Raw genomic sequence first — 55,357 nt, 5'->3', positions numbered from 1 at the left:
CAATGGCATCGTCTGACAGCACGTCTGCGGCCTGTTCTTCCTCGATCATCTGCCGGATGCGGTCACGCACGGCTTCCGACGAATGCGCGTCACCACCTTCGGCAGAAGCGATCGAAGCGGTGAAAAAGTAGCGCAGTTCAAACACCCCGCGCGTCGTCAGCATGTATTTGTTGGCGGTGACGCGGCTCACCGTCGATTCATGCATGCCGATGGCATCGGCCACGGTGCGCAGGTTGAGCGGCCTGAGATGGCGCACGCCGTGGACCAGGAAGGCATCCTGCTGGCGCACGATCTCCGAGGCGACCTTGAGGATCGTCTTGGCGCGCTGGTCGAGGCTACGCGTCAGCCAGTTGGCGTTCTGCAGGCACTCGCTGAGGAAATTGCGCTCCGAGGCATTCTTGGTCCGCCCGGTCACCTCGGCAAAATAGACCTGGTCGACGAGCACGCGCGGCAAGGTTTCGGGATTGAGTTCCACCGCCCAACTGCCGTCGGCGGCCTGGCGCACCTCGACATCGGGCACGATGGTATCGGCAGCGCCCCCGGCAAAGGCGCCGCCGGGCCGCGGATCGAGCGCGCGGATCTCTGCCAGCATGGCGAGCAGATCCTCCTCATCGACGCCGCAGATGCGCTTGAGGCTGACGAAATCGCGCCTGGCCAGAAGGTCAAGATTGTCGATGAGTGCCGCCATCGCCGGGTCGAGCCGGTCACGGCGCGCAAGCTGGATACGCAGGCACTCGGCAAGGTCACGAGCGAAAAGCCCAGCCGGATCAAAGCCCTGGCAACCCGCAAGCACCCTGAGCACAAATTCCTCGTCGACACCGAACCGCGTGGCAATCTCGCCTGTATCGCCACGGAAATAGCCGGCTTCGTCGAGCCAGTCGGTCAATTCGGAAGCCACGAGCCGCTCGGCTGGATCGACAAAGGCAAAGGAAATCTGCTCGCCGACATGGTCGCGCAGCGTGATGGCGGCCGCTGCCATGTCCTCCATGTCGAAACCTTCGGACGCACCGCCCGAGCTTGAGCCCGGAGACGACGACTTCCATTGCATGGCAAGGTCTGGCCCCATGCGCTCGACAGCGCCGGGATCGTCGGGAAACAGGTTTTCAAGCGAAGTGTCGAGCTTGTCGGAGATTGCCTCCGAGCTCCATCCTGACTCGGCCTCGAACCAGTCCTCGCTGGCGGTTTCGTTGGCCTCGCTGGGTGTTTCGATCTTCGGAAACGGGTCGGGAGCGTCTTCAGGCGCATCCACCCGCTCCAGCAGGGGATTGCGCTCGATCTCGTCATCAATGAAGCGTTCGAGCTCGGTGTGGGTGAACTGCAGCAGCCTGATCGACTGCATCAGTTGTGGCGTCATCACAAGGGACTGCGACTGCCGTAGCTGTAATTTCGCCGACAGCGCCATAGACTGTTGTGACCCGATCCCGATTCAAGGCGGCCGAATGCCGGCGCCTGCCAGCTGCGATAAAACTGGCCCGGCTTTTGCATGTCAAGCAGATTGGGGTTTTGGCAGAGCTATTGCCAATGCGTCAGCCGGCAGCATTGCGCGCCGGCTGCACATCCAGCGATCAGAGCGTGAAGCCCTCGCCGAGATAAAGACGGCGGACATCGGGGTTGGCGACGACCTCGTCGGCGCGGCCGTGGGTCAAAACCTCGCCGGCATGGATGATATAGGCGCGGTCGATCAGGCCAAGCGTTTCGCGCACATTGTGGTCGGTGATCAACACGCCAATGCCGCGCTTGGTCAAATGCCGGACAAGCTGCTGGATGTCGGCGACGGCGATCGGGTCGATGCCGGCGAAGGGTTCGTCGAGCAGCATGTAGTTGGGCCGGCTGGCCAGCGCGCGCGCGATTTCGAGACGCCGCCGCTCGCCGCCTGACAGCGCGATGGCCGGCGCCTTGCGCAGATGGCTGATGTGGAATTCCTCAAGCAACGCATCGAGCGACTTCTCGCGCTCCTTGCGGCTCTTTTCGACCACTTCGAGAATGGCGCGGATGTTGTTTTCGACCGAAAGGCCACGGAAGATGGAGGCTTCCTGCGGCAAATAGCCGATGCCGAGACGGGCGCGGCGGTACATGGGCATCGCGGTCACGTCGAAGCCATCGATCTCGATGGTGCCCTGATCGACCGGCACAAGCCCCGTGACCATGTAGAAGCAGGTCGTCTTGCCAGCGCCGTTGGGACCAAGCAGGCCCACGGCCTCGCCGGCGCGCACGCCAAGCGTCACGCCGGAGACTACCTGCCTGCCCTTGTAGCTCTTGGTCAGGCCCTTGGCGATCAGCGTACCCTTGAACTTACCGTTCTTGGCACCGCCAGTTATCGCGGGCGCGGCAAGCTTTTGCGCCGAGCCGGGCTTCAGACGCGACAACAACCGGGATAGTTCAGTCATTATTTCTTCTGCGAACTCGGCGTAATCGACATTATGACGCGACCATTGCTGTTGGTGCCCTTGGTGCAGCCGTCGACCTGCGCGAGGCCGGTCTTCATCTGCACGGTAAGCTTGCAGCCAACCAAAACGTTGTCGCCTTCCGACAAAACGACTTCCTTGCCGGACATCACCAGCACCTCGGTCTTCATGTCGAATGTGCCGCGGTCGCCGGTGGCAACCTGGTTGTCGGATTTCACATAGACCTTGTCATCGACTTCAAGCCGATCGATCTTGGCGGAGCCGGTGGCTGCCGAACCGCCGTCCTTGGCGTAATAGACCGTCATCTTGCCTGACTTCATCAGCGTCGGTCCCTGGGTGACGTTGACGTTGCCGGTGAAGATCGCGAGGTTTTCCGATTCGCGAACCTCGAGCTTGTCGCTCTCGATCTGGATCGGCTGGTCGCCGGAGAGCTTGAGGCCCGAAAGCCTGCTCTGGCTGTCCTGCGCAAAAGCGCCGGCGGTGCAAAGCACGACACCCGCGCATGTTAACGCGGCCAACGACCGCCAAGACCTAATTTGCCGCACTCCCGCCTCCGCTATCATTCTGCGCCGCCTTCAATCGCGCAGGATCGATGTCCATGCGCACCCTCTTCTCAAAGACGACAACCTTGCCGTTATCGAGCATCGACATCGAATCGGACGTGATCTTCGAACCGTCAAGGCTTATTTCAACCGGTTCGGTAGTCTTCATCTCGCCGCTTCCCATATCGAGATACGCCGATTTGAGCTTGGCGACCATACCGTCACTGGTCTTTACTGTGACCTGATCCGTCAGATTGAGGGTATTGCCCGTGCGATCATAGATACCACGCGCCGCAATGACCTCGGCAACATTCTCGCCAGTGATCGGCAGCTTGGCATCAATGCCAAGCAATTCGACCACGCCCTGGTTAGAGGGATCTTGCACGGCGCGGTCAGCCGTCATCGAATAGGGCAGATTGGTTCGGGTGAAGCCGCTGAGCTGAGGCTTGGCCATCACCAGCTTGCCTTCGGAGAAGGCAGCACCTTCCGCCTTGACCTGGAAGGAAGGCGGTGCGGCGAGATAAGAATAGCCGCCGAACAGCAAAGCAAGCGCCACCGCCGCCAGCGGCAAAACGCGCTTGAGCAAGCGCACGCGGCGCGAATGGCGCGACGCGAGGTCGAAGGCATCACCACGCGAGGTTGCAAGCGCAATTGCGGAATCCACCGCAACGCCGCCTCCGCCGCCACTCGTATCGATCGGTCGCGCCAACGCAAATGTCCTTTTTCGAACTATCTAGGCCGTGTTCAGGCCGGCACGGTGAAGCGGATGAAAGCCACGAAAATATGACCACAAGGTCAAACAACTGCCGCCGAACGTACACGCCCCGCGCGTCCAGCAGCCGAAAAGCAAACCCCAATATGGCTATTTACATTACAAATCCAAGGTCCCGCAACGGTAGGTGCGTCAGGAAAGCGGTGGCTCTCGCCAAAGCGTTGCGATAAAAGCGCAAGCCTCACAGCATGCGAGGCACGCCATGTCCATGAAAGCCGACGATCTCATCGACCGACGCCGGTTGCGGCGCAAAGTGACTTTCTGGCGCGTTGTCGCCTTTGTCATTGCGGCACTGGCCATTGTCGGCCTGTCGACCTGGCTTGCCGGCGAGCGGATTCCCGGCGTCACCAGTGACCATATCGCCAAGATCAGGGTCGACGGCACGATCACCGAGGACGAGGAGCTGCTCAAGCGCATCGACGACGTCCGCAAGTCGGCCGCGGTCAAGGGCGTGATCCTGTCGATCGATTCGCCCGGCGGCACCACCGCCGGCGGCGAAGCGATCTTCGATGCCGTGCGCAAGCTTGCCGCCGAAAAGCCCGTCGTCACCCAGGTCGGCACGCTGGCTGCTTCGGCCGGCTACATGATCGCCACGGCTACCGACCACATCGTGGCACGCAAGTCCTCCATCGTCGGCTCGATCGGCGTTCTTGTGCAATATCCTGACCTGACGGGCCTGATGGACAAGATTGGCGTCAAGCTCGAAGAGGTGAAGTCATCGCCGCTGAAGGCCGCGCCCTCGCCGTTCAAGCCCACGACTGAAGAAGAACGCGCGATGGTCCGCAACATGATCATGGACAGCTATGACTGGTTCGTCGGCATCGTCGCCGATCGCCGCTCATTGTCCAAGGCCGAAGCCACCGCCCTTGCCGACGGCAGGGTCTTCACCGGGCGGCAGGCGCTGACCAACAAGCTGATCGACGAGGTCGGCGGCGAAGATCAGGCCATCGCCTGGCTCGGCACCAAGGGCGTTGACACCAAGTTGTCGGTGGTGGAGTGGAAGCCGGCGCGCAGTGGCAGCTTCTTCTTGCCGACAGCACTTGCCCAGGCGCTGGGCCGCGCCCTCGGCGCTGGCGACCTTTCGTCGGAACTGCTCAAGGAAATGGGCGCCGACCGCTTGTTCCTTGACGGTATGCTGTCGCTCTGGCAGGCTGAAAAAGCCGTGTCAGGCGGCTGAAAAACAAATAAAATCATCACCATCACGACGGGGACCGCGCATATGATCAAGTCTGAACTGGTGCAAATTATTGCAACACGCAATCCGCATCTTTTCCTGCGGGATGTCGAGAACATCGTCAGCGCCATTTTCGACGAAATCACCGATGCGCTTGCCGACGGCAATCGTGTCGAACTGCGCGGCTTTGGGGCATTTTCGGTGAAGAACCGCCCCGCCCGCACCGGCCGCAACCCGCGCACCGGCGAATCCGTCGAGGTCGAAGAAAAGTGGGTGCCGTTCTTCAAGACCGGCAAGGAGCTGCGCGAGCGGCTGAACTCCGCGAAATAGGCCGGCGAGCGGCCAAACGGCGGGGCTTTAAACGGGAATATCCATGTTCAATCGCTTCATGCTCATCGTCGTCTTCGTGCCGGTGGCAATCGTGCTCATCGCGCTTGCCGTCGCCAACCGTGCCGCCACCGCATTCACGCTCGACCCGTTCAACCCGGGCAATCCCGCACTGACCATCCAGGCGCCGCTGTTCGTGCTGCTGTTTGCAGCGCTGGCGCTCGGCGTGATCCTGGGCGGCGCCGTGACATGGCTCAAGCAGGGCCGCTACCGCAAGGTGGCGCGCCAGCGCGGGCTCGAAGCCGAGAGCCTGCGCCAGGCAGCGGCCCAGCGGCCGCCAGTCGCGCAGGGCCCTGCCTTGCCGCGCCCCAACTAGATAAGCCATCAGGGAGAATTCAATGCTGCAATTTTCGGCCGATGACATCGACCGGGCGCTGACTTTTCCCGGCTTGGTCGAGACATTGCGCACCGCCTTCCGCGAACGCGCGGTGCAGCCGCTTCGACATCACCACACGGTCGAGCGTGCCCAAGGCACGGATTCGACCTTGCTATTGATGCCGGCCTGGACCGACTTCAAGGCTGCGGGTGCAGGAACCGACGGGCATATCGGGGTCAAGATCGTTACTGTCTCGCCCGACAACAACAATATCGCCAAACCGGCGGTCGTTGGCGTCTATCTCCTGCTCAACGGCGTCACCGGCGAGCCGCAGGCGTTGATGGACGGCCCACGCCTGACGCAATGGCGCACGGCCTGTGCCTCGGCACTCGCGGCCTCCTATCTGGCACGCGAAGATGCTTCGAAATTGCTGGTGATCGGAGCCGGTGCGCAGTGCAAGTTCCTCGCCCGCGCGCATGCCGCCGTGCGGCCGATGAAGCAGATCCGCATCTGGAACCGCACAATCGCCAACGCCGAAACGCTGGCAGCTTCGCTGCGCGGCGAAGGTTTTGAGGCAACCGCCGTTTCCGACCTCGATGCCGAGCTTGGCTGGGCCGACATCGTTACCGCCGGCACGATCTCGACCGTCCCGTTGGTCAAGGGCGCGATGCTGAAGCCTGGTTGCCACGTCGATCTCGTCGGCGGCTTCACGCCTGGCATGCGCGAGGCGGACGACGCAGCGATCAGCAGGGCACGCGTCTATGTCGACACCCGCGCGGGTGCGACCAAGGAAGCCGGCGACATCGTCCAGCCGATTGCATCAGGGGTTCTCAAGGCGGAAAACATTGTCGCCGACCTGCATGAACTCGCCCGCGGCCAAAAGCCCGCCCGCCAGTCGTCGGACGAGATCACCCTGTTCAAGTCGGTGGGTGCGGCACTTGAAGACCTGGCTGCCGGCATCGCCGTCTACAAGGCGCTCAAGCGATAGCGTTGAGATACATCTCCGCGCCCATGGCTTCCGCGATCAGGCGGAAATCGTGTTCGCTGAGCGGGCAAAGTCCAAGGCGAAGCTGATAACCCCAGCTGCGGGTGGCGGTGAAATCGAGCCGGTCAAGCAGCGTTGCGACCGGTGTCTCGTTCGAAGCCGCCCAGTCGACATTGCGCCGAAACGGGCAGAACCCGCCCCCCATGTCGAACTGGTAGGGATCGCCCTCCCGCACCCGGCCTATAGCCGTGAAGGCGCGCAGGCCGTCCTTGCCGCCCATCACAGTTGAGGGCGAATAGTAGACGACACCGTCGCCCGTAGCGATGCGGCGCAAAGGTGCCGCCTTGCCGTGGCAGACCTGCATGAAGCCGCCGGCACGGCCACGCCTGACATGGTCGGCCGAAGCGACAGCGAGCCAGTTGCCGGTGCTCATGACTGCGTGACCGCCGCTTCGTCGAGGCAATAGACGCGCAGGCGATGATTGTCGGGGTCGAGCGCGACAAAGCTGCGGCCGAAATCCATATCGGTCGGAGCCTGGAGGATTTTCAGCCCACGCCCAGCCCATTCTGCATGGGTTGGGTTCACCGCATCCGGCGTGTCGAGGGCAAAGACGATCTCGGCACCGCCACCTACTGCTGCTGCCGCCGGTTCCACCGTGTGGCGCGACCACAGGCCGAGCTTGAAGCCGCCATCGAGCACTAACATGACGAACGTCGGCGACGCTTCGACCGGCTCGCGACCGAGCAGCTTGCTATAGAACGCACCGCTCTTCTGCGGCTGGTCGACATAGAGGATGATGAAATTGGGAGTGTGCATTTTATCTCTCCAGCGGTTTCGATTTGGAGAGCATAGATCGTACCACTGTCAGATTCTGGCAGTAGCGATCACGGCCTTCTCTGCATGTCGAGTGTTGCCCGCCACTCCTTGAGCATCGCCTGCCGTCGTCTGGGATAGCGCGTGTCGGTGGCGTTGAGATCGGAAATGCGGTCGGCGCGGAAATGCCTGAAATCCTGGCGCATCTCGCACCACGCCACCATCACCCGGACCTTGTCGAAAAACGCAAGCGCAAACGGCCAGACGATGCGCCGCGACAATGAACCATTGCCGTCCTCATAGGTCATCTCGACCTTGCGCTCGGCGCGCATCGCCTTGCGGATAATGCCAAGATCGACGCTTTCGCGGCTCGACGCTTGGCTGGGGCCAACCAGAAGCGTGGTCGCATCGAGTTCCTCGCGCAGATCCTCGGGCAGCACGGCGGCGATCTTGGCCAGCGCATCGGCGGCCGCCGCCGACAGGCGCATATCCGGTTGCTTGGCAACCCAGCGCGAACCAAGCACGATCGCTTCGATCTCCTCGTCGGTGAACATCAGCGGCGGCAGCATGAAGCCGGGCTTCAGCACATAACCGATCCCCGGCTCGCCCTCGATCGGCGCGCCCTGCCCCTGCAGCGTGGCGATGTCGCGATAGAGCGTGCGGATCGACACGTCGAGCTCACTGGCCAAGGTCAGCCCGTTCACCGGCCGGCGATGGCGGCGTAGGATCTGGATGAGGTCGAAAAGGCGTTCGGAGCGCGACATGATTCTTGTTTCATCCTGGGCAGAGCACGATAGAGCCCTGCCGCGATCGCCGAAAGGCCATGCGCCGGCGTGGCGCGACATCCGCTGCGGTTGCGGAGTTCTGGGCCGTATGCCAAAAGCGGCCAACAGCCCGGAGATACAATTTCTTGAAGCACCCGCGTGACAAGCGCCGCGACAGCAGCCGGCCTCAGCCGCCCCGCAAGGGTGCCGCAGCGCCCGCGCCAACGCGCGCCCGTGAAGAGCAGCGCCCTGCTCCCAGGCAGGAGACGGCTCCAGAGCCAAGGGCCGAGCCGCGCAAGCTTGTTCGTCGCGAAGGCGCCCTGCCCGCAGAACGCCTGCCGCTGATCCTCGAAGTCGTGCCCAATGACGACTATGCGCTGCTCGACAGCGGCGCGGGCCTCAAGCTCGAACAATATGGCCCCTACAGGATCGTGCGGCCCGAGGGACAGGCGATCTGGCAACCGGCTCTGCCTTCCAGGCAGTGGGAAAACGCCGACGCGGTGTTCACCGGCGACACCGACGAAGAAGGCCTTGGCCGCTGGCGTTTCCCAAAGATGCCGCTCGGCGAAACCTGGCCGATGCGCCATGACGGGCTGCACTATCAGGGCCGCTTCACCTCGTTCCGCCATGTCGGGGTGTTTCCCGAACAGGCGACGCACTGGGATCACATGGCCCGGCTGATCGAGGACGCCAAGCGCCCGGTCAAGGTGCTCAACCTGTTTGGCTATACAGGGCTTGCCTCGCTGGTCGCCGCGCGCGCCGGTGCGGAGGTCACCCATGTCGACGCCTCGAAAAAGGCCATCGCCTGGGCACGCGAGAACCAGGAAATGGCCGGTCTCGCCAACAAGCCGATCCGCTGGATCTGCGACGACGCAATGAAGTTCGCCGAGCGCGAGGAGCGTCGCGGCAGCCGCTACGACATCATCCTGTTCGACCCGCCGGCCTATGGCCGTGGCCCCAAGGGCGAAGTCTGGCAATTGTTCGAACATCTGCCTGCGCTGACCGACATCTGCCGCTCGATCCTGACGCCCAAGCCGCTGGCCATGGTTCTGACCGCCTATTCGATCCGTGCCTCGTTCTTCGCCATCCATGCCTTGATGCGCGACACCTTTGCCGGCATGGGCGGCACCATCGAATCGGGCGAGCTGATCATCCGCGAGAAGTCGGCGGGACGTGCGCTTTCGACTTCCCTCTTTTCGCGCTGGGTGGCCAAATGAGCGAACACCGCATCGGAGCGCCGGGACGCGTCAAGGAAGTGACGAGCCTGGCCAATCCGCTGGTCAAGGACATCAAGGCGCTGGCGCAGAAGAAATTCCGCGACCAGCAGAACGCCTTCATCGCCGAGGGGCTGAAGCTCGTCATTGATGCGCTCGATCTAGGCTGGACGATCAAGACACTGATCTTCGCCAAGTCCGCTCTCGGCAATGCTGCCGTGGAGAAGGTCGCGGCGCGAACGGTCGCCTTGGGCGGCGACGTGCTTGAAGTCTCGGAAAAAGTGCTGACGGCCATCACCCGCCGCGACAATCCGCAGGCGGTCGTCGGTGTCTTCAGCCAGCGTTTCGTGCCGCTCAAGGACGTTCGCCCTAGAGGTAACGACGTCTGGGTGGCGCTCGACCGCGTGCGCGATCCCGGCAATCTCGGCACCGTCATCCGCACCGTCGATGCGGTCGGCGCCAAGGGCATCATCCTCGTTGGCGAGACAACCGATCCGTTCTCGCTCGAAACCGTCCGCGCCACCATGGGCTCGATTTTCGCGGTGCCCGTCGCCAAGACCAATCCTGAGGCGTTTCTTGCCTGGCGCAAGGACTTTGCCGGCACCGTCGCCGGAACGCATCTCAAGGGTGCTGTCGATTACCGCTCGGTCGATTTCGGCAACCGCCCGGTTCTGTTGATGATGGGCAACGAGCAGCAGGGCCTGCCCGACAATCTCGCCGATGCCTGCGACAAGCTTTTGCGCATCCCGCAAGCCGGCCGTGCCGATTCGCTCAATCTTGCGGTCGCCACCGGCGTCATGCTGTTTGAGATCCGGCGCAACGCGCTCACACTTTAGGAGACGGCGCCCCGTGAAGTCAGCAGCATTCTACGGCGTTGTAACGGCATTGGCCGTAGCGCTCGATCAGTGGATCAAAATTCTCGTCGAAGCCAATCTCGTCATGCACGAGAAGGTCGATATGCTGCCCTTCCTGGCGCTTTACCGCACCTACAACACCGGCATCGCCTTTTCGATGTTCTCCAGCGTCGGCGACACCGGCCTCATCGCGCTGACCGCGATCGTCGTGGCTTTCGTGACTTTTCTGGCAATCCGCACGACGCCGGCGCAAGCCATCTCACGCTTTGGCTTTGCGCTGATCGTCGGCGGCGCGCTCGGCAATCTCATCGACCGCACCGTCTACGGTCACGTCATCGACTACATCTTGTTCCACACGCCGGTGTGGTCCTTCGCCATCTTCAACCTCGCCGACGTTTTCATCTCGGTCGGTGCGGCCTTGGTGGTGCTCGACGAGTTCCTGGCCTGGCGGCGCAGCCGCAGCGAACCGGTAGCCTCCGACGAGTGAGTTCGTCCGGCACGCTTCAAGTTACAATACGAGTTGTGACAGTGTCGTGAAGTCAGTCGCGGCGTACGCACAGACTTCAGTTTGCGGTTAAGAATTTTTTCAGCATGGTCGCAATCGGGTCCAAGGTCTGCCACAATCGGTCATCATGGTGTGATCGGTGGACGGGCCGATAGGTACCGACTGAAACTGTCTTGCGGCTACGCGGCGTAGATTTGCGAGTCGAAACGACAGGTGGGGACGCTCAATATTCCGAGCGCTTGGGGCCTGAGTGGAGAGTTGCTAGTGAAAATGCCCTTCGGGTTGGGCGCAGCCAATCAGCCGCGCTCCACGATGATGTTCATGAAAACCGAGCCAGCTTCCTGGCGCGAGAACGCCCCCAATCGTGGCCTGGTCTGCGGTGTGCTGGCGATGACCGCCCTGATGAGCGTGACCGCCGTTTCAGCTCTCTTCATCGTTCCACATATGGGCCAGCACTCGGCCAATGCAGTGCAAGAAGCCGAGCAAGCTGCAGCGCCGGCAAAAGAAAAGATCACCGCCATCGCCGCCGAACCGACCGGCCGCAAGGAACGGGTCGCCACCACGCGTACTTCGATCCTGGTTTCCGAGGCGTCGGCGTCTGAAGCGGCGACCGACATGCCGCTCGCAGCGGATCCGCGCTGGGCGCAGGTCGTAGCCGCAGCAGCGAACCGGCCGCTCGAAGCGATGCCCGCCATTCCAGGCGCCGAAAACATCATCGCCCAGGACCCCGACGAGACAGCACCGCTCGCGCTCGCAGAAGCCAAGCCTGATCCGTCTGAAACCGCGGCCGTCGACGCGATGGAAGCCGAGGTCAAGCCCGCCAGCGAACCGAGCCAGGGTGGCCGCGAGGTCAAGATCAAGCGCTCGGTGAACATGCGCGCCACACCGCAAAAAGGTGGTCAGGTTTTGGGCGTCATCCCGGCCAAGACCTCCGTCGAACTGGTTTCGTGTACCCAATGGTGTGAAATCGTTTTCAACGGCAAGCGCGGCTACGTCTTCAAGAGCTACGTCCAGTAGCGTCTGACGTGCCGGCCGGAAACGGCGACCGCTAAAATTCGATCAATCCGCCCAAATCTTCCCTAAGCTCTCGGTGCTAGGTTTCCGCCATGATGACGGAGTCCGGCACAGCGGAAATAAAGACGACGCAAGGCGTGGCCATGGCCGACGCCGACACGCTGTCGCATCGCCGCATCATCGCCCCGCCGTCGCTCGAACCGCAATTGCCGAAGGAGCCGCCGCGCGGCCTGTACTTCGCCACCCTGATTGCCATCATGGTGCTTGCCGGCCTCGCCCACCTGACCGGAGCGCCCGCCTTCATCAGCATCGGCCTGTTTGCCGCCGCCTTCACCGGAATGGTGCTGCTGTCGCGCAGCCTCGGCGAGCGTGAGCGCGCCGCCGAAGCAATCACCGAAAGCGCTTCACGCAGTCGCGCCGAGATCGAGACGCTGGCCGACCGGATGTGGGAACTGCAGGAAAGCGAAGAGCGCTTCCGCGGCCTCATCGACGCACTTGGCGACCTTGTCGTGCACCGCGATCGCGACGGCCGCATCGTCTATGCCAACAAGGTATTCGCCAGCGTCATCGGCCAGGACCAGCGCGATCTCGCCGGCCGCACCTTGCAGGAACTCGGCGTCGATGTCGGCATCGTTCCAGACGCTGCCTTCGCCGATGGCGAATGCCTGAGCTCCACCGACGTCGGCATCCGTTCGAACGGGGTAGTGCGCTGGTTTTCCTGGACCGAGCTTTCGGTACGCGACAAGACCAGCGACGCCGTGTCCCATCGGGCGATCGCCCGCGACATCACCGCGCGCAAGCGCGCCGAAACCGCGCTCATCGGTGCACGCGAGCGCGCCGAATATGCGAGCCAGGCAAAGTCGCGTTTCCTGGCCACGGTAAGCCACGAAATCCGCACGCCGATGAACGGCATCATGGGCATGGCAAAGCTCTTGCACGACACCGAGCTGTCGCCCGAGCAACGCACCTATGTCGGCGCGATCTCGACGTCGGCGAGCGCACTTTTGGCGCTGATCGAGGACCTGCTCGACTATTCAAAGATCGAGGCAGGACGCTTCGACCCCGAACCGCAGCCGATGTCGCCGCGCGAGATCGCTGACAATGTGGTCGAGCTTCTGGCCTCGCGCGCGTTCGGCAAGGGCATTGGCCTCGGCTGCCATGTCGCGCTCAACGTGCCCCAGATGATATCAGCCGATCCGGGCCGCGTGCGCCAGGTGCTGCTCAACCTGATTGGAAACGCCATAAAATTCACCGATGCCGGTGGCATCATGCTGAGCGTCGAGCGTATCCGCGACGAGCACCCCGACAAGATCCGCTTCACCGTGGCCGATACGGGATCGGGCCTGCGCGCCGAGGACATGGAGCGCATCTTCGAAGAGTTCGAACAAGCCGACGGCACTTCGACCCGCTCGCATGGTGGTGCTGGGCTCGGGCTTGCCATCTCCAAGCGCCTCGTGACCTCGATGGGCGGCACGATATCGGCCAAGAGCATTTCGGGCGAAGGTTCCGAGTTCTCCTTCGATCTGCCCGCCTTCGGCGCCACCGAAGACGCACAAGCCAGCGTCGATGTGCTTGCCGGCCGCCATGTGGTGATCCTGTCCAGGAACACCACGGAAGCCGAAGCAATCGCCGAGACCGTCCGCGCCCATGGCGGCAGCGCCGACATCGCTGTCACGCCCGAGCAGGCACAAGGTTTTGCCGCTGGCTGCAACGCACTCCTCATCGATGCGGCAATGGAAGAAAGTGACGGCCGCATGCTCCAGAGGTTGCGCGAGAGCGGTTTTGCGTCAAGCGAAGCGGTGACGCTGATTGCCCCGAACGACCGGGGCCTTCTGGGCGAATTGCGCGCCAGCGGCTACGCGACTTTCCTCGCCCGGCCGGTGCGCGGCGAGACCTTGCTGCGGGTGTTGCTGGCGAATCAGGGCGTCGTTGCGGGGCAAGCGCAGCCCATAGACAGCCGCACTGTCGCCAAGCCTGCGGCTAATTCACACCTTCTTGGCTTGTCGGTGCTGATCGCCGAGGACAACGACATCAATGCCATGCTCGCCCGCGCGGTGCTGCTCAAGGCGGGACACCGGGTCGATGTCGTCAACAACGGCAAGGCTGCCGTCGAGGCGGTGACGGGTGGCGCGCGCAAACGCCGCTACGACGTCGTGCTGATGGACCTGCATATGCCCGTAATGGACGGATTGGACGCGATTTCGGCCATTCGCAGGCACGAAGAGCAACATGGGCTTTCCGCCCTGCCGATCATGGTCTTGTCGGCCGACAGCCAGGAAAAGACCCGCCATGCAGTGCTCGCCCATGGTGCCAGCGGCTTTATCACCAAGCCGCTGGACCCAGACGTTCTGATAAATCTTGTCGAACAGCGCGCCGCTGCCTGACCAGTTCTGTCGATTTCCCTAGCCGGCTAGGCGCCGTTGCTTGCCCTCTCAGTCTTGCCCGCGCGGGTCGATCACGATACTGTCACAATCCTGTAGCACCGACACCGTATCCCCGCGCCAGGAGGGATGGCTCGAAGGAGAATCACCCGTGCATACAGCCTTGCCGGACAGTGACACTCAGAAAGCCAACGGCGCCAAGGTGACAGTGCCTTCCAAACCTTTACTCCCAGGAACGCCGCTCGGACGGATCGGTACATTGGAAGTTCGCCTCGCCCGAGACGAATCCGAGATCGCTGCCGCGCAGGAAGTTCGCTACCGCGTGTTCTTCGACGAACTCGGCGCTCGAAAGCAGGCGTTTCACTCGATCGAACGCCGCGACTCCGACCGCTTCGACGACGTCTGCGACCACCTTTTGGTCTTCGACACCTCGATCAATGGCCCCGAGCATCGCCGCATCGTCGGCACCTACCGGCTGCTGCGCCAGGAGCGCGCGACCGAGGCCGGCGGGTTTTATTCCGACGACGAATTCGAGCTGAACAAGCTCATTGCACGCCATCCCGGCCAGCGCTTCCTTGAGCTGGGCCGCTCCTGCGTGCTGCCCGAATACCGCTCCAAGCGGACCATCGAGGCGCTGTGGCAAGGCATCTGGGCCTATCTCAACCGCTACGACATCGACGTCATGACCGGCTGCGCTTCCTTCCACGGCACGGTGCCGGCGGCACATGCCGAGGCGCTGACCTACCTTGCCCATCATTGCCGTACCAGCGCGGACTGGGACGTGCGCGCTGTCGCGTCGCGCTATTGCGCCATGGATTTGATGCCGATCGAGGCGGTCAATGCCAAGTCGGCGATCGCTGCCATGCCGCCGCTGGTGAAAGGCTATCTGCGCGTCGGCGCCAAGATCGGCGACGGCTGCGTCATCGATCACGATTTCGGCACCACCGACGTCTTCATCGTCATGCCGGTCAAGGAAATCGGGGCCCGCTACATCAATTATTACGGCGGGGAAGCGCAGCGCTTCGCCGCCTAGCTCAGTGATTAGCGATCTCTCCAGCGCCTTCGACAAGCTGCGCGCAGCAGCCGAAGGCCTGCCAGAGGTTGTCGAGGGTACCTCCTACGGCACCCCGTCGCTTCAGCTCCGCAAGAAACTCCTCTGCCGCGTCAAGGATGCCGACACGGTCGTTGTCATGTGTGCGCTCGAGGAAAAAGAGATGCTGATGGAGGCCGATCCGCAGCTCTATTTCGAGACGGCCCACTACAAGGGCTGGCCGGCCATGCTGGTGCGCATCCACGAGATTCCGCTCGACCAGCTCCGAGCCCGGCTCGAACGCGCCTGGCTGATGCGGGCACCGAAAAGCCTGGTGAAGGCGTGGCAGGGGCAATCCTGATTTCGCTTTGGCGATAGCAGGCACTGGCAAACGGGTTGCCATTGGCGCTCAATGAGCCTACCCAGAAATTCCGAAAGTGATCTAACCTTTCGGGAGTTCCCATGGATTTCTCTACCTTACTCGCCTTCGCAGCGGCATTCTTTGTTTTCGCCGCGAGCCCTGGCCCGGACAACATGACTATTGTTGCGCGCACGATCACAAATGGCGCGGCATCAGGCATTGCCTATGGCGCGGGAACTGTCGTCGGAATCTTGATCTTTTTGGCGCTCGCAGCCTTTGGTCTTTCTATCGTCGCCGCCGAGATGGGTATGACGATGACGATCCTGCGCTATGCCGGCGCGGCCTATCTGGTCTGGATGGGCATCAAGCTGTGGACGGCTGATCCCATCGTTCCCGAACTTCAGCCTGATGGTGGTTCCGGTGCCCTGCTGAGCATCTTTGCGACCGGCATCACACTCAATCTTGGTAATGCCATTGTTCTACGTGGCATTGCTGCCAAACATCGTTGGTCACTCGCTTTCCTTTGGTCAGGCTTGTGTGCTGGCATCAATCATCGTCGCAGTCGAGGTGGTAGTGATCGGCGGGCATGTCATCCTTGCAGGGCGTGCGCGCAAGCTGTTGCGCAATCCTCTCATTGTAAGACGCGCCAATCGTACTGCCGGTGGCATCATGATCGGCGCGGGCGTGGCCGTCGTCGCGACGCGTTAAAGTCAACCCGCTACAGCAACGGCCCAGTGGCGTCCGGACCGGCCGAAATCTCGGGCGATTCGATTTGGGCTTCGAGCTGCTGTGCAGACCAAAGGAGGCACATGTGGTTGCGAAAGACGAATTGTTCGAGCGCCTCTGGAATGGTGAAGCGGCAATGGACGAGTGGAGTGCCGCTGTCTCAGGCGGCTCCGCTAGGCAGATCGCGGACGATGCGATCGCCATCCACACCGGCTACCTCTTTGGAAACACGACCGCCTTTCGTACTGCCGATGGCTTGGTGCTGGTCGATAGCGGCAGTCGCGAAACCGCCAGCCAGACGCTCGCCATATTGCGCAAATGGGACGATGCGCCGGTCAATACCGTCATCTACACACATGGGCATATCGACCACACTTGGGGTGCACGGCTTCTGGATCAGGAGGCGGATGCGAACGGGACATCGCGTCCCCGCATCATCGCGCACCGCAATGTTCTGGAACGCTTCAGGCGCTATGACGCGACCCATGATCTGAACAGCCTGGTGATGGGCCGGCAGTTCAACCAGCCGGGCTACGCATTCCCCAGCGACCACCGCCGCCCCGACGAGGTTTATGACGACAATCTCAGCCTGACGATCGGCGGTCTGCAGCTTGAGCTTTTCCATGGCCGCGGCGAAACCGACGACGCGACCTTTGTATGGGCACCGCAAAAGCGCATCCTGGTGAGCGGCGATTTCGTCATCTGGGTGTTTCCCAATGCCGGGAATCCACGCAAGGTTCAACGCTTCGCGCTTGACTGGGCATCGGCATTGCGCCGTATGCAGGCGCTGAAGCCAGACATGCTTGTCCCCGGTCACGGCCCCGTAGTCGCGGGCTCTGCACGGGCCAATCAGATCCTGAATGACGGCGCCGAGGTGCTGGAAAGCCTGACCTCGCAGACCCTCGATCTGATGAACAATGGAAGCTCGCTGGATGAAATCCTCCATGCCGTTTCCGCGCCAAGGGACCTGCTTGCCAAGCCCTATCTGCTGCCAAGATACGATGACCCGGAGTTCGTGGTCCGCAATATCTGGCACCTCTATGCCGGGTGGTTCGATGGAAACCCCGCCCATCTGAAGCCCGCGTCGGCGGCGGAACTGGGGGCCGAGATCGCGTCACTTGCCGGCGGAGCGCAAAAACTTGCCGAACGCGCGGCTCTGCTCGCCGAAATTGGCGAGACACGGCTCGCGGCACATCTGATCGAGTTCGCCGCCACGGCTTCACCTGAAGATCAGGAGGTCCAGCAAATCCGTGCGAACGTCTATTCCCGCTGTGTGGAGGCGGAAACGTCGTTGATTGGCAAGGCGATCTTTGCGGTCTACCAGCGCGATGCCACGGCGCGGGCTGGCAACACATCTGGCTGATACACGGCGCCCGATCGCTACTTCTAAGGCAGCTTGGCCTTGGTGGCGTCCGGACCAACCGAAATCTCGGACGATTCGATTTGTGCTTCGCCTTGCGTGATCAGCCGCGCGCTGCGCTGGTTGCGGGCGTGGATCCAAAGCCAGTTGATGGCAACACTGAGCCGGGCCCGCGAGCCGATGAGGAAGTAGATGTGGGCGATGCCCCACAGCCACCACGCCAAGGAACCGCGCAGTTTGATCCGCCCGAAATCGATGACCGCGCGGCGCTTGCCGATCTGGGCAAGGCTTCCCTGATGGCGGTAGTGGAACGGCTGGGGCTCGGCATCACCGCGCAACCGCGCCTTGATGATGGCAGCGACGTATCGGCCTTCCTGCTTGGCAGCGGGCGCGATCCCCGGCGCGGGCTTTCCGTCCGGCCCGTTTATCGTCACCGTATCGCCGATGGCAAAAATCTCGGGGTGACCGGGCACCGTAAGGTCGGGCATCACCTGGATGCGTCCCACCCTGTCTGCAGCTGCCCCCAGCCACTCGGCAGCGGGTGATGCGCGCACGCCGGCCGCCCAGATGATCGTCCTGGTCGCCAGCCTGATGTCGCCATAAGCGACACTGTCGGCGGTGCAGTCGGAGACTGCGCGTCCAAGCTCGACCTCGACGCCCAGCTTGCGGAGCGAGCGCAGCGCATAGTCGGACAGGCCGTCGGGATATCCGCCTAGGACGCGCTGGCCTGCTTCAATCAGCACGACCCGTGCCCTGCCTGTGTCGATGTGGCGGAATTCGCGCCGCAAGGTGTCCCGCGCCAACTCGGCGATGGTCCCGGCGAGTTCCACCCCGGTGGGGCCAGCGCCAACGATGACGAAGGTCAAAAGGGCAGCTTGCTTTTCAGGATCGGTCTCCCGCTCGGCTCGTTCAAATGCCAGCAAGATGCGCCGCCGGATCGTGGTGGCGTCCTCAAGCGTCTTCAGGCCGAGCGCATAAGGCTCCCACTCGTCGTGACCGAAATAGCCATGCCGGGCTCCGGTCGCCAGCACCAGACTGTCATATGGCACCGTTGCGCCATCTTCGAGCAGCACGTGGCGGCGCTCCGCATCGACACCCGTCACGCTTGCCAGGACGGTGGTTACCTCCGGCCTGTCCCATACGAGCGAGCGGATCGGCCAGGCGATCTCGGATGTGGCCAGCGAGGCCGTGGCAACCTGATAAAGCAATGGCTGGAACAGGTGGTGATTGCGCCTGTCGATCAAGGTGATGCTGACCGGTGCGCCGGCTAGCCCTTTGACGACCTCCAGACCGCCGAAGCCTGCGCCGACGACCACTATTCGCTGTTGCATGGAGGTTGTCCTTTGCTGTTTAGGCGCATGCGCAAGCCGAGCTTCAAAAGCGCGCCACGGCGCTGATCCTCACGGTATATCCTCAGGATTTCGGCCGGGACGGCTGCGGTAGGCGGGGAAGGTCCAGCCGAACTTGAGCGCGCCGCCACGCACCATGAAGGCAGCGGCAAAGGCGACGACCGCTGACGCCTCAGGCGGCAGTTCGGCGATCTCGGCGAGTGTGTAGATGCCGGCACCGACCATGGCGGCGGAGACATAGATTTCGGGCTTGAGCAGCACCGAGGGCTCGCCAGCGAGCAGATCGCGCAGGATTCCGCCGAAGGTCGCCGTCAAAAGCCCCATGACGATGGCGACGGTCGGCGAACCGGTGGCCTCCAATCCCTTGGCAGCACCTATGGCGGCATAGGCCGACATGCCGAGCGCATCGAGCCAGAGCAACAGCTTGTAGCGGGATTCAACGAGATGGGCCGTGAAGAACACAACCCAGGCCACGGCGACACAAACCAGGATATAGGCCGGGTTGACCACCCAAAACACGGGCAGGCCAAGAATGACGTCACGCACGGTGCCGCCACCGATGCCGGTAAAGCTTGCCAGAAAAAGGAAGCCGATGATGTCGAGTTCCTTGCGCGAGGCGGCAAGCGCGCCAGTGGCGGCAAACACCGCCACGCCAGCATAGTCGAGATAAAGCAATGGATTCATATGAGCGAGTAGGGATTGGTGAGTAGCGAATAGGGAAAGAACACGATGGCCCCCAGCTTTGGGGTCACTTTATCCATCAATTCTCTATTCGCTACTCCCTATTCGCTATTCGCTTCTCAAGCGTCTTTTTCGGCCTGCTCGTTGACCGGGCCGGGCTCGGCCGGCGCGTCGGCAACATGCTTGGGGCCGCCCTTGGCGACGCCAACCATGGCCGGACGCAGGACGCGGTCGCCAATGGTGTAGCCGGATTGCATGACCTGCACGACGGTGTTGGCCGGCACGTCGGGGTTTGGTACCTCGAACATCGCCTGATGGAAGTTGGGGTCGAACTTCTCGCCCTGAGGGTCGAGCTTGCGCACGCCATGGCGTTCCAAAGCCGTGAGCATCGCACGCTCGGTCACCTCGACGCCTTCGATGAGGCTCGCCAACCCGTCACCGCCAGCAGCCTTGGCCTCGTCGGAAACCGCTTCGATGGCGCGGCGCAGATTGTCCGACACCGAAAGCATGTCGCGGGCGAAATTGGCTACCGAATAGGCGCGGGCATCCTGCACGTCACGCGCGGTGCGGCGGCGCAGGTTCTCCATCTCGGCAACCGTGCGCAGCGCGCGGTCCTTGAGTTCTTCGTTTTCTTTCAGCAGTCGTACGACCGCTTCATAATCGCCATCGACAGCGCCCTCGATCTTTTCGGCCTGGGCCTCGGCAGCCGCCGTCTCGTCGGGCGCGCGTTCGTCTTTTGCCTGGTCGCTCATCGCCATTTCCCGTTGTTCGGATACGTTGGAAGTTGCGCCCGATATCGAGGTTTGGGTGCCAAAAATCAAGGGGCTACGGCCACATGGGGACCGGATGCCGCGCCTCGCAGCCCTTTTGCTCCGGGTCCGGCAAGCCTCGAAAATTCAATGTTAATTCAAATTTTACCACACAAGCCGACCATTGCCATGGCGGGGCCATCAATGTGGGAACCATTTGCATCTGGCAGGAGTTCTCCCGATGAAGAACAGGCCTTTTGTCATGCCAAGCATACGCACCAACAAGACCGCAGCCAAGCTGGCGACCAATATCAGGCGCCAGCTCACCTCGGACAGCAATGTGCGCGCGCTGGAAGCACTGCCCGCATTCCGGGCCGATGAAGAACTGCCCAAGAAGCTCCGCCGCCTGCTTGAAAGGCTGGACGCGGCCGAACGGAAGCAGTCTCTTCCCAAAATGCTCAGCAGAATCTAGAGCGTCCGCGCGTTCGTCCGGAGCGCTCAGACGCCCGAAGCGCGGCGCCAGGAGTATTTCGCGCCTTCGGAAGGCTGCTCGGCTGGCTTGGCGGTCGGCTGGTAATACAGCGGCAAGCCGCCGACCTGACCAGCTTCGAGGCGCTTCAGCAAAACCGGGTGCGAGACCTCGAACTCGTTGAAACCGACACGCAGCATGTGCGGCAGCTGGTCGATCAGGACCTGGCCCGTCGCTCTCACGGAACCTTCAAAGTTATGCCGGCTGCGCAACAGCTCGGCTTTCGAGAAAGAACGGCCGTCATTGAAGGCCGGAAAGGCCAGGGCAACCAGCGCCAGCTCATCCAGCAAGTCGACGATCGCTTCAAGCTGATCGCCCGGCTGGAGCGATACCCCAAGACGCTCCTTGGCTGCTTTGCGCTGCGCTGGATCGAGTTCAAGGAAGACCTGAAGCGGCAGGATGACCCGGCTGTTGCCGGCAAGAGCGCCCGCATCCTCGGCATGGATCCAGCCGTCGTCGCGGAAACCCTCTGATGTCCAGAGGCGGATCTTTGTCTCCGGTGTCGCTTCGGTCATATGGAAATTCCTAAAGGGATGCGTCGGTCAGCGACTGTTCGAGGCCGGAAAGGTGGATGCCGCATTCGGTCTTGCCTTGCCCGGCCCAGCGTCCGCTGCGGGCATCCTCGCCCGGCCTGACGACCTGCGTGCAAGGAAAGCAGCCGATCGACAGATAACCATAAGCGACCAGCGGGTTCTCGCGCAACGCGTGCTTGCGCATGTAGTCGGCAAGGTCGGTGGTGGTCCAGCGCGCCAACGGGTTGATGCGGAAGCGCGGGCCGACCTGCTCGAACACCGGCAGTGCCGCGCGTGTTGCCGCCTGGAAGCGCTTGCGACCGGTAAACCAGGCGCGGAACGGCTCGACGCCGCGTGCCATCGGCTCGACCTTACGCACGTCGCAACAGGCGTCGGTGTCGCTCTGGTGCAGGTTTCCGGTGGGATCGACACGGGCCAACGCCGCTTCATCAGGGGTGATGATGCGGATGTCGGTCAGGCCGAAATCGGCGGCCAGAGCGTCGCGATAATCGAGCGTTTCGCCGAAATGCTTGCCGGTGTCGAGGAAGATCACCGGCAGCTTGCGGTCGACTTCAGCGATCATGTGCAGCAGCACCGCCGAATCCGCCCCGAATGACGAAACGGCAGCGATTTCGCCGACAAAACGCTCGGTTGCCGCGCGCGCGATGATCTCCAGCGGCGTCAGATGCCCGTAAAGCGCGTCGAGCGATGCGGCCTCGGCGAGAACCTCAGCCTCAGTGTCGGCGTCAGGCTGCCTTGGCTTCGCTAGCATAAAGCGCCTCCTTGAACGGCGCGGGGCCGACGCGGCGGTAAGCGTCGAGGAACTTTTCCGTACGATCGAGCCTGATCTGCAAATAGGTCTCGACGATCGTCTCGATGGCGTCGGTGATCTCTTCGGGACCAAAACCGCGGCCGATGATCTCGCCCACCGACGTATGCTCGTCGGCCGAACCGCCAAGCGTTACCTGATAAAGCTCCGCGCCTTTCTTCTCGACGCCCAGAATGCCGATATGGCCGACATGGTGGTGGCCGCAGGCATTGATGCAGCCCGAAATCTTGAGCTTCAGCTCGCCGATGTCGCGCTGGCGCTCGAGCGAGGCGAAACGATTGGAAATTTCCTGCGCCACCGGGATCGAGCGGGCATTGGCCAGCGCGCAATAGTCAAGGCCCGGGCAAGCGATGATGTCGCTGATCAGGTTCGAGTTGGCAGTGGCGAGGTCGATCGCCACCAGCGCGTCATACACCGCCTTGAGGTCGGCGCGGGCGACATGCGGCAGGATCAGGTTCTGCTCGTGGCTGACGCGGATCTCGTCGAAACCGTATTTCTCGGCGATGTCGGCAACCGCTTCCATCTGGCTGTCGGTGGCGTCACCAGGCACTTCGCCGATGCCCTTGAGCGAGATGGTGACGGCGGCATAGTCGGGGTTGCGGTGGGTGAAGACGTTCTGGTCGAGCCATTCGCCGAAGCTTCTGGAATCGAGCCGCGCGAGCTTGATCACCTCGTCGCCCTCGGGCCGTGGGGCCAGCGCCGGCGGGGCGAAATAGGACTGGATCGCCGCAACATCAGCCTCGGGCAGCCTGAGTTCGCCATCCTTCAGCGCCTGCCATTCAGCCTCGACCTGGCGCACGATCTCGTCGACGCCGGTCTCGTGGACCAGGATCTTGATGCGCGCCTTATACTTGTTGTCGCGGCGTCCGTAGAGGTTGTACACGCGCAGGATCGCGGTGGTGTAGGAGAGCAGGTGCTCTTCCGGCAGGAAGTCGCGGATCTTCTTGGCGACCATCGGCGTGCGGCCCTGACCGCCGCCGATATAGACGGCGAAGCCGAGCTCACCCTTGTCGTTCTTCTTCAAATGCAGGCCGATATCGTGTGTCTGGATCGCGGCGCGGTCGCGCTCGGCACCTGTTACCGCGATCTTGAACTTGCGTGGAAGGTACGAAAACTCAGGGTGCACCGACGACCACTGGCGCAGGATCTCGGCATAGGGACGTGGGTCGGCAGCCTCGTCGGCAGCAGCACCAGCGAAGTGATCGGCGGTGACATTGCGGATGCAGTTGCCCGAGGTCTGGATGGCGTGCATCTCGACGCTTGCCAAATCGGCCAGGATCGCCGGAATGTCCGAAAGGGCGGGCCAGTTGAACTGGATGTTCTGGCGCGTGGTGAAATGGCCGTAGCCCTTGTCGTATTTGCGGGCGATGTGGCCGAGCATGCGCATCTGCTTGGAGCTCAGCGTGCCATAGGGCACGGCGATGCGCAGCATGTAGGCATGCAGCTGGAGATAGACGCCGTTCATCAGCCGCAGCGGCCTGAACTGGTCCTCGGTGATTTCGCCGGCAAGGCGGCGCTCGACCTGGTCGCTGAACTCGGCGACGCGGGCCTTCACGAAGTCATGATCGAACTCGTCGTAACGGTACATGGTCGTCTTCCGGTCTATCTTCAGGCAGCGCCGGCTGCGGGCCGGGCCTGCTTGCCAAGGTCGAGGCGGTTGGTGGGGCCAGCTGCGCGGATCACTTCGCGCAGCCTGAGCGGATGGATCGCGCCATCAATGAGGCTGACGTCGATCAGATTGACGTCGACCACCTCGTTGTTGTCGTAGGCAGCCTTGCCGATCGCTTCGAGGCGCGCTTCGCCGGCCTTATCACCAACAGTTTCGGCGACATCGATGGTCTCGGCCCAGCTGCCGTCGACTGCGAACCAGACGGCCTCGCCGTCGGTCAGCCGGTTGGCGGTAAGGATCTTCATGCCCTGCTTCCTTCGAGCGCCACGAATGCGGCCTGTTCGTATCTGTGTGCCGCAAGCGGCTCGGAGAGTTGGAAATTGGCGCCTGCGACCGCATCGCCGATGATGGTCATGACCGGACCTGTGAGGTCGCCGCGGCCTTCCAGCGACGGCAGGTCGGCGAGCGTGCCGTGAAACCGGCGGCGGTTTTTCAGGCTGGCGTTTTCAACGACGGCGACCGCCGTATCAGGCGACAGTCCGGCATCGATGAGACGCCCCGCCACATCGGCGGCGACCGAACGGCCCATATAGACGGCAACGGTCGCCCCGGAGATGGCGAGCTTGGCCCAGTCGGGCAGCGAACCGCCCTTGAGATCGTGTCCGGTGGTAAACACCATCGAGGACGTGACGCCGCGCAAGGTCAGCGGCAGCTCGAAATCAGCGGCCGCGGCAAAGGCCGAGGTCACACCCGGCACGACTTCGTAGGACACGTTGGCATCGCGCATCGCCTGCATCTCTTCGCCGGCGCGGCCGAAGACCAACGGATCGCCCGACTTGAGGCGCACGACGCGCTTGCCGGCCAACGCCAGTTCGACGAGCAGTTGGTTGATCTCGCTCTGGGTCTTGGAATGGCAACCCTTGCGCTTGCCGACCGGCAGGCGCTCGGCGTCGCGGCGGCCCATCGAGATCACTGCCTCGGGCACCAGCGCGTCGTGAACGATGACATCGGCTTCCATCAAAAGGCGATGGGCGCGCAGGGTCAGAAGGTCCTCGGCACCAGGGCCAGCGCCAACGAGCGCGACATGCCCTTGGATCGAGCCATTGTGCAGCAGCAGTTCGGTCGCGGCGTCATGGGCGTCGGCAAGCTGGCCATTGTCCAGCGCGCGCGCCGGGGCACCTTCGAAGAATTCACGCCAGAAGCCGCGACGGACATTGCCCTTGGGCAACAAGCGCTCGACGGCGTCGCGGAAGCTGGCGCCAAGCGATGCCAGCGCGCCCAGCTGCGGCGACAACATGCGGTCGACGCGAGCACGGATCATCTGGGCAAGCACCGGACCCGCCCCTTCGGTGCCGATGGCAATGGCGACGGGCGCGCGGTTGACCAGTGCGGGCGTGAAGAAGTCGCACAGCTCGGGGCGGTCGACAGCGTTGACGGCAATGCCGAGGCGGCGGGCGTCCTGGGAGATGCGACGGTCGAGCACTTCATCACCGGTGGCTGCGAATACCAGCACAGCGCCCTCGACCAGCGCTGCCTCATAGGCTGCGTGGATACGGGTCGCGCCGTTGACGGTGATCCAGTCGCGCAGCTGCGGTTCGACATGGTCGGCGATGATGCGGATTTCTGCGCTGGACTGGCTTAGCAGGCGGGCCTTGGCGAGCGCTTCGTCGCCACCGCCGACGATGGCCACGACTTTGCCTTCGACCTTCAGGAAGATCGGAAAGGCATTCAGCTTGGCGGCGGCTTGCATCATGTCGGGGGTTCCGGAATACCCGACATTTTTAGCCGCCCTTGCTGCGGCGCAGAAGAAACCCACTCGCGCGCCCTGACATGGGAGGCAATCGCTTTTGCCTGCGTCTTTGCGGCAAGAGAAAATTATTCCGCACAAGGCCCGCAAGGCCATTTCCGGCCCGCGCCAGCGCCGAGCCCCCCAGCCCTTGCAATCGCCCGCATTTGCCAAGCTTGCAGCGTAGTTGATCTGGCCGTCATCAGGACAACGAGCTGATGCGGACGGGTGCGTTTTTCCTAATTTCTACTAAGTTTGTAGAATTAAGCCCGATCACCTGTCGCGCAAGAAGCCGCACGGCCAAGTCGACCAGCGCGTTTCGGCTAAACTCTCGAAGACGCTTGCCAATCACAGCGTTTCCGACATCGAGACGCTTCCGATGGCGGCCTGGCCCGCAGCAGGTGTTTCAAGCGACCTTGTGATGTCTGTCGGCGGCGATTGCCGGCATTTTTTTGAGCCACGGGCCAGTTTCTTGGCCGCTTAGGGTTGCGCATGCACGCCTGCGCCCACCATATTGGAAACGCAGCGGATTTCACCGCCGCGCCCCAACAAATTGTCAACTTTCCGAAAGGTGCCGCCGGGACAATGCCGCATGACACGCCCCTCATCGCAACCATCGTCGCCGGTCTGGGGCTGGCATTCATTTTCGGCGCTCTCGCCAATCGCTTCAAGGTTCCGCCGCTCGTCGGCTATCTGATCGCCGGCGTTCTGGTCGGGCCAAATACGCCCGGTTTCGTCGCCGACCAGAAACTGGCGCTGGAGCTCGCCGAAATCGGCGTCATTCTCTTGATGTTCGGCGTCGGCCTGCATTTCTCGCTCAAGGACCTGTTGTCGGTGCGTGCCATCGCCGTGCCTGGCGCCATCGTGCAGATCGCGTTTGCCACCGCCCTTGGCGCAGCTCTCGCCTGGATGCTCGGCTGGTCGATCGGAGCCGGCCTCGTCTTCGGCCTGGCGCTGTCGGTCGCCTCCACGGTCGTGCTTTTGCGCGCCCTGCAGGAGCGACGCATGATCGAAACCGAACGAGGACGCATCGCCGTCGGTTGGCTCATCGTCGAGGATCTGGCGATGGTGCTGGCGCTGGTGCTGTTGCCCGCGCTCGCCGGCGTGCTCGGTGGCGAGCAGCAGGCAGCGCAAGCGCCCAACATTTTCGCCCTTCGTTTCGATTTCGGCGTCTGGGGCGTGCTGGGCATCACGCTTGCCAAGGTCGCCGCGTTTGTCGTGCTGATGATGGTCGTTGGCCGCCGTGTCATCCCCTGGCTGCTGCACTACGTCGCTCATACCGGCTCACGCGAACTGTTTCGCTTGTCGGTTTTGGCGATAGCACTCGGCGTCGCCTTCGGCGCGGCGAAGCTGTTTGGCGTATCGCTGGCGCTTGGCGCCTTCTTCGCCGGCATGGTCATGAGCGAATCCGAACTCAGCCATCAGGCGGCCGAAGAAACCCTGCCGCTACGCGACGCGTTCTCAGTGCTGTTTTTCGTTTCGGTCGGCATGCTGTTTGACCCGACCAGCCTGCTCAGCAACACCTGGCCGATCCTTGCCACGCTGTTCATCATCATCATCGGCAAGTCGGTCGCCGCTTTCCTGATCGTCGTTGCCTTCGGCTATCCGATCGCAACCGCGCTCGTCATTTCGGCGAGCCTTGCCCAGATTGGCGAATTTTCGTTCATGCTCGCCAGCCTCGGGGTCAGCCTCGACCTGTTGCCCGAGCAGGGACGCGACCTGATCCTGGCCGGCGCGATCCTGTCGATCGTGCTCAACCCACTGGCCTTTGCCGGCGCGGCGCGGCTGAAGCCCTGGCTCGAAAAGCGCGCCGGCATTGCGGAAGCCGTCGAAGCAGTGCCGATCGGCCCGGCGACCGAACCCGGCGAGGTCGCGACCACAACCGTCGTGCCTGTCAAGGATGAAGAAGATGCGCCGCCGCCGACCAAGTTGACCGACCACACCATCCTCATCGGCTATGGCCGCGTCGGTTCGCTGGTCGGCAAGTCGCTGCGCGAGGCCGGCCTGCCCTTCCTCGTCATCGAAGACTCCCACAAGACGATCGCCAAGCTCAAGGCCGAGGGCATCGAGACGGTGTCCGGCAATGCGGTCAAGGGCGAGGTGTTCGCCTCGGCCAATGCCACCGGCGCCACGCGGTTGATCCTGGCCATCCCCAATGCCTTCGAGGCGGGCCAGATCATCCTCAAGGCCAAGGCCGCCAACCCGGAGATGCTGATCGTCGCGCGCGCCCATTCCGACGCCGAGGTCGACCATCTCACCGGCCTCGGCGCCGACAAGGTGATCATGGGCGAGCGCGAGATCGCCCGCGGCATCGTCGAGCAGGTCATGGCAGGCAAGGCCAAGCCGCTGGACGATCCGGAGCCAAGCGCTCCGGCTGCTGCCTGATCAGCCGCAAGCGCGGCGACTTGAGGTCATCCGCGCCGCGGCAACATCAGCTTCACCTGATTGCGGCAAGCTGTGCGAGATGGCCAGGCATATCGGTGCCTGGCCCAGCCGCATTGATCGTGTCGAAATAATCGTGCCAGCCGGACGCAGCGATACCCTGCAATAGCGCGTCGAGTGCTGCATCATCGGGGAAACGCCAGATGGCGAAGAAGCGATACGAGGCAGGATGAATCTTGGTGGCATCGGTTTCACCCAGGGCGATCGCCTCGACGCCAAGCGCAGACAAGGCGGCCATGCCGGCACCAATAGCTTCGAAGAGGGCCTGCCGCCCGGTTGCGTCGAGCGCAAGCCATGCGGGCTTTGGGGTGTAGAGCTCGGCCAGATAATGGACCACGGTGAATTTCCTTTCGACAAAGCACTGCCAACAGCCACGGGATGCGGCCGCGTTTGCATGCGCGGAGATTGAATTAGGGAGCTGTCGTCTCGTCAGCTTGCAGAGGCGCTGGGCTTTGCTGCGGGATCGAGGTTTCGCCAGACGCGGCTGAGCAGATCGCCAAACAGCTGGCGGTCGTCGGCGCTGAAGCCGGCAAAAAGTGTGGCGATCCATTTGGTATGTTCGTCGAACAGATCACGTGCCGCTGCCTGCCCCTTGGCGCTCAGGCGCACCGAGATCTTGCGGCGGTCCTCGATGCCCGGATGGCGCGACAGGAAACCGTCACGCTCGAGCCCGTCGAGCAGCCCGGTGATCGTCGCGCGGGTGACACCTGCCCGCTCGGCCAGTTCGTGCGGCGACAACCCTTCCGGGCGATCATGCAGCAAGAACAGCAGCACGAACTTGCCCTCGGACAGCTGATGCGGAGCGAGTCGGGCAGCACAATCCCGGTCTATCGCCGACGACAGCGCCAGGATTTCCAGGCACAGCCGCAAGCCGGCCTCGGGCCTGCCCCGGCGTATGGCTTCGTCCAGCAGGGCTACATGTTTTTGTTCGAGCATTCTCATACGTCGCCATATAGTATGGCGCCATATTACATGTCAATCGCCATTGGGCTGCGGTTCGGCAAGCCAGGTAAGCGGGGGCTAATTCCCCAACAGCACGTCGAGAATGGACGTCTCGCGGCGCTGGGTCGGGCCGCCAACATCGCCCGGCGGCACGGGGCGGCCGATCGAGGCAGTCGAGGATTGCTCCTGCGGCATCGCACCGGCATCGCCGACCTGCTCCACCGGCCGGCGCTGCTGTTGCTGCTGCGCCGGCTGCGGCGCTGCCGGGAAGCTGTTGTCGTCGAGCGGCTGGCTTTCCACTGCCACGTCGGGTGCAGCGGCACGCGGCGTCCATGAGCCCGGCAATGCCGCCACCGGCACGCCCTCATGGGCCGCCACCATGAATTCATGCCAGGCAAGTGCCGGCAGCGCGCCGCCGGTGACCTTCTTCATCGGCTTGCCGTCGTCATTGCCGAACCACACGCCGGTGGTCAGGTTTGCGGTGAAGCCGACGAACCAGGCGTCGCGCGAATTCTGGCTGGTACCGGTCTTGCCGGCCGCCGGCCAGGCAAAGGCGGCCTTCTTGGCCGTACCTTCCTCGACTGCACCGGTCATCATCGCGTTCATCATGCCCACGACCTCAGGGCTGATGACACGCGGACCGCCGCCTGCCGTGCTCTCATACAGCACCTTGCCGTCCGTCGTGGTCACCCGCCGGATGATATGCACGTCGGGGCGATAGCCGCCATTGGCGAAGGGCACATAGGCGGCCGTAAGCTCGAGCGGGGTGACTTCCGACGTGCCCAGCGAAATCGAGACATTGGGCTGCAGATCGGATTCGATGCCCATGCGATGGGCCGCTTCGACAACCGCGTTCGGCCCGACTTCCATGGCGAGCTGGGCGGCAACCGAGTTCAGCGACTTCGCAAGCGCTGTCTTCAGCGTCACGCGGCCATAATATTTGCCGTTGTAGTTTTCCGGCGTCCACTTGCCGATCTTTATCGGCGCGTCGTTGCGCATGCTGTCTGGGGTACGGCCCTGCTCCAGGGCTGCCATGTAGACGAACGGCTTGAAAGCCGAGCCCGGCTGGCGCCGCGCTTCGGACGCGCGGTCGAACTGGCTGGTCGAGTAATCGTAGCCGCCGACCATGGCGCGCACGGCGCCCGAATTGTCGATCGACACCAGCGCGCCCTGGCTGACATTGAGCTTTTGGCCGTTCTCATCGATCAGGCGGCGGATCGATTTTTCCGCCAGTTCCTGCAGCGTCAGGTCAACTGTGGTGTCGACGATGATGTCGGAACGCACCTCGCCGATCAGGTCGGGCAGCTCCGCCATCACCCGGTCGGCGACATAATTTTCCGAGCCGGTCCAGAACGAGGCGGCGCGCGTTGCTGGCGCGCTCATCGCGGTGGTCAGTTCCTTTTGGCCAATCATGTCCTGGTCGCGCATCGCTGCCAGCACAAGCTGGGCGCGATCGCCAGCAGCCTTCGGGTCGCGTGCCGGCGAAAGCCTGGACGGGGCCTTGAGCAAGCCGGCGAGCAAGGCTGCCTCAGCCAGCGTCACATCGCGCGAGGATTTGCCAAAATAGCGCCGCGAGGCGGCTTCGACGCCATAAGAACCGGAGCCGAAAAACACCCGGTTGAGATACATTTCAAGGATCTGGTCCTTGGTGTGCTTCTGCTCCAGCCAGATCGCCAGAAGCACCTCCTGCACCTTGCGCTCCAATGTGCGGTCGGGCTTCAAGAACAGGTTCTTGGCCAACTGCTGGGTCAGCGTCGAGCCACCTTGGGTGAAGCGCCCATGCAGGAACCTTGTCGACACGGCACGCGCCAGGCCGATCGGGTCGAAGCCGAAATGCGAATAGAAGCGCTTGTCTTCAATCGCGATCACGGCCTGGGGAATGTAGGGCGACATCTGGTGCAGGCCGACGGCCTCGCCGCCGGTCATGCCGCGATTGGCGATCAGCTTGCCGTCGACGCCGACGATCTTGATGTTGGGCGAGCGATCGGGGATCGCCCAGGTCGTGGCACTCGGCATCTTGGCGCCGTAATAGACAACGATGCCGGCGGCAGCGATGCCGCCCCAGATAGCGAGCACAAAGCACCAGTAGACCAGTCGGCCGACGATGCCGAACATGCCACGGCGGGGCTTCTTGGCCCGGCCGCGCGACGTCGACCTTGTCTTGGAGGATTTGCGTTTGGCCGGGGCTTTGCGGCTAGGCACGACGCGATCCTCCTCGCGCACCGAAAACACCTCGTCTTCCGCATCGTTGCGCGGGCTGTCGAAGCTGGGCTCGATGCGTCTGTCTTTTCGGTTCGCCATACCTGTCTGTCCGGCCCCCATGCCAATGGCGTTCCGGTTGGACATTAAATGCGGCGATTTAAGGAGGCATTAAGTCAAGCGGTGTGGAGAAGCGCGGCTGCCACAGGGGTAGTCGCTTACAGCTTCAAGGCCCAATTGTCTTGTTAAGAGCAGCCGAAATGCGCTCACGCAAGATTTCGGCGATATCGGTGTCCATGTGCAAGCGAACCCGTCCGCCGCGCGCATCGACAAGCGTCACCGCCACACCGTCAAGTGTATCGTCCTTGGCCGGCTCGACAGCCGCGACCATGAACTCATGCTCTTTTCGATCGGACTTTTCGGCCATGGCATTTCTCCCTGGCAGGCGACCCGATGATACGCCTATTCTTCCTCGTCGTCGCCGCCTGGCTTGGACCAGGAATGTGGGGAAATGCGCTTTTGGGTGTCGCTGTCGACATAGGCCCACCAGCCCTCGTCGCTGTCGTCCCATTGGCCGCCAGCGGCCTTGAGGCGGTCCAGCGAACGGTATTGCGCAAGCGATTCATTTTCCTGGCCATCGCGGTCGGTCCAATAGACCATGACCTTCGAGCCATCCTTGGGAGCGGTGGCGATCGGCAATTTGGCGCTCATGCGGTTCCCCTCAAATCTGATTGCGAACAATAGCCGACCGCGCGGCCCGGTAAAGCCACGCGGCGGCGCATGTCATCGGCGCGTCAGCAATGCCGCCAAAAGACCGAAAACGGCAACGCCCACGAGCGCGGTCGTCATCGGATTGTCTTGAGCAGTCTTTTGAGCTGCACGCGCCTGCTTGCGCATCGCCGGCATCGCGTCTGAAAAACGTTCGTAGAACCCATCATAAAGCTCGGAGGCGCTTTCGCGGGTATCGGCAAGTGCTGCCGTGCTGCGCTTGGACATCGCCTTGGTCAGCGAAGCGACCTGCTTGGTCAGCTGGGAAACCTGTTCTTCGAGGTCGGTCTGGATTTCTTCACGGGTCGTGGCCATTCGGGTATATCCTTTCACGAGATTACCCAGCCCAAACGGCTCAGCCGCCCAGTTCGTTCCCAAAAAAGGCGCGTCCAATGCCCGTCATCCCGAAAACCGATGTCGGTTTTCGGGAGGGAAAATACGCGATTTCAATAAGTTGGCAGATTTCAGCTGTGGGCGAAGATGTCTTCTTCGTCCCAGCCTATCAGGTCGAGCTTGGCGCGGGTGGGAAGGAAGCGGAAGCAGGCCTCGGCTTCCTTGGTACGGCCATCACGTTCAAGCCGACCTGCCAGAACGTCGCGCAGGCGGTGCAGGTAAAGCACGTCGGACGCGGCATATTCCAGCTGCTCGGGCGAAAGCGTCTCGGCCGCCCAATCCGACGACTGCTGCTGCTTCGACAGGCTGACGCCCAAAAGCTCGTTGCAGATGTCCTTGAGGCCGTGGCGGTCGGTGTAGGTGCGGCAAAGGCGCGAGGCGATCTTGGTGCAGAACACCGGCTCGGCCATGACGCCGAAGGCATTGTAGAGCACGGCAATGTCGAAGCGGCCGAAATGAAACAGCTTGGTGATCTTGCGGTCCTTGAGCAGGGCAACGAGGTTCGGTGCCTTCTTCTGCCCCGGCGCGATCTGGATCACGTCGGCAGTGCCGTCGCCCGGCGAAATCTGCACGACGCAGAGGCGATCGCGATGCGGGTTCAGCCCCAGCGTTTCAGTGTCGATGGCGACCGCATCGACATTGTAGTGGGTGAGGTCGGGCAGGTCGTTCTTGTGAAAGCGGATGGTCATTGTCTTCTCCGATCGCGGCTTGGCTCGTCCTCGCCGCGATCGGATGAAAAATCAACAGAAAGTTGGTCTTAGAGGGTCACGAACGGGTCAGCGCCTCAAGAATGCGGGCCCAGGAGCGCTGGCCTTTGTGGAACGAGGTCAAGTCGTACTTCTCGTTGGGCGAATGGATGCGATCGTCGGGCAGAGCGAAACCGACCAGCAGCGACTCCATGCCGAGATAGGTCTGGAAGTCGCCGACGATCGGGATCGAGCCGCCCATGGCAATCATCACCGTCTGCTTCGACCACTCGTCCGACAGCGCTTCCTTGGCTTTGCCCAGGAAGGGTGAGTCGTACGACAGCTGGATCGCCGGCGAGCCGCCATGCTCGTGGAACTCGACACTGCAATCGGCGGGGATGCGCGCCTTGACGAAATCGCGGAAGGCGGTGCGGATCTTTTCGGGATCCTGCTTGTGAACGAGGCGGAACGAAACCTTCGCCGAAGCTTGCGCCGCGATCACCGTCTTGAAGCCCTTGCCGGTGTAGCCCCCGATGATGCCGTTGAATTCGGCTGTCGGCCGTGCCCAGACCAGTTCGAGCACCGAACGGCCCTTTTCGCCCGATGGAATCGACAGGCCGACCTCGCCGAGGAATTTCTCGGCCGTTTCGCCCAGCGTTTCCCACGACTTCAATATCTGGGACGGAATTTCTTCGACGCCGTCATAGAAGCCGGGAATGGTGACATGGCCGGTGTCGTCGTGGATGTCGGCGAGCACCTTGGCGAGGACGCGCACCGGGTTGGCGGCAGCACCGCCATATTCGCCCGAATGCAGGTCGCGATCGGCGGCGTGAACCGTAATCTCTTCACCGACCAGTCCGCGCAGCGCAATCGAGATCGCCGGGGTATCGCGGTCCCACATGCCGGTGTCGCAGACCATGGCGAAATCGGCCTTGAGCTCTTCGGCATTGGCGTCGAGGAACGGCTTGAGCGACGGCGAGCCGGACTCTTCTTCGCCTTCGAACAATAGCGTGATCTTGCACGGCAGGCCGCCATGCACCTCTTTCCAAGCGCGACAGGCCTCGACGAACAGCATCAGCTGGCCCTTGTCGTCGGACGAGCCACGGCCGGTGATGACCTTGAGGCCAGGCGCGATTTCCTTGATCTTGGGATCGAACGGATCGCTCTCCCACAGCTCCAGCGGGTCTACCGGCTGGACGTCGTAATGGCCGTAAAACAGCACATGCGGCGAACCGGCGGGGCCGTCATGATGGGCAACGACCATCGGATGGCCCGGGGTGTCGCGGACGCTGGCGTCGAAACCGATGGTCTTGAGGTCGGCGACCAGCCATTCGGCGGCCTTGCGGCACTCGCCTGCAAAAGTCGGATCGGTGGAGATCGATTTGATGCGAAGCAGGCCGAAAAGGCGCTCCAGAGACTGATCGAGGTTTTTATCGAGACGGTCGAGAACGGGCGCGAGCGCGGTCATGTTGGTGCCTTTCGATTCTTCTGGGCCGCAACCTAGTGACCGAAGAGGAAAACGAAAAGCCGGCAAGATTGGGCCAGCGACCGGGGATGGGAGTGCCTTGCTGTGTTGGGAATAAAAAAGTGCCGCCGTGGTGGAGGGGTAGCCACGGCGGCACATCTTTAAACGGTGCGGCAGCCCGGAGAGGGGGATGAGGCTGCCGCAGGGTCCGGATAGGCGGGGGACGGGCCTGAGACCGGACTTCGGCAAAAACTGCCGATGCCCACTATTTGTTCCTTTGAACGTGGCGATTCAAGGGCACGAAGATTACACTTTTGTAACATGACCGTGATTGACCCCGCTGCACGGTCTCAGCCCTTGGCCTGTTTGCAGCGCTATTCGCTCATTGGCAGTCCGCCAACACCCAAATCCTGCAGATCGACTTCATTGATAACCACAAATGTCATGGCGGGCTTCTTGCCGAGAATATCGACCAGAAGATCAGTGGTGCCCTTGATCAGGGCCAGCTTCTGCTCAGGCGTGACGCCTTCACGGCTGATCTTGATATTGATGTAAGGCATTCTTGTGCTCGCGCTCCATGCCGTCAGTTCGATTGCAGATCGAAGTGAAAAACCTTCGACATGATCTGCCAGCGGCCCTCGAGCTTCACCAGGGTAAGCAAATCGGTGAAGAGCTTCGGCCCAATGGCGCAGTTGAGCCGGACAAAAGCCGTAACTGGTCCTGCGAACTCGATGGAAACGATGCGATCGACCCGAGGCTCCGACCGGCTGGCGGGCGAAGGCCGCTTGTCAACGATGGGGAAATACTCCGCCATGGTCAGGTGGAGCAATTTGCCTTCCGTGGCGCAGGCGTAGATCGCCAAAGGATGGAAAATCGCCTGCAAACGCTGCGTGTCGCTGAAATAGAGCCCGTCGAAATAGTTTGCGAGCGCATCCGCCACTTCGGCATAGGCCGAACCGATGTCGGCAGTTTCGCTCATGCGAGCCCCTCCGCAGCCATCGCGGCCACGACCGACGGACGCTGGCGCATGCGTTCGACGAAGGCGGCAAGCCCCGGCCATCTGTCGAGACCGATGCCCGTCGGGCCGGTCCAGGTGGCAACGACGAACAGATAGGCGTCCGCCACTGAAAAACTATCGCCGAGCAGATAGTTTCGGCCATCGCTGAACTGCTTTTCCAGATGATCGAGGCGATGTCCGACTTTCGCCGCAGCCTTGTCCCTCGCCTCGCCCGTTGCGCCATGGAAGATGGGCGCAAATGCCTGGTGTAGTTCCGAGGCGATGTAATTCAGGTGCTCCTGCAGGCGTGCCCGCGCCAGCGTGCCGGGCTTGGGTGCCAGTTGGTACGCACCGTTGCTGTCGGCGAGATACTGGACGATCGCCGCGCCCTCGGTCAGCACTTCGCCGTCGGCCAGCCGAAGTGCTGGCACGTAGCCCTTGGGGTTGATGGCGCGCAAATCGGCGCCGGTTTCGGTCACCTTGGTCGTGCCGTCGACGCGCTCGATGTCGAAGTCGCGGCCGAGTTCGCGCAGCACGATATGCGGGGAAAGCGAGCAGGCGCCGGGTGAATAATAGAGTTTCATGGATGCATTTCCTTGCGTCACGAGTTGACGCGGCATGGCTAGCAGACCTTCATTACCTTTGGATACCTGGTAACTTGTGGTGATCGACACTTTGAGGTAACCACGCGGTAACGCCGGTTTCCCGGCGGTAACGGAGCAAGATCATGGCCCTGAAGGTCCGCAAGAACGGCGCGCCCCACCCGCCCGACGTTTGTCCGCTCGGCGAGTGCATGTCGCTACTCGGCGGGGCCTGGACGCCCAACATCATCTGGTATCTGAGCGCTGGCCCGCGCCGGTTCGGTGAGCTGCGCCATGATATTCCCGAGGTGTCGGCCAAAGTTCTGACCGCGCGGCTGCGCGATCTCGAACAGAAGGGAGCCGTCTGGCGCCGTGTCATGCCGACCTCGCCGCCGTCGGTCGAATACGGGCTGACTGAGCTCGGAGAGGAGTTCTTGCCAGCCATAGCGGCAATCGTCACGATCGGTCACAAGATCAAGCTGCGCCGGGCCGCAGAGGCAGCTGGCCAGCCCGGCGAGGCGGCGATACCTGCCGCCTGACGCCCGGTGGCCAAATCAACAGTGGAATGACCAACCCATGCCCGTCAATGTCCGAGCCGCCCTGCCGCAAGACGCAAGCGCGATGGCGCGAATCCTGAACGAAATCATCGAGATCGGAGGAACGACGGCGCACCGCGAGCGGTTCGATGAGCAGCGCATCATCAGCTACTTCATCTCGCCGAAACTCGGAATCAGCTGCTTCGTGGCACTGGAAGGCGAGCAGCTGCTGGGGTTCCAGTCACTCGAATGGTCCGACCCGGACTGGCCGGGCGATCGGCTGCCCGCCGACTGGGGCATTGTCGCTACCTTCGTCGATCCGCACGCGCACAAGAGAGGCGCTGGACGGGCACTGTTCGCCAACACAGTGGAAGCTGCGAAAAAGGCCGGCGTCAGCTTCATCGACGCGACGATCCGTAGGGAAAACACCGGCGGCCAGGCATTTTATCAAGGGATCGGCTTCACCGACTATCGCGAAGGAGCCGAGACCGTTTCCAAGCGGTTCGCTCCATTCTGAAAGGCAACATCGTCGCCCTATGCGGTGCTGAATGTTGTCGGCTGCAGGACATTGGCGATCACCCTTCGACGACACCTGGACGTCCGTGCCATCGACTTCTCGGCCGCCTCAGCCCGTTTCGGAGCGGGCAGCGCGTGCGATTGCGCAATCTCGACATCCATGCACCCGCCACCCGTCAACGACTTGTCAGTAGACGGCGGCAAGACCAGCTTGACCATGGACAGCCGCGCTGTGCCAAGCTACCCGTATCGCCATGAAAAAAGGCGATCATCTCTTCCTTGTCGACGGCTCCGGCTACATCTTCCGCGCCTATCACGCGCTGCCGCCGCTGACCCGCAAATCCGACGGCCTGCCGGTCGGCGCTGTCTCGGGTTTCTGCAACATGCTGTGGAAGCTGATGCTCGACGCTCGCAACACCGACGCCGGTGTGGTGCCGACCCACTTCGCCGTCATCTTCGACTATTCTTCGAAGACCTTCCGCAACGAGCTCTACCCCGAATACAAGGCCAATCGCTCGGCGCCGCCTGAGGATCTGATCCCGCAATTCGGCCTGATCCGCCAGGCAACCAAGGCCTTCGAGCTGCCCTGCATCGAGATGGAAGGTTTTGAGGCCGACGATCTGATCGCAACTTATGCGCGGCTCGCCTGCGAGGCCGGCGGCGACACCACCATCGTTTCGTCCGACAAGGATCTGATGCAACTCGTCGGCCCGACGGTGTCGATGTACGATCCGATGAAGGATCGCCAGATCAACATTCCCGAGGTCATCGAAAAGTGGGGCGTGCCACCCGAAAAGATGATCGATCTTCAGGCGCTGACCGGCGACTCCGTCGACAACGTGCCGGGCGTGCCCGGCATCGGGCCCAAGACCGCAGCACAGCTGCTTGAGCAGTTCGGCGACCTCGACACGCTGCTCGCCCGCGCCGCCGAGATCAAGCAGGACAAAAGGCGCCAATCGATCATCGACAATGCCGAAAAGGCGCGCATTTCGCGCGAACTGGTACGGCTCAAGCTCGACGTACCGGTGACCGACGGGCTCGACGATTTTGTGCTGCAGCCGCCCAACGGGCCGAAGCTGATCGGCTTCCTCAAGACCATGGAATTCACCTCGCTGACCAGGCGCGTGGCCGAAGCCACCGGCACCGAGGCCGGCGAGATCGAGCCAGCGCCTGTCACGGTGCAATGGGGTGCCGACGCGCATGGGCCGGATGTCGGCTCGGGGGCGGCAGTTTCGAGCCCCTCATCCCCTGCCGGACCTTCTCCCCGTCAAAACGGGGCGAAGGAGGCTGGCCGCAACGCCGACGCCCCCCTCGCCCCGTCCTTACGGGGAGACGGTAAGGGTGAGGGGCAAGACACCCCCACAGCCCTCGCCAACAAGCTGGCCGCAGCGGCAGCGGCGGAGAAGTTCGACCACGCCGCCTATGTCACCATCCGTGACCTCGCGACGCTGAAGGCGTGGGTGGCCGAAGCCACCGAAGCCGGAATCATGGCCTTCGATACCGAGACCAATTCGCTCGACCCGATGCAGGCCGAACTAGTCGGTTTTTCGCTTGCGACAGCGCCCGGCCGCGCTGCCTATGTGCCGCTTGCCCACAAGAGCGGGCGCGGCGATCTTCTGGGCGGCGGGCTGGTCGAAAACCAGATTCCGCTGCGCGATGCCATCGCGGTGTTCAAGCCGCTGCTCGAAGACGCCTCGGTGCTGAAGATCGCGCAGAACCTGAAATACGATCTCGTGGTGATGAACCGCTACGGCATCGACATCAAGTCGTTCGACGACACGATACTGTTGTCATACGTGCTCGACGGCGGCACCAATGGTGGCCACGGCATGGACCCGCTGTCGGAAAAATGGCTTGGCCACACACCGATCGCCTTCAAGACTGTCGCGGGTTCGGGCAAGAGCTTCGTCGGTTTCGACCAGGTCGACATCGACAAGGCCACCGCCTACGCTGCCGAGGACGCCGACGTGACGCTGCGCCTCTGGCGCGTGCTCAAGCCGCGCCTGGCCGCCAAGGGTCTTGCGTCGGTCTACGAACGGTTGGAACGTCCGCTGGTGCCAGTGCTGGCACGGATGGAGCAGCGCGGCATCTCGGTCGACCGCCAGATCCTGTCGCGCCTGTCGGGCGAACTCGCCCAGGGTGCTGCCCGTCTGGAAGACGAAATCAACAGCCTAGCCGGCGAGCGCTTCAACATCGGGTCGCCCAAGCAGCTCGGCGACATATTGTTCGGGCGCATGGGCCTGCCCGGCGGCACCAAGACCAAGACCGGCCAATGGTCGACCTCTGCCCAGGTGCTCGAAGACCTCGCCGCCGAAGGCCACGAACTGCCGCGCAAGATCGTCGACTGGCGCCAGCTGACCAAGCTGAAATCGACCTACACCGACGCCCTGCCCGGCTTCATCAATCCCGAGACCAAGCGCGTCCACACCTCCTACGCGCTCGCCGCCACCACCACGGGCCGGCTGTCGTCGTCGGACCCGAACCTGCAGAACATCCCGATCCGCACCACCGAAGGGCGCAAGATCAGGACTGCCTTCATCGCCGACAAGGGCAACAAGCTGATCTCGGCCGACTACAGCCAGATCGAGCTGCGCGTGCTTGCCCATGTCGCCGACATCGGCCAGCTCAAGCAGGCCTTCGCCGACGGCGTCGACATCCATGCCATGACCGCGTCCGAGATGTTTTCAGTGCCGGTCGCAGGCATGCCGTCGGAAGTGCGCCGCCGCGCCAAGGCGATCAATTTCGGAATCATCTACGGCATCTCGGCCTTCGGCCTCGCCAACCAGCTGTCGATCCCGCGCGAAGAAGCCTCGGATTACATCAAGAAGTACTTCGAGCGCTTCCCCGGCATCCGCGCCTATATGGACGAGACCAAGGCGTTCTGCCGCGACAACGGCTATGTCGAGACCATTTTCGGCCGCCGCATCCACTACCCTGAAATCCGCTCGTCCAACCCTTCGGTGCGCGCCTTCAACGAGCGTGCCTCGATCAACGCGCGGCTGCAAGGCACTGCAGCCGACATCATCCGTCGCGCCATGATCCGCATGGAAGACGCGCTCGTCGCCGCCAATCTGTCGGCACGCATGCTGCTGCAAGTGCATGACGAATTGATCTTCGAGACCGTCGAGAGCGAGGTCGAAGCGACCATCCCCGTCGTGCGCCATGTGATGGAAAACGCCGCCATGCCGGCTGCGTCGATGTCGGTGCCGCTACATGTCGATGCCAACGCGGCGGACAGCTGGGACGAGGCGCACTGATGCACATTACCTTGACCTACAAGGGTCAAATTCAGGGTAACGCAAGAAAGCAAAGTGACGTTTGGCGTCTTAGGAGATCGTTTCATGATCAGCTGTTGAAGCTGCGATCTACTGAGCAATTCGAATATGTACAAAAATGCTCCGATCCTCAGAGCCCGGACGGATATATCGGAATCGATATCGGAGATTCGCGTTACATCCCATTCGTGACCTCAAAAATGCGCACTCGATGCTCACTTTATGTTCGAGTCCTGAGAGGAATACGGCAATACAATCCCGTGCTAGGGAACGTGGATCTCGATAACAGAATCAAGACACTGATCGATGCCCTACGATCTCCCCAGCAGATCGGTGAGCTGAAGGACTCTGACAAAACTGTCAGTTTAGTTTTGCTCCAAGATGACTCATTAATTGACGGCATTACCGTCAAGTCAGACCATTATCTTGCCGAGGACGATGAGAGCGTTGTTTTTGCAATCGTAACGGCCAACATCCATCTTTCGCACGCGACGTGGGATAACCTGCACCTTGGTTACCCAACGGCACCATACTGATGCTCTTTGCATGTGAGTAGCACTGAAATGCAGCTTGCTACGTCATCGGATCTGTCGACGTTATTTTCCTTTGCGCTGACATCGCTCATCATCGAGCTGACGCCGGGGCCGAACATGACCTATCTGGCGCTGGTGTCGGCCAGCGAAGGCCGGCGCGCCGGCTTTGCCACCGTGGCCGGCATCGCGCTCGGCCTTGCCACCATCGGCACAGTCGCTGCACTTGGCGTCACCGAACTCATCCATTCATCGCAGCTGCTCTATGAGCGACTGCGCTGGGCCGGCGTGCTGTTTCTGCTTTATCTCGCATGGGAAGGCTGGAAAGGCGGTGGCGAGGCCATCGCAAACGACACCGACGCCGACCGGCGCTATTTCACGCGCGGGCTCGTCACCAACCTGCTCAACCCGAAGGCTGCGGTCTTCTACGTCGCCGTGCTGCCGACTTTCATCGTCGCCGATCGCCCGGTGCTGTCGCAGACAATCACGCTGACCGCGATCTATGTCGCTGTTGCAACCTGCATCCATGCGCTGATCGTGGTGCTCGCGAGCCGGCTTGAACCGCTGCTCAACGACGCGCGCATCGAAACCATCGCACGGCGCGCGCTTTCGGCACTGCTGGCCGCGGTTGCGATCTGGTTTGCGTTTTCGACGGCGCGGTAAATCCTACGCGGCGAGTGCCGCGCATTTTGCGCAGGTGCCACGGAATTCGATGACGGCCTTCTTGGCGACGAAGCCTGTCGATCCGACCCAATCGTCCAGGCGCTTGCCGATCAGCTCATCGGAGATTTCTGTCACCTGGCCGCAGGTGTCGCAGATGGCGAAGGCCGTCATGCGGTGGTTGTGATGGCTGTGGTCGTGCGGCTCGGAGCAGGCGACGAAGGCGTTCAGGCTTTCCAGCCGGTGGACAAGCCCGTCCTTCAGCAGCACCTCAAGCGCGCGGTAGACCTGCAGCGGCGCGCGGAAGCCCTCGTCGCGCAGCTGGTCAAGCAGCGTGTAGGCGCTGAGCGGCCCGGTCGCCACTTCGAGTTTCTCCAGAACCTTTTGCTGGTTCTTCGTCAGCGTAGCCCGCGCCGCCATTTTTCCGTTTGCACCTTCCTCGGCCAGGCCAATGCCCGGACGGAACAATCCATCGCCTAAGGTGGCGATTGGACAAGGGTTTTGCTAGCGCGTCCGGCCGGCAAAGACAATCTGCCCCAAAAGCAAACGGCGGGAACGCCCGCCGCCTGCATGTTCGCAGCTTTGGCCCAGGCTTACTTCTTCGGCCGTGCCGGGCCTTCGCGTTCCGATGAACGCGCCCAGAGGTTGATGTCGGCCTCGCGAGCATAGGTGTCGATCTCGGCCAGTTCGGCATCGCTGAAAGCAAGGTTCCTGATCGCGCCAACGCAATCCTCGACCTGCTCGGGACGGCTTGCGCCGATCAGCGCCGAAGTCACGCGGCCGCCGCGCAGCACCCAGGCCAGCGCCATCTGCGCCAGCGTCTGGCCGCGACGTTCGGCAATGCCGTTCAGCGCGCGGATATTGGCTAGGTTCTTGTCATTAAGGAAAGCGGGGCGCAGCGACTTGCCCTGCGCCGCACGGCTGCCTTCCGGCACGCCGCCGAGATACTTGCCGGTCAGCATGCCCTGCGCCAGCGGCGAAAACACGATCGAGCCGATACCGAGGCCATCAAGCGCGTCGAGCAGGCCGTCATCCTCGACCCAGCGGTTGATCAGCGAATAACTCGGCTGATGGATCAGGCACGGCGTGCCGAGCCGCTTCAAGATGTCCGCCGCCTCGCGCGTGCGCTGGGCGTTGTAGGACGAGATGCCGGCGTAAAGCGCCTTGCCGGAACGTACCGCGTGGTCGAGCGCGCCCATGGTTTCTTCGAGCGGCGTGTCCGGGTCAAAGCGGTGCGAATAGAAGATGTCGACATAGTCGAGCCCCATGCGCTTCAGGCTCTGGTCAAGGCTCGCCAGCACATATTTGCGGCTGCCCCACTCGCCGTAAGGCCCCGGCCACATGTCGTAGCCGGCCTTGGTCGAGATGATCATCTCGTCGCGAAGGCCAGCGAAATCGGTGCGCAGTATCTCGCCGAATGCCGTCTCGGCCGAGCCAGCGGGCGGGCCATAATTGTTGGCGAGATCGAAATGGGTGATGCCGAGGTCGAATGCCTTTTGGCAGATGGCGCGCTTGGTCTGGTGCGGGGTGTCGTCGCCGAAATTGTGCCACAGCCCGAGCGAGATCGCCGGTAGCTTGAGCCCTGAACGGCCGCAGCGGTTGTAGACCATGTTTTCGTAACGATTGGCGGCCGGCTGCCAGGTCATGATGCTGTCCTCGGAAAGGAAAAGGGGAATCGGCACTTTCGCACCGCTCCCCCTTCTTAGCTCATTTCGACGCGGCGAGGAGCCCCCTTGCGGCTGCGGGTCCAAGGGGCTCCGGCCGTTCACAGGTCGTTTGCATCTCGACGAATTTCTTCGTCTCGCCCGATTTCAGAATACCGGTCATCACGTCGATGACGTGATTGGCAAGCTCGAGCGAGCAGCGGTGCGGCCTGCCCTGCATGATCGCCAGCGCCATGTCGGCCAGGCCCGCCGTGCGGTAATTGGCCATCATGCCATGCGCGTGCTTTTCATTGGGCCTGGAGAACGGGTGGTCCCACTTTGGCAGCGTCTTCACCGCCTTTTCGCCCTTGGTGTAACGCAACTCGCCGCCAAAGAAATTAGGGTCCGGCATGTGGATCGTACCTTGCTCCCCATAAAGCTCCATCGGCGAATGGCCGTTATCCCAGACATCCCAGCTTGAGTTGAAGGTAAAGACCGCCCCACTCTCGAACTCCATCAGCGCGAGGATCGTGGTCGGCGTCGTCACCGGGATCTTTTCGCCGGCACGCGGCTTTGACGAGATCGTGCGTTCCTTGGCCGGGATCGATGACAAAGCAGCGACTCGTTTCACCGGCCCGATCAGCTGAATGAGGTTGGCGATATAGTAGGGTCCGAGGTCGAGGATCGGCCCGCCGCCCGGCTGAAAGAAGAAGTCGGGATTGGGGTGCCAGTGCTCCATGCCATGGCTCATCACGTGGCAGGTGCCGCTAGTGATCTTGCCCAACTTGCCGGTGTCGATCAGGTGCCGCGCCAACTGGTGCGAACCGCCCAGGAAAGTGTCGGGCGCGGAGCCGATGCGCACGCCCTTCTTCTCGGCGCGCCTCTTGAGGTCGAGCCCGTCCTTGATCGCCAGGACGAACGGCTTTTCCGAATAGACATGCTTGCCGGCGTCGATTGCCTGCTTCGACACCTCATAGTGCACCGCCGGAATGGTCAGGTTGACGACGATGTCGATGTCATCAGATGCCAGCAGCCCCTCGACCGTCTCGGCCCGCAGCTTGAATTCCTTCGCCCGCGCCTTCGCCGCATCCATGTTGATGTCGGCGCAGGCGCGCATCTCGATGCCCTTGAATTCCGGCGCGCGCGTAAAATAGGTCTTCGAGATGTTGCCGCAGCCGATCACCCCGACCCCGAGTTTCCTTGCCATATGATGCTCCCTAAAAGGTCTTGGCGGCTGCGATCGAGCGACGCGCGAAGCGCTCGAAATCGGCCGGATTGTCGTGTTCCATGACGAAATATTTTGCCGGCGTGTTCTTGCGCAGCGCCGTCACCAGCCCCGCCCAGTCGACCGTGCCGTGGCCGACATCGGACCAGCCATCCTCGTTGGCCGCCTCGCCCTGCGGGGCAATGTCCTTGACGTGAACGGCCATGATGCGCGGGCCAAACTCCTCGATCCAGTGCAACGGATCGGAACCGCCACGGATCACCCAGGCGACGTCCATCTCCCAGCCGATCTCGGGCGCGGCCGCAAAGATCATGCGCTGGGGCATCGAGCCATATTTGAACGGCACGAATTCGAAATCATGGTTGTGCCAGGCAAAGTCGAAACCGGCCTTGTGGGCTGTGTCGCCGACACGCGCCAGCCTGCGTCCGAAATCGCGCCAGCCCTCGGCATCGACAGGTCGATCCGACGCTTCGAGATAGGGGCAGGCCATCAGCTTCATGCCAAGCGTGGTGGCGATGTCCGCGGCGCGGCCAAAATCCTTTTCCAGCAGGTCGATGCCAAAATGGCCGCTCGGCATGGTGAGCCCGTTCTTGTCGAGCTCGGCCCGAAACGCCTCCGGGTTTTCGTAGACACCGCCAAAGCCCTCGACCTGCGTATAGCCGAGCGCGCCAAGTGTCTTGAGCACATTCTCCCAAGGCTGGAAGTTGCGGGCGCTGTAGAGTTGAAATGACCAGTCCATGTTCTTTGTCCGGTTGGGTTGTTGTCAGATGCGGTTGCCGCTTTGGCCGTCAAACAGCGAGGCGCGCGCCGGGTCGAAGCCGATGCGGAGCTGGTCGCCTGGATGCAGCTGGCGTTCGGCCTCGACGCGGAAGGCAAAGCTCTGGCCGCCAAGCTTCGTCCAGACCAGCGTGTCGGCGCCCATCGGCTCGACGATCTCGACGCTGGCGTCAGTGGCAAACGGCATCGAATGGGCAGCCTCGCCGAGCACGACATGCTCGGGGCGTATGCCGAACACCGCTTTGCCAGTGCTCGCACCGCCTTCGAAGCCATAGCGGTCGAGTGGGATTTTGTTTCCGGCCAAAGAAAATGTCGGTACGGGTCCAGCCTCGACCTCGCCATCCAGAAAATTCATGCCCGGCGAGCCGAGAAAGCCGGCTACGAAGCGATTGACGGGCCGGTTGTAGATCACTTGCGGCGCGTCGAGCTGCTGGATCACCCCGCCCTTCATCACAGCGATGCGGTCGGCCAGCGTCATCGCCTCGATCTGGTCGTGGGTGACGTAAATCATGGTGTTGGCGAGCCTCTGGTGCAGCCGCTTGATCTCGACACGCAGCTCCGAGCGCAGCTTGGCGTCGAGATTGGACAGCGGCTCGTCGAACAGGAAGACGTCGACGTCACGGACAAGAGCACGCCCGATCGCCACGCGCTGGCGCTGGCCGCCCGAAAGGGCTGCCGGCTTGCGCTTGAGCAACGGCTCGATCTGCAGGATTTCGGCGGCGCGGGCGACACGCCTTGATATCTCGTCCCTGGCCATTCCCGCCGTCTTCAGCCCGAACGACAGGTTCCCCTCGACAGTCATCTGCGGGTAGAGCGCATAGGACTGGAACACCATGCCGATGCCACGGTCCTTGGGCTCCTCCCAGGTGACGTTCTTGCCGTTGATGAAGATCTGGCCTTCCGACACGTCGAGCAGGCCGGCGATGCAATTGAGCAAGGTCGACTTGCCGCAACCGGAGGGGCCAAGCAGCACCAGGAACTCGCCCTCCGGCACATCGAGATTAAGCGCCTTGAGCACGTCGAAGGCGCCGAAATTGAGCGAGACGTCCTTGACTACCACGCTGGTCATCGTCTCACCCCTTGACCGCGCCGGCGGCGATGCCGCGGACGAAAAGCTTGCCGGAGACGAAATAGATGACGAGCGGGACCAGCCCCGTCAGCAGGGTTGCTGCCATGTTGACGTTGTACTCCTTCACGCCTTGAACGGCGTTGACGATGTTGTTGAGCTGGACCGTCATCGGATAGGTGTCAGGCTTGGTGTAGACGACGCCGAACAGGAAATCGTTCCAGATGCCGGTGACCTGCAAGATGATCGCCACCACGAAAATCGGCAGCGACATCGGCAGCATGATCCTGAGGTAGATGGTCCAGAAACCGGCGCCATCGACGCGTGCTGCCTTGAACAGTTCTTCCGGCAGCGAGGCGAAATAGTTGCGGAACAACAGCGTCAGGATCGGCATGCCGAAGATGCAATGCACCAGCACCAGCCCAGACAGCGAGCCGTAGAGCCCGATCTCGCGCAACACGATGACGATCGGATAGAGCATCACCTGATAAGGGATAAAGGCGCCGATCACGAGGATGGTGAAGAAGATGTCGGCGCCCTTGAAGCGCCAATTGGCGAGCGCATAGCCATTGACCGAGGCAATGGCGATCGACAGGAACACCGAAGGCACGGTGATCCGCACCGAGTTCCAGAAGCCCCGGCTGAGACCGTCGCAATTAAGCCCTGTGCAAGCGCTCGACCACGCCTTGACCCAGGGTTCGAAGGTGATCTCCATCGGCGGCGAGAAGATGTTGCCGAGACGGATTTCCGGCATGCCCTTCAGCGACGTCACCACCATCACGTAGAGCGGCAGCAAATAGTAGATCGCGACCAGCCCAAGCGTGCCGTAGATGAAGATGTTGCGGCGGGAAAATCTGCGTCGCGGCCTTGGCCCGCTCGGGCCGGCAAGGGCGCTGGCGCGGCCGGCCGGGGCTGCGGCCGCTGCCATGTCGGGCGCGGCACGAAGGACGTGATCAACCATGGCGCCGCTTGCTCCCGAATTCGAGATAGGCCCACGGCACAACAACGATGACCACCGTCAACAGCATCATCGTCGAGGCGGCAAAACCCTGACCGAGATTCTGTGCCAGGAACATGTAGTTGTAGACGTATTTGGCCGGCACTTCAGACGCGATGCCGGGGCCGCCGCTGGTCTGCGCGACGACAAGATCGTAGACCTTGACGATGCCGCTCGCGATGATGACCAGCGTGGTGACCAGCACCGGCCGCATCATCGGAATGACGATGAAAACATAGGTCTTCCAGGTCGGAATGCCGTCGACGCGCGCCGCCTTCCAGATCTCGCCATCGATGCCGCGCAGGCCCGCCAGCATCAGGCACATGATCAGCCCGGTGCCTTGCCACAGTCCTGCGATCAGGATGCCGTAGATGACGATATCGGCGTCGTAGAGCGGATCGAATGTAAAGCTTGACCAGCCAAGATTGCGCACAACCTGCTGGATGCCGAAATCAGGATTGAGAATCCACTGCCAGGCAAGGCCGGTCACGATGAAAGACAGGGCGAACGGGTAGAGGAAGATCGTCCGGAACGTGTTTTCAAAGCGGATCTTCTGGTCCATCAGCGCGGCCAGAAGGAAGCCGATGACCAGCGAAAAGACGAGGGAACAGACCCCGTAAATGGCGAGGTTTTCGACCGCCATCAGCCAGCGCGGCGTCGCCCACAGGCGCTCATATTGTTCGAGACCGACAAAAGTCGCGCGCGGCAGAAGCTTGGAGTTGGTGAAGGAGTAAAACACCGTCCAGGCCGTGCCACCGACGAAGATCACCAGCGCGGTCAAGATCATCGGGATCGACGCGATCTTGGCGCTCAGGTTTCGAAACAACCGGCTCGGCCGGCCCGCCTCGGTCGGGGTCATCGGTCGGATTCCATGGTGTTTGGACGATCTGCCGGTCCCTCCCCTCAAGGGACCGGCAGAGGCCGCTGTCAGCTGCCGCATCAGAACGAGGTCCACCCACCCCGGACAAGCCGGGGCGTCTGTCGCTCTAGTCCGCAGCGGCGATGATTGCAGCGAAGCGCTTCTGTGCGTCCGCCGGCGTCAGTTGCTTGTTGGCGAAGAACTCGACGAACAGGTCGTTGACCTGGGTGACCGAGTCCGCCGACATCAGCTGGTCCGGGGCAGCGATGATGTTGCCCTTGGCCAGGATTTCGAGTCCCTTCTTCATGCAGTCATTGGCGGCTTTCAGATCGACATCGCCGCGAACCGGCAGCGAGCCCTTCTTGAGGTTGAAGGCGACCTGCGTTGTCGGCGACAGCATCACTGAAGCCAGCACCTCCTGCGCCTTGGCCTTTTCAGGATCGGTCTGCTTGGGGAAGTAGAAGGCATCGCCCCCCGTCGAGATGATCTCGTTCACGCCGAGGCCCGGCAGGCAAGTGTAGTCCTTACCAGCTGTCTGCCCGGCAATCTGGAACTCGCCCTGGGCCCAATCGCCCATGATCTGGCCGCCAGCCTTGCCGTTGATGACGAGCGACGTCGCCTGGTTCCATTCCTGGACGTTGGACTTGGCCGACATGGCGCGCGCCTGGTCGGCGGCGGCAAAGACCTTGGCCATCTCGGGGCCAGCGGCCAAGGTGGCGTCCTTGTCGCCAAACACTTTCTGGAAAGTGTCAGGACCAGCGAGCGCGACGAGGATCACCTGGAAAGCAAGCGTCGTCTGCCAGGGCTGCTGGCCAAGCGCGAGTGGCACGATGCCGGCCTTTTCCAGCGCTGGAGCGGCTGCCACGAACTCGTCCCAGTTCTTCGGCACGGCAACGCCAGCGTCGGCGAAGGCCTTGTTTGAAAGCCACAGCCATTGCTGCGAGTGGATGTTGACCGGCACGCAATAAATCTTGCCGTCCAGCGTACAGCCATCGAGCAAGCTCTTGGGGTGGATGAAGTTGGCCCAGCCCTCTTTTGCGGCGAGATCGGTGAAGTCGCGCATCAGCCCGGCCTTGACCAGCTCTTCCGCCTGGCGTCCGTGGTTGAACTGGGTAGCACCCATCGGGTCGCCGCCGGTGATGCGTCCGATCATGACCGGACGGGCAACGTCGCCGGAGCCGGCGATAGCACCGTCGACCCACTTGTTTCCGGTAGCATCGAAGGCCTTGGCGAGTTCGGCAACCGCCGCCGCCTCGCCGCCGGAGGTCCACCAATGCGTCACTTCGAGATCCGTCGCGGAAGCCGAACCAGTGGCTCCAAACGCGACCCCCGCTGCCAATACAGCGGTCGTCAGCCTATAACGCATCGTACTCCTCCCTGAATCTGAAACGTTACAGATACGGACGTTATGCGATGTTTTTGCGTGCCGCAATGGGTGGCATCGATTTTCTTCGCACCTCGAACTAAAGCGGCAAGTTTGGAAGCGAGCACCAAACTCGTTCAAAACCGCTGCAATGCAGCATTATCGAACAAAATACAAAGATGAATCAACGATCGCCACTCGTGCTGCAACGCATGATCGCTGGGCATGCAGCGAGCCCGATGACGGCCAGATCCAAGGAAAATCGGTACAATCTGAAACGTTACAGGTGTTGCGGTACACCCTTGCAAGGTTCATGATGCAAATGCGATATGCGCCGAGCAGGGAATACGGCGGGCATGGCCATGAACGACAAGACACCGCCGGACGAAAATGCGGAGCAGGCGACCGCCGGCGAAGCCAACCCGCCGACGCTGAAGACCATCGCCTTCATGACCGGTCTTGGTGTCACCACGGTCTCGCGCGCGCTGAAGGATGCGCCTGAAATCGGCGCGGCAACCAGGCAGCGCGTGCAGCTTGTCGCCCGCCAGATCGGCTATCGGCCCAACCGCGCCGGCGTGCGCCTCAGAACCGGAAAGACCAATGTCATCAGCCTAGTGCTCAACACCGAAGAGCAGATCGGCGGCTTCGTTTCCGACCTGATCTACGGCATCTCCGAAGCCCTGGCGCAGACGCCCTATCACCTCGTCGTCACTCCCTATTCGCGCAACAACGACCCGCTTGAGCCGGTGCGCTATGTCGTCGACACGGCCTCCGCCGACGGCGTCATCATTTCGCGCACCGAACCCGACGACAAGCGCGTACGCTACATGACCGAACGCGGCATGCCCTTCGCCACCCATGGCCGCACGCATATGGGCATCGAGCATGCGTTCCACGACTTCGACAACTATGCCTACTCGGTCGAAGCGGTGAAGAAGCTGGCGAGCCTCGGGCGCAAGCGGCTGGCCTTGCTCGCCCCGCCTTCCAATCTCAGCTATTACCAACACATGCGCGATGGCTTTGCCGACGCGCTGATGGACAATGGCTTGAGCGAAGTCCCGTTCCCCACCGCCACGGTCGATCACTCGATCGAAGATATCCGCAAGCTCACCGCCGATCTGATGCGCCGGCCCAACCGTCCCGACGGCTTTGTCAGCGGCGCGGGCGCCGGCACATTTGCGCTTGTCGCAGGTGTCGAGGATGCCGGCTTCAAGCTCGGCCAGGATGTCGACATCGTCTCCAAGCAGTCGTCAAAGCTGCTACATCTGCTTCGTCCGCAGCTTTATGTCGTCAATGAAGATGTCAGGCTGGCCGGCGCGGAGCTTGCCCGCGCCGTTCTCGGCCGCATCGCCGGCCGCGACATCGCCTCGCTGCAGAGCCTGAGCAAGCCAAGCGCCGTCGAGGCCTACGAGGCTTAGTTTCCGCTGCCCCACGGGCCATGGAACGCGCCCGGCGCATCGATGCGCTCGAAGCCATGGGCGCCGAAGAAGTCGCGCTGCGCTTGGGTCAGGTCGGTCGAACCGCGGCCCTGACGATAGCCGTCGAAATAAGCAAGTGCTGACGACAATGCCGGCACCGGCAGGCCGGCTTCGGCGGCGCGGGCGACGATGCGGCGCAGCGAGGGATGCGCCTTGCCCATCATCTCGACAAAGGCCGGCACCATCAGGAGATTAGTCGATGCGTCGGCCTTGCCGAAGGCTTCGGCGATGGTGTCGAGGAACTGCGAGCGGATAATGCAGCCGGCGCGCCAGATCTTGGCGATCGTCGGCATCGGCAGGTTCCAGCCGAACTCCTTGGAGGCTGCGGCCATGACCGCAAAGCCCTGCGCATAGGCGGCGATCTTGCCTGCAAACAATGCAAGTTCGAGATCGTGAAGCACCTCGTCCTTGCCGCCGGCAAACTTGAGCGTGTTGGCACCATAGGCCTTTTCCGCGGCCAGCCGTTCGTCCTTCATCGACGACAGCACGCGCGCCGCGACCGCCGCTTCTATAGCGGTTGCAGGAATACCAAGCTGCTGGGCTTCGATCACCGACCACTTGCCGGTGCCCTTTTGGCCAGCGCGGTCGAGGATGATGTCGACCACGGGCCGGCCGGTCTTGGGGTCGTCGGCTTCGAGCACGGAGGCGGTGATCTCGATCAGATAGGATTCAAGACGGCCCTTGTTCCAGCCGGCGAAAACCGGGGCGATCTCTTTCGGCTTCATGCCGAGCCCATCGCGCAGGATGCCGTAGATCTCGGCAATCATCTGCATGTCGGCATATTCGATGCCGTTGTGGATGGTCTTGACGAAATGGCCGGCGCCATCGGTGCCGAGCCAGGCGGCACAGGGCTCACCCTTGAATTTGGCCGAGATCGCGGTCAGCACGCCTTCGACACGCTTGTAGGATTCGGGCGTGCCGCCGACCATGATCGAGGGGCCGTGGCGCGCGCCCTCCTCGCCGCCCGAAACGCCCATTCCGATGAAGGTCAGGCCCGAGCCCTCAAGCTCCTTGAAGCGGCGCATGGTGTCGCGGAAATTGGCGTTGCCGGCATCGATGATGATGTCGTTGGCCGACATGACACTGCGCAGTGCTGCGATCTGTTCGTCGACGGGGGTTCCCGCCAGCACCATGATGATGACAGGACGCGGCGGGCGAATGGCAGCGGTAAGTTCTTCGATCGAACCACATGGCACGACCATATCGCGCAGCGCGCCAGCCGATTCGACAAACGCTTGCGTGCGGGCAGGCGTGCGGTTGAAGACGGCGATGCGGTGGCCCTTTTCGGCGATGTTCAGCGCCAGGTTCGAGCCCATCGTGCCCAATCCGATCAGTCCGATTTCGGCTTTTTCCATGGTCGTTATCCCGTCTGCTGATTTCACGTGCCAGAAGCGGCGGCATGATTGACCGTGCCCGGGCCAAGGTCAACTCGCGGCCCGGCACGCTCATCGTGGTGGCGATCAACTCGTCGTGCCTTGGCCAAAGGCGCGGCCGGGCTAATCCTTGCGGCGACGCCCGTAAAGCTCGAGCCTGTGGTGGACGATGTCATAGCCAAGCTGGCGGGCGATTTCCTGCTGCAGCTGCTCGATGCGGTCCGAACGGAACTCGATGACGTCACCGGTATCCATGTCGATCAGGTGGTCGTGATGATCGCCGCCGGCCTGCTCGAAACGCGACGGCCCGCCCTCGAAGGCATGGCGATGGATCGCACCCATTTCCTCCAGGAGTTTCATCGTCCGGTAGACGGTGGACAGCGAAATACTCTTGTCGATGGTCTCGGCCCGGCGGAAGATTTCGAGCGCGTCGGGATGATCCTCGGTCTCGCCCAGAATGCCCAGGATGATCTTGCGCGGACGCGTGATGCGGATGCCCGCCTTGCGCAGCGCTTTTTCGTAGTCGGGCTTCATGGATCCGGGCTTGGTGGCAGTCTTCGTCATGGCCCGACTATGTGCCAGATGACACCCAGTTGCAAAAGATTATGTGTGCGTTCATCCCCAGGAGAAGGGGCGCTTGTCCTCGCAGATCACCTTCGCGCCCGGCATTCCCATGGGAGAGAACTGGCGATGATGATACGGCAGGTTCGGAGGGCGTGGAAAAACGGGCAGTGGTGGCAAGCTGTTGCTGCGCTGTCAGGCAAATCTTCCACGTCTCATTTCTTCGCACCCCCCTCTGGCCTGCCGGCCATCTCCCCCACAAGGAGGGAGATCACGCCTTCATTGGCCTCCTGGCCAATCACCAACGTCGCTGCGTTCATTTTCTACTAGATCGCAGGACAGGCGCCGCCGTGGATGCGACTAATCTCCCTCCTTGTGGGGGAGATGGCCGGCAGGCCAGAGGGGGGTGGGAAGGAACGAGACATCGCAGGCAACACCTCAAGCCGCCAGAAGAATGTGCGCGTGGGGAACCGTTCCACAAATCCGCCGTCCTCCTTGCCTTGTACTTCCGGCCTATCGGCGCGCGTCTGGATGCTCCACCTTCAGCTGCGAACTGCGTCAAGCAGGCACCCAACTACCCCGACTTGCCCTCTTCCTCGAAGGTCACCGCGACATCGGCATTGGCCGACAGGCGCACCTTGTTGCCTTCTGTTTCGGCGACAAGGGCAGTGGAAATGTAGTGATGGTGGCCACGATGCCTGCCTTCGCCGCCATCCTGCTTGGTCAGCTTGATGCGGCCGTTTTCGACCTTGTCGACAGTGCCGATGTGAACGCCGTCGGCGCCGATCACTTCCATATGCTCGCGAATTCCCGAGGTGGCTGACACGATCGTTCTCCTTGGTTGGAATTGGCAAACGACAACGCGCGAACGCTGGATTGGATGCGAGCTGGTGTTCAAAAGGCATCGGCGCAGCGTTTTCACGCACTCAGTTGCAAACGATTTGCAATTGCATTGACAAGCGTGCGAGCTGCCATTAGGTAAGGCATCGTAGCTGCCGCCCGTTCGGTGCGGCGTTCTCGTACGGGATTTCCATGACAGCCTTTCGCACTGCCCTTGCCGCCATCGCCATGTCAGCGGCCATGCTCGGACTTTCGGCCTGCTCGCAAGAAAGCGAAGCGGGCGGCAAGATGAAGGTGGTCACCACCTTCACCGTGATCGCCGATATCGCCCGCAACGTCGCCGGCGACGCGGCGGAGGTAGAATCGATCACCAAGCCCAATGCCGAGATCCACAACTACCAGCCGACGCCGGGCGACATCATCCGCGCCCAAAAGGCCGACCTTGTGCTGTGGAACGGGCTCAACCTCGAACTGTGGTTCCAAAAGTTCTTCGACAATCTCGACGGCGTGACCGAAGCCGTGGTGTCGGATGGCGTCGCGCCCATGGGCATCGCCGAGGGACCCTATACCGGCAAGCCCAACCCTCATGCCTGGATGTCGCCAGAAGCGGCACTGATCTATGTCGAAAATATCCGCAAGGCGTTTGCCGCCAAGGACCCCAAGAACGCGGAGGCTTACGCCAAAAACGCCGCAGCCTATGCCGACAAGATCAAGGCGACGGTCGCGCCCATCCATGCCGCGATCGAGACCATTCCAGAGCAGCGTCGCTGGCTTGCCACCAGCGAAGGCGCGTTCTCTTATCTGGCGCGCGACTTCGGCCTGAAGGAGGTTTATCTTTGGCCGATCAATGCCGACCAGCAAGGCACGCCCCAGCAGGTGCGCAAGGTGATCGACCTCGTCAAGGCCAACAACATTCCTGCCGTGTTCAGCGAAAGCACGGTGTCGTCGAAACCGGCCGAGCAGGTCGCGCGGGAAACGGGCGCCAAATATGGCGGCGTGCTGTATGTCGACTCGCTGAGCGATGCCAGCGGCCCGGTGCCGACCTATCTCGACCTGATGCGGGTCACCACCGAAACCATCGTCAAGGGGCTCGCCCAATGAATGTGCCGCTGAAGGGGCGCCCCGCCACCGCAGCGCTGTCAGGCGAAGGCCTGCGCGTCGACAACATCTCGGTCACCTACCGCAACGGCCACACCGCCCTTCGCAATGCCTCCTTCGCCATTCCACGCGGCACCATCACTGCCCTTGTCGGCGTCAACGGCTCAGGGAAGTCGACCCTGTTCAAGTCGATCATGGGTTTCGTGCCGCTCGCCACCGGCAGCGTTTCGATCTTCGGTGAGCCGGCGCGCGAGGCACTGAAGAAGAACCTCGTCGCCTATGTTCCGCAGAGCGAGGACGTCGACTGGAACTTTCCGGTGCTGGTCGAAGACGTGGTGATGATGGGCCGCTACGGCCACATGAACTTCTTCCGCATGACCCGCACTGTCGACCGCGAGGCGGTGGATGCGGCGCTCGAGCGCGTTGGCATGGCGGATTTC

Annotated in this window: 58 protein-coding genes and 1 pseudogene (2 of these 59 cut by a window edge); 22 read left to right on the top strand and 37 right to left on the bottom strand. The window is 62.4% G+C overall.

Annotation, left to right across the window (positions count from 1 at the left end; translation table 11 throughout):
- The 4 genes from rpoN to lptC all read right to left on the bottom strand — a co-directional run.
- A protein-coding gene (rpoN, locus tag AC1DLV_RS00835; protein ID WP_476800441.1) for an RNA polymerase factor sigma-54 crosses the window boundary here: on the bottom strand, positions 1-1,402 show its 5' portion. It extends 131 nt beyond the left edge of the window; only the first 1,402 of its 1,533 coding nucleotides appear in the window; the start codon lies at positions 1,400-1,402; its stop codon lies off the left edge, out of view.
- 163 nt (positions 1,403-1,565) lie between these two features.
- Positions 1,566-2,387 carry an LPS export ABC transporter ATP-binding protein gene (lptB, locus tag AC1DLV_RS00830; protein ID WP_476782829.1) on the bottom strand — a complete coding sequence of 274 codons (822 nt, stop codon included), beginning with the start codon at positions 2,385-2,387 and terminating at the stop codon, positions 1,566-1,568.
- The gene (locus tag AC1DLV_RS00825) at positions 2,387-2,968 is read right to left on the bottom strand and encodes an LptA/OstA family protein (protein WP_476800442.1); all 582 of its coding nucleotides are present in this window, start codon (positions 2,966-2,968) and stop codon (positions 2,387-2,389) included. Before AC1DLV_RS00825 ends, lptB begins: the two co-directional genes overlap by 1 nt.
- Positions 2,937-3,611 carry an LPS export ABC transporter periplasmic protein LptC gene (lptC, locus tag AC1DLV_RS00820; RefSeq protein WP_476836092.1) on the bottom strand — a complete coding sequence of 225 codons (675 nt, stop codon included), beginning with the start codon at positions 3,609-3,611 and terminating at the stop codon, positions 2,937-2,939. The genes AC1DLV_RS00825 and lptC overlap by 32 nt, the downstream gene beginning before the upstream one ends.
- Before the next feature lie 310 nt (positions 3,612-3,921).
- Here lptC and sppA point away from each other — a divergent pair, with 310 nt between their 5' ends.
- The 4 genes from sppA to lhpI are packed head-to-tail and all read left to right on the top strand — an operon-like array spanning position 3,922 to position 6,584.
- Positions 3,922-4,896: a signal peptide peptidase SppA gene (gene sppA, locus AC1DLV_RS00815; RefSeq protein ID WP_476800444.1), complete on the top strand. Its 975-nt coding sequence runs from the start codon at positions 3,922-3,924 to the stop codon at positions 4,894-4,896.
- Positions 4,897-4,938: 42 nt separating this feature from the next.
- Positions 4,939-5,223 carry an integration host factor subunit beta gene (locus tag AC1DLV_RS00810; RefSeq protein ID WP_055981346.1) on the top strand — a complete coding sequence of 95 codons (285 nt, stop codon included), beginning with the start codon at positions 4,939-4,941 and terminating at the stop codon, positions 5,221-5,223.
- Positions 5,224-5,266: 43 nt separating this feature from the next.
- The gene (locus tag AC1DLV_RS00805) at positions 5,267-5,596 is read left to right on the top strand and encodes a LapA family protein (RefSeq protein ID WP_476800445.1); all 330 of its coding nucleotides are present in this window, start codon (positions 5,267-5,269) and stop codon (positions 5,594-5,596) included.
- A gap of 22 nt (positions 5,597-5,618) precedes the next feature.
- Positions 5,619-6,584, top strand: coding sequence for a bifunctional Delta(1)-pyrroline-2-carboxylate/Delta(1)-piperideine-2-carboxylate reductase (lhpI, locus tag AC1DLV_RS00800; protein WP_476800446.1), 966 nt, complete (start codon positions 5,619-5,621; stop codon positions 6,582-6,584).
- On the opposite strand, the gene AC1DLV_RS00795 is transcribed toward lhpI, so the two are convergent.
- From AC1DLV_RS00795 to AC1DLV_RS00785, 3 genes are all read right to left on the bottom strand, one after another.
- Positions 6,574-7,014 (bottom strand): EVE domain-containing protein, encoded by a 441-nt coding sequence (locus AC1DLV_RS00795; RefSeq protein WP_476800447.1) that lies wholly within the window; start codon positions 7,012-7,014, stop codon positions 6,574-6,576. The genes lhpI and AC1DLV_RS00795 overlap by 11 nt on opposite strands.
- Positions 7,011-7,397, bottom strand: a complete 387-nt coding sequence (locus AC1DLV_RS00790; protein ID WP_476800448.1) for a VOC family protein — start codon at positions 7,395-7,397, stop codon at positions 7,011-7,013. The genes AC1DLV_RS00795 and AC1DLV_RS00790 overlap by 4 nt, the downstream gene beginning before the upstream one ends.
- 68 nt (positions 7,398-7,465) lie before the next feature.
- On the bottom strand, positions 7,466-8,158 hold the full coding sequence (locus AC1DLV_RS00785) for a helix-turn-helix transcriptional regulator (protein ID WP_476836091.1): 693 nt from the start codon (positions 8,156-8,158) through the stop codon (positions 7,466-7,468).
- A gap of 146 nt (positions 8,159-8,304) precedes the next feature.
- Between AC1DLV_RS00785 and AC1DLV_RS00780 the strand changes: the two genes are divergently transcribed.
- From AC1DLV_RS00780 to AC1DLV_RS00740, 9 genes and pseudogenes are all read left to right on the top strand, one after another.
- A complete protein-coding gene (locus tag AC1DLV_RS00780) occupies positions 8,305-9,375 on the top strand; it encodes an RsmD family RNA methyltransferase (protein ID WP_476800450.1) in 1,071 nt (356 codons plus the stop codon).
- Positions 9,372-10,208, top strand: coding sequence for a TrmH family RNA methyltransferase (locus tag AC1DLV_RS00775; RefSeq protein WP_476800451.1), 837 nt, complete (start codon positions 9,372-9,374; stop codon positions 10,206-10,208). The genes AC1DLV_RS00780 and AC1DLV_RS00775 overlap by 4 nt, the downstream gene beginning before the upstream one ends.
- A 13-nt stretch (positions 10,209-10,221) precedes the next feature.
- Positions 10,222-10,713: a signal peptidase II gene (lspA, locus tag AC1DLV_RS00770; protein ID WP_476800452.1), complete on the top strand. Its 492-nt coding sequence runs from the start codon at positions 10,222-10,224 to the stop codon at positions 10,711-10,713.
- Positions 10,714-11,001: 288 nt separating this feature from the next.
- Complete coding sequence (locus tag AC1DLV_RS00765) at positions 11,002-11,748, top strand: SH3 domain-containing protein (RefSeq protein ID WP_476800592.1); 747 nt, start codon at positions 11,002-11,004, stop codon at positions 11,746-11,748.
- Between the two features lie 89 nt (positions 11,749-11,837).
- The gene (locus tag AC1DLV_RS00760; protein ID WP_476800453.1) at positions 11,838-14,129 is read left to right on the top strand and encodes a PAS domain-containing hybrid sensor histidine kinase/response regulator; all 2,292 of its coding nucleotides are present in this window, start codon (positions 11,838-11,840) and stop codon (positions 14,127-14,129) included.
- A gap of 148 nt (positions 14,130-14,277) precedes the next feature.
- A complete protein-coding gene (gene olsB / locus AC1DLV_RS00755) occupies positions 14,278-15,159 on the top strand; it encodes a l-ornithine N(alpha)-acyltransferase (RefSeq protein WP_476800454.1) in 882 nt (293 codons plus the stop codon).
- Positions 15,160-15,163: 4 nt separating this feature from the next.
- The gene (locus tag AC1DLV_RS00750; protein WP_476800455.1) at positions 15,164-15,517 is read left to right on the top strand and encodes an MmcQ/YjbR family DNA-binding protein; all 354 of its coding nucleotides are present in this window, start codon (positions 15,164-15,166) and stop codon (positions 15,515-15,517) included.
- A 101-nt stretch (positions 15,518-15,618) separates the two neighbouring features.
- Positions 15,619-16,225: pseudogene (locus tag AC1DLV_RS00745) on the top strand (LysE family translocator).
- 64 nt (positions 16,226-16,289) lie between these two features.
- Entirely contained in the window at positions 16,290-17,606 is a 1,317-nt protein-coding gene (locus tag AC1DLV_RS00740; protein WP_476800456.1) for an alkyl sulfatase dimerization domain-containing protein, read from the top strand.
- Between the two features lie 23 nt (positions 17,607-17,629).
- Here the strand turns inward: AC1DLV_RS00740 and AC1DLV_RS00735 are convergent, their stop codons facing one another.
- From AC1DLV_RS00735 to grpE, 3 genes are all read right to left on the bottom strand, one after another.
- Positions 17,630-18,934: an NAD(P)/FAD-dependent oxidoreductase gene (locus tag AC1DLV_RS00735; protein ID WP_476800457.1), complete on the bottom strand. Its 1,305-nt coding sequence runs from the start codon at positions 18,932-18,934 to the stop codon at positions 17,630-17,632.
- 69 nt (positions 18,935-19,003) lie between these two features.
- Positions 19,004-19,636 carry a trimeric intracellular cation channel family protein gene (locus AC1DLV_RS00730; RefSeq protein WP_476800458.1) on the bottom strand — a complete coding sequence of 211 codons (633 nt, stop codon included), beginning with the start codon at positions 19,634-19,636 and terminating at the stop codon, positions 19,004-19,006.
- 116 nt (positions 19,637-19,752) lie between these two features.
- The gene (gene grpE, locus AC1DLV_RS00725) at positions 19,753-20,430 is read right to left on the bottom strand and encodes a nucleotide exchange factor GrpE (protein WP_476836116.1); all 678 of its coding nucleotides are present in this window, start codon (positions 20,428-20,430) and stop codon (positions 19,753-19,755) included.
- A gap of 193 nt (positions 20,431-20,623) precedes the next feature.
- On the opposite strand from grpE, the gene AC1DLV_RS00720 reads away from it, so the two are divergent.
- Positions 20,624-20,854, top strand: coding sequence for a hypothetical protein (locus AC1DLV_RS00720; protein WP_476800459.1), 231 nt, complete (start codon positions 20,624-20,626; stop codon positions 20,852-20,854).
- A 26-nt stretch (positions 20,855-20,880) separates the two neighbouring features.
- Here the strand turns inward: AC1DLV_RS00720 and AC1DLV_RS00715 are convergent, their stop codons facing one another.
- From AC1DLV_RS00715 to cysG, 5 genes are read right to left on the bottom strand one after another with little or no spacing between them, the layout of a single operon-like run.
- Entirely contained in the window at positions 20,881-21,426 is a 546-nt protein-coding gene (locus AC1DLV_RS00715; RefSeq protein WP_476800460.1) for a DUF934 domain-containing protein, read from the bottom strand.
- Between the two features lie 10 nt (positions 21,427-21,436).
- A complete protein-coding gene (locus AC1DLV_RS00710) occupies positions 21,437-22,195 on the bottom strand; it encodes a phosphoadenylyl-sulfate reductase (RefSeq protein ID WP_476800461.1) in 759 nt (252 codons plus the stop codon).
- On the bottom strand, positions 22,170-23,840 hold the full coding sequence (locus AC1DLV_RS00705) for a nitrite/sulfite reductase (RefSeq protein ID WP_476800462.1): 1,671 nt from the start codon (positions 23,838-23,840) through the stop codon (positions 22,170-22,172). The genes AC1DLV_RS00710 and AC1DLV_RS00705 overlap by 26 nt, the downstream gene beginning before the upstream one ends.
- 20 nt (positions 23,841-23,860) lie before the next feature.
- Positions 23,861-24,166 carry a DUF2849 domain-containing protein gene (locus tag AC1DLV_RS00700; RefSeq protein ID WP_476800463.1) on the bottom strand — a complete coding sequence of 102 codons (306 nt, stop codon included), beginning with the start codon at positions 24,164-24,166 and terminating at the stop codon, positions 23,861-23,863.
- Positions 24,163-25,614 (bottom strand): siroheme synthase CysG, encoded by a 1,452-nt coding sequence (gene cysG, locus AC1DLV_RS00695; protein WP_476800464.1) that lies wholly within the window; start codon positions 25,612-25,614, stop codon positions 24,163-24,165. Before cysG ends, AC1DLV_RS00700 begins: the two co-directional genes overlap by 4 nt.
- Before the next feature lie 618 nt (positions 25,615-26,232).
- Here cysG and ybaL point away from each other — a divergent pair.
- A complete protein-coding gene (gene ybaL, locus AC1DLV_RS00690) occupies positions 26,233-28,032 on the top strand; it encodes a YbaL family putative K(+) efflux transporter (protein WP_476800465.1) in 1,800 nt (599 codons plus the stop codon).
- 52 nt (positions 28,033-28,084) lie between these two features.
- Here ybaL and AC1DLV_RS00685 read toward each other — a convergent pair whose 3' ends face one another.
- From AC1DLV_RS00685 to gstA, 11 genes are all read right to left on the bottom strand, one after another.
- Positions 28,085-28,426 carry a DUF6616 family protein gene (locus tag AC1DLV_RS00685; protein ID WP_476800466.1) on the bottom strand — a complete coding sequence of 114 codons (342 nt, stop codon included), beginning with the start codon at positions 28,424-28,426 and terminating at the stop codon, positions 28,085-28,087.
- A 92-nt stretch (positions 28,427-28,518) separates the two neighbouring features.
- Positions 28,519-29,031 carry a MarR family winged helix-turn-helix transcriptional regulator gene (locus tag AC1DLV_RS00680; protein ID WP_476800467.1) on the bottom strand — a complete coding sequence of 171 codons (513 nt, stop codon included), beginning with the start codon at positions 29,029-29,031 and terminating at the stop codon, positions 28,519-28,521.
- 78 nt (positions 29,032-29,109) lie between these two features.
- Positions 29,110-31,332, bottom strand: a complete 2,223-nt coding sequence (locus AC1DLV_RS00675; protein ID WP_476800468.1) for a transglycosylase domain-containing protein — start codon at positions 31,330-31,332, stop codon at positions 29,110-29,112.
- A gap of 124 nt (positions 31,333-31,456) precedes the next feature.
- On the bottom strand, positions 31,457-31,657 hold the full coding sequence (locus AC1DLV_RS00670) for a hypothetical protein (protein WP_476800469.1): 201 nt from the start codon (positions 31,655-31,657) through the stop codon (positions 31,457-31,459).
- 35 nt (positions 31,658-31,692) lie between these two features.
- Positions 31,693-31,941: a hypothetical protein gene (locus AC1DLV_RS00665; protein ID WP_476800470.1), complete on the bottom strand. Its 249-nt coding sequence runs from the start codon at positions 31,939-31,941 to the stop codon at positions 31,693-31,695.
- A gap of 72 nt (positions 31,942-32,013) precedes the next feature.
- Entirely contained in the window at positions 32,014-32,313 is a 300-nt protein-coding gene (locus tag AC1DLV_RS00660) for a hypothetical protein (RefSeq protein WP_476782324.1), read from the bottom strand.
- 149 nt (positions 32,314-32,462) lie between these two features.
- On the bottom strand, positions 32,463-33,080 hold the full coding sequence (locus AC1DLV_RS00655) for a ribonuclease D (RefSeq protein WP_476800471.1): 618 nt from the start codon (positions 33,078-33,080) through the stop codon (positions 32,463-32,465).
- A gap of 76 nt (positions 33,081-33,156) precedes the next feature.
- Positions 33,157-34,545: a M20/M25/M40 family metallo-hydrolase gene (locus AC1DLV_RS00650; protein ID WP_476800472.1), complete on the bottom strand. Its 1,389-nt coding sequence runs from the start codon at positions 34,543-34,545 to the stop codon at positions 33,157-33,159.
- Positions 34,546-34,916: 371 nt separating this feature from the next.
- On the bottom strand, positions 34,917-35,102 hold the full coding sequence (locus AC1DLV_RS00645) for a tautomerase family protein (protein WP_476800473.1): 186 nt from the start codon (positions 35,100-35,102) through the stop codon (positions 34,917-34,919).
- Between the two features lie 23 nt (positions 35,103-35,125).
- On the bottom strand, positions 35,126-35,521 hold the full coding sequence (locus AC1DLV_RS00640; protein WP_476800474.1) for a nuclear transport factor 2 family protein: 396 nt from the start codon (positions 35,519-35,521) through the stop codon (positions 35,126-35,128).
- Entirely contained in the window at positions 35,518-36,123 is a 606-nt protein-coding gene (gene gstA / locus AC1DLV_RS00635; RefSeq protein WP_476800475.1) for a glutathione transferase GstA, read from the bottom strand. Before gstA ends, AC1DLV_RS00640 begins: the two co-directional genes overlap by 4 nt.
- A gap of 143 nt (positions 36,124-36,266) precedes the next feature.
- Between gstA and AC1DLV_RS00630 the strand changes: the two genes are divergently transcribed.
- From AC1DLV_RS00630 to AC1DLV_RS00615, 4 genes are all read left to right on the top strand, one after another.
- Positions 36,267-36,659 carry a winged helix-turn-helix transcriptional regulator gene (locus AC1DLV_RS00630; RefSeq protein ID WP_476800476.1) on the top strand — a complete coding sequence of 131 codons (393 nt, stop codon included), beginning with the start codon at positions 36,267-36,269 and terminating at the stop codon, positions 36,657-36,659.
- An 82-nt stretch (positions 36,660-36,741) separates the two neighbouring features.
- The gene (locus tag AC1DLV_RS00625) at positions 36,742-37,173 is read left to right on the top strand and encodes an N-acetyltransferase family protein (protein ID WP_476800477.1); all 432 of its coding nucleotides are present in this window, start codon (positions 36,742-36,744) and stop codon (positions 37,171-37,173) included.
- Positions 37,174-37,426: 253 nt separating this feature from the next.
- Positions 37,427-40,429 (top strand): DNA polymerase I, encoded by a 3,003-nt coding sequence (polA, locus tag AC1DLV_RS00620; protein ID WP_476800478.1) that lies wholly within the window; start codon positions 37,427-37,429, stop codon positions 40,427-40,429.
- A gap of 581 nt (positions 40,430-41,010) precedes the next feature.
- The gene (locus AC1DLV_RS00615) at positions 41,011-41,640 is read left to right on the top strand and encodes a LysE family translocator (RefSeq protein WP_476800480.1); all 630 of its coding nucleotides are present in this window, start codon (positions 41,011-41,013) and stop codon (positions 41,638-41,640) included.
- A gap of 3 nt (positions 41,641-41,643) precedes the next feature.
- Here the strand turns inward: AC1DLV_RS00615 and AC1DLV_RS00610 are convergent, their stop codons facing one another.
- The 8 genes from AC1DLV_RS00610 to AC1DLV_RS00575 form a co-directional block, all read right to left on the bottom strand.
- A complete protein-coding gene (locus AC1DLV_RS00610; RefSeq protein WP_476783695.1) occupies positions 41,644-42,057 on the bottom strand; it encodes a Fur family transcriptional regulator in 414 nt (137 codons plus the stop codon).
- 173 nt (positions 42,058-42,230) lie between these two features.
- The gene (gene mgrA, locus AC1DLV_RS00605) at positions 42,231-43,283 is read right to left on the bottom strand and encodes an L-glyceraldehyde 3-phosphate reductase (protein WP_476800481.1); all 1,053 of its coding nucleotides are present in this window, start codon (positions 43,281-43,283) and stop codon (positions 42,231-42,233) included.
- Between the two features lie 61 nt (positions 43,284-43,344).
- On the bottom strand, positions 43,345-44,487 hold the full coding sequence (locus AC1DLV_RS00600) for a Gfo/Idh/MocA family protein (RefSeq protein ID WP_476800482.1): 1,143 nt from the start codon (positions 44,485-44,487) through the stop codon (positions 43,345-43,347).
- A 10-nt stretch (positions 44,488-44,497) separates the two neighbouring features.
- Positions 44,498-45,244, bottom strand: a complete 747-nt coding sequence (locus tag AC1DLV_RS00595) for a sugar phosphate isomerase/epimerase family protein (protein ID WP_476800483.1) — start codon at positions 45,242-45,244, stop codon at positions 44,498-44,500.
- 24 nt (positions 45,245-45,268) lie between these two features.
- Complete coding sequence (locus AC1DLV_RS00590) at positions 45,269-46,351, bottom strand: ABC transporter ATP-binding protein (protein ID WP_476800484.1); 1,083 nt, start codon at positions 46,349-46,351, stop codon at positions 45,269-45,271.
- A gap of 4 nt (positions 46,352-46,355) precedes the next feature.
- Positions 46,356-47,276, bottom strand: coding sequence for a carbohydrate ABC transporter permease (locus AC1DLV_RS00585; RefSeq protein WP_476800594.1), 921 nt, complete (start codon positions 47,274-47,276; stop codon positions 46,356-46,358).
- Positions 47,277-47,301: 25 nt separating this feature from the next.
- Entirely contained in the window at positions 47,302-48,204 is a 903-nt protein-coding gene (locus AC1DLV_RS00580) for a carbohydrate ABC transporter permease (RefSeq protein WP_476800485.1), read from the bottom strand.
- 127 nt (positions 48,205-48,331) lie between these two features.
- Entirely contained in the window at positions 48,332-49,570 is a 1,239-nt protein-coding gene (locus AC1DLV_RS00575) for an ABC transporter substrate-binding protein (RefSeq protein WP_476800486.1), read from the bottom strand.
- Positions 49,571-49,923: 353 nt separating this feature from the next.
- Here AC1DLV_RS00575 and AC1DLV_RS00570 point away from each other — a divergent pair, with 353 nt between their 5' ends.
- The gene (locus tag AC1DLV_RS00570; RefSeq protein ID WP_476836090.1) at positions 49,924-50,985 is read left to right on the top strand and encodes a LacI family transcriptional regulator; all 1,062 of its coding nucleotides are present in this window, start codon (positions 49,924-49,926) and stop codon (positions 50,983-50,985) included.
- On the opposite strand, the gene gndA is transcribed toward AC1DLV_RS00570, so the two are convergent.
- The 3 genes from gndA to AC1DLV_RS00555 form a co-directional block, all read right to left on the bottom strand.
- Positions 50,982-52,400 (bottom strand): NADP-dependent phosphogluconate dehydrogenase, encoded by a 1,419-nt coding sequence (gene gndA / locus AC1DLV_RS00565; RefSeq protein ID WP_476800488.1) that lies wholly within the window; start codon positions 52,398-52,400, stop codon positions 50,982-50,984. The genes AC1DLV_RS00570 and gndA overlap by 4 nt on opposite strands.
- Positions 52,401-52,541: 141 nt before the next feature.
- Positions 52,542-52,982 (bottom strand): Fur family transcriptional regulator, encoded by a 441-nt coding sequence (locus AC1DLV_RS00560; RefSeq protein ID WP_476800489.1) that lies wholly within the window; start codon positions 52,980-52,982, stop codon positions 52,542-52,544.
- A 571-nt stretch (positions 52,983-53,553) separates the two neighbouring features.
- Positions 53,554-53,805 carry a DUF2171 domain-containing protein gene (locus AC1DLV_RS00555; RefSeq protein WP_476782471.1) on the bottom strand — a complete coding sequence of 84 codons (252 nt, stop codon included), beginning with the start codon at positions 53,803-53,805 and terminating at the stop codon, positions 53,554-53,556.
- A 254-nt stretch (positions 53,806-54,059) separates the two neighbouring features.
- On the opposite strand from AC1DLV_RS00555, the gene AC1DLV_RS00550 reads away from it, so the two are divergent.
- Together AC1DLV_RS00550 and AC1DLV_RS00545 are read left to right on the top strand one after the other, a co-directional pair.
- Positions 54,060-54,920 carry a metal ABC transporter substrate-binding protein gene (locus AC1DLV_RS00550; protein WP_476800595.1) on the top strand — a complete coding sequence of 287 codons (861 nt, stop codon included), beginning with the start codon at positions 54,060-54,062 and terminating at the stop codon, positions 54,918-54,920.
- Positions 54,917-55,357, top strand: partial view of a manganese/iron ABC transporter ATP-binding protein gene (locus AC1DLV_RS00545; protein WP_476800490.1) — the start only. Its footprint extends 474 nt past the window's final position; the window shows 441 of its 915 coding nt (coding positions 1-441); the start codon lies at positions 54,917-54,919; the stop codon falls past the right edge of the window. Before AC1DLV_RS00550 ends, AC1DLV_RS00545 begins: the two co-directional genes overlap by 4 nt.

The sequence above is a fragment of the Aminobacter sp. 01T433 genome (assembly GCF_056398585.1).
The sequence above is the reverse complement of the archived record's forward strand: the minus strand, read 5'-3'. Positions and strand labels throughout refer to the sequence as shown.

Bases quoted from the DNA above. Each gene is read 5' to 3' on its own strand.
- AC1DLV_RS00670 (WP_476800469.1), bottom strand. From the start codon at position 31,657: ATGGCCGAAAAGTCCGATCGAAAAGAGCATGAGTTCATGGTCGCGGCT.
- AC1DLV_RS00575 (WP_476800486.1), bottom strand. From the start codon at position 49,570: ATGCGTTATAGGCTGACGACCGCTGTATTGGCAGCGGGGGTCGCGTTT.
- AC1DLV_RS00580 (WP_476800485.1), bottom strand. From the start codon at position 48,204: ATGACCCCGACCGAGGCGGGCCGGCCGAGCCGGTTGTTTCGAAACCTG.
- lhpI (WP_476800446.1), top strand. From the start codon at position 5,619: ATGCTGCAATTTTCGGCCGATGACATCGACCGGGCGCTGACTTTTCCC.
- AC1DLV_RS00595 (WP_476800483.1), bottom strand. From the start codon at position 45,244: ATGGACTGGTCATTTCAACTCTACAGCGCCCGCAACTTCCAGCCTTGG.
- AC1DLV_RS00585 (WP_476800594.1), bottom strand. From the start codon at position 47,276: ATGGCAGCGGCCGCAGCCCCGGCCGGCCGCGCCAGCGCCCTTGCCGGC.
- AC1DLV_RS00700 (WP_476800463.1), bottom strand. From the start codon at position 24,166: ATGAAGATCCTTACCGCCAACCGGCTGACCGACGGCGAGGCCGTCTGG.
- AC1DLV_RS00785 (WP_476836091.1), bottom strand. From the start codon at position 8,158: ATGTCGCGCTCCGAACGCCTTTTCGACCTCATCCAGATCCTACGCCGC.
- AC1DLV_RS00775 (WP_476800451.1), top strand. From the start codon at position 9,372: ATGAGCGAACACCGCATCGGAGCGCCGGGACGCGTCAAGGAAGTGACG.
- AC1DLV_RS00805 (WP_476800445.1), top strand. From the start codon at position 5,267: ATGTTCAATCGCTTCATGCTCATCGTCGTCTTCGTGCCGGTGGCAATC.
- AC1DLV_RS00790 (WP_476800448.1), bottom strand. From the start codon at position 7,397: ATGCACACTCCCAATTTCATCATCCTCTATGTCGACCAGCCGCAGAAG.
- lptB (WP_476782829.1), bottom strand. From the start codon at position 2,387: ATGACTGAACTATCCCGGTTGTTGTCGCGTCTGAAGCCCGGCTCGGCG.
- AC1DLV_RS00735 (WP_476800457.1), bottom strand. From the start codon at position 18,934: ATGCAACAGCGAATAGTGGTCGTCGGCGCAGGCTTCGGCGGTCTGGAG.
- AC1DLV_RS00810 (WP_055981346.1), top strand. From the start codon at position 4,939: ATGATCAAGTCTGAACTGGTGCAAATTATTGCAACACGCAATCCGCAT.
- AC1DLV_RS00825 (WP_476800442.1), bottom strand. From the start codon at position 2,968: ATGATAGCGGAGGCGGGAGTGCGGCAAATTAGGTCTTGGCGGTCGTTG.
- AC1DLV_RS00720 (WP_476800459.1), top strand. From the start codon at position 20,624: ATGAAGAACAGGCCTTTTGTCATGCCAAGCATACGCACCAACAAGACC.
- sppA (WP_476800444.1), top strand. From the start codon at position 3,922: ATGTCCATGAAAGCCGACGATCTCATCGACCGACGCCGGTTGCGGCGC.
- AC1DLV_RS00765 (WP_476800592.1), top strand. From the start codon at position 11,002: ATGCCCTTCGGGTTGGGCGCAGCCAATCAGCCGCGCTCCACGATGATG.
- polA (WP_476800478.1), top strand. From the start codon at position 37,427: ATGAAAAAAGGCGATCATCTCTTCCTTGTCGACGGCTCCGGCTACATC.
- gstA (WP_476800475.1), bottom strand. From the start codon at position 36,123: ATGAAACTCTATTATTCACCCGGCGCCTGCTCGCTTTCCCCGCATATC.
- AC1DLV_RS00665 (WP_476800470.1), bottom strand. From the start codon at position 31,941: ATGAGCGCCAAATTGCCGATCGCCACCGCTCCCAAGGATGGCTCGAAG.
- AC1DLV_RS00630 (WP_476800476.1), top strand. From the start codon at position 36,267: ATGGCCCTGAAGGTCCGCAAGAACGGCGCGCCCCACCCGCCCGACGTT.
- AC1DLV_RS00655 (WP_476800471.1), bottom strand. From the start codon at position 33,080: ATGACCATCCGCTTTCACAAGAACGACCTGCCCGACCTCACCCACTAC.
- AC1DLV_RS00590 (WP_476800484.1), bottom strand. From the start codon at position 46,351: ATGACCAGCGTGGTAGTCAAGGACGTCTCGCTCAATTTCGGCGCCTTC.
- AC1DLV_RS00705 (WP_476800462.1), bottom strand. From the start codon at position 23,840: ATGTACCGTTACGACGAGTTCGATCATGACTTCGTGAAGGCCCGCGTC.
- ybaL (WP_476800465.1), top strand. From the start codon at position 26,233: ATGCCGCATGACACGCCCCTCATCGCAACCATCGTCGCCGGTCTGGGG.
- AC1DLV_RS00560 (WP_476800489.1), bottom strand. From the start codon at position 52,982: ATGACGAAGACTGCCACCAAGCCCGGATCCATGAAGCCCGACTACGAA.
- AC1DLV_RS00615 (WP_476800480.1), top strand. From the start codon at position 41,011: ATGCAGCTTGCTACGTCATCGGATCTGTCGACGTTATTTTCCTTTGCG.
- AC1DLV_RS00600 (WP_476800482.1), bottom strand. From the start codon at position 44,487: ATGGCAAGGAAACTCGGGGTCGGGGTGATCGGCTGCGGCAACATCTCG.
- AC1DLV_RS00640 (WP_476800474.1), bottom strand. From the start codon at position 35,521: ATGAGCGAAACTGCCGACATCGGTTCGGCCTATGCCGAAGTGGCGGAT.
- AC1DLV_RS00610 (WP_476783695.1), bottom strand. From the start codon at position 42,057: ATGGCGGCGCGGGCTACGCTGACGAAGAACCAGCAAAAGGTTCTGGAG.
- AC1DLV_RS00730 (WP_476800458.1), bottom strand. From the start codon at position 19,636: ATGAATCCATTGCTTTATCTCGACTATGCTGGCGTGGCGGTGTTTGCC.
- AC1DLV_RS00660 (WP_476782324.1), bottom strand. From the start codon at position 32,313: ATGGCCACGACCCGTGAAGAAATCCAGACCGACCTCGAAGAACAGGTT.
- AC1DLV_RS00680 (WP_476800467.1), bottom strand. From the start codon at position 29,031: ATGAGAATGCTCGAACAAAAACATGTAGCCCTGCTGGACGAAGCCATA.
- AC1DLV_RS00675 (WP_476800468.1), bottom strand. From the start codon at position 31,332: ATGGCGAACCGAAAAGACAGACGCATCGAGCCCAGCTTCGACAGCCCG.
- cysG (WP_476800464.1), bottom strand. From the start codon at position 25,614: ATGATGCAAGCCGCCGCCAAGCTGAATGCCTTTCCGATCTTCCTGAAG.
- gndA (WP_476800488.1), bottom strand. From the start codon at position 52,400: ATGGAAAAAGCCGAAATCGGACTGATCGGATTGGGCACGATGGGCTCG.
- AC1DLV_RS00625 (WP_476800477.1), top strand. From the start codon at position 36,742: ATGGCGCGAATCCTGAACGAAATCATCGAGATCGGAGGAACGACGGCG.
- AC1DLV_RS00645 (WP_476800473.1), bottom strand. From the start codon at position 35,102: ATGCCTTACATCAATATCAAGATCAGCCGTGAAGGCGTCACGCCTGAG.
- AC1DLV_RS00550 (WP_476800595.1), top strand. From the start codon at position 54,060: ATGCTCGGACTTTCGGCCTGCTCGCAAGAAAGCGAAGCGGGCGGCAAG.
- AC1DLV_RS00715 (WP_476800460.1), bottom strand. From the start codon at position 21,426: ATGACCGAAGCGACACCGGAGACAAAGATCCGCCTCTGGACATCAGAG.
- AC1DLV_RS00710 (WP_476800461.1), bottom strand. From the start codon at position 22,195: ATGCTAGCGAAGCCAAGGCAGCCTGACGCCGACACTGAGGCTGAGGTT.
- AC1DLV_RS00795 (WP_476800447.1), bottom strand. From the start codon at position 7,014: ATGAGCACCGGCAACTGGCTCGCTGTCGCTTCGGCCGACCATGTCAGG.
- AC1DLV_RS00650 (WP_476800472.1), bottom strand. From the start codon at position 34,545: ATGACCGCGCTCGCGCCCGTTCTCGACCGTCTCGATAAAAACCTCGAT.
- AC1DLV_RS00760 (WP_476800453.1), top strand. From the start codon at position 11,838: ATGATGACGGAGTCCGGCACAGCGGAAATAAAGACGACGCAAGGCGTG.
- mgrA (WP_476800481.1), bottom strand. From the start codon at position 43,283: ATGACCTGGCAGCCGGCCGCCAATCGTTACGAAAACATGGTCTACAAC.
- AC1DLV_RS00570 (WP_476836090.1), top strand. From the start codon at position 49,924: ATGGCCATGAACGACAAGACACCGCCGGACGAAAATGCGGAGCAGGCG.